This window comes from Mesobacillus jeotgali (assembly GCF_031759225.1).
GTDB lineage: Bacteria > Bacillota > Bacilli > Bacillales > Cytobacillaceae > Mesobacillus > Mesobacillus jeotgali_B.
In genome coordinates this window covers 2142826-2200170 of record NZ_CP134494.1, presented here as the reverse complement: position 1 = coordinate 2200170, position 57345 = coordinate 2142826, and the positions used below count along the sequence as shown (strand labels likewise).

63 protein-coding genes and 2 pseudogenes (2 of these 65 cut by a window edge) are annotated in these 57345 nt (G+C 40.5%); 15 read left to right on the top strand and 50 right to left on the bottom strand.

Features of this window, described 5'->3' with window-relative positions:
- The 4 genes from RH061_RS11010 to RH061_RS10995 form a co-directional block, all read right to left on the bottom strand.
- A protein-coding gene (locus RH061_RS11010) for a hypothetical protein (protein ID WP_311076368.1) crosses the window boundary here: on the bottom strand, positions 1-716 show its 5' portion. Its footprint begins 475 nt before the window's first position; the window shows 716 of its 1191 coding nt (coding positions 1-716); the start codon lies at positions 714-716; its stop codon lies off the left edge, out of view.
- A 222-nt stretch (positions 717-938) separates the two neighbouring features.
- Positions 939-1157, bottom strand: a complete 219-nt coding sequence (locus tag RH061_RS11005) for a hypothetical protein (protein WP_311076056.1) — start codon at positions 1155-1157, stop codon at positions 939-941.
- A gap of 104 nt (positions 1158-1261) precedes the next feature.
- Positions 1262-1636, bottom strand: coding sequence for a VOC family protein (locus RH061_RS11000; protein ID WP_311076055.1), 375 nt, complete (start codon positions 1634-1636; stop codon positions 1262-1264).
- A gap of 12 nt (positions 1637-1648) precedes the next feature.
- The gene (locus tag RH061_RS10995; protein WP_311076054.1) at positions 1649-2209 is read right to left on the bottom strand and encodes an HD domain-containing protein; all 561 of its coding nucleotides are present in this window, start codon (positions 2207-2209) and stop codon (positions 1649-1651) included.
- A 140-nt stretch (positions 2210-2349) separates the two neighbouring features.
- Between RH061_RS10995 and RH061_RS10990 the strand changes: the two genes are divergently transcribed.
- The 4 genes from RH061_RS10990 (at position 2350) to RH061_RS10975 (ending at position 8453) form a co-directional block, all read left to right on the top strand.
- Positions 2350-3657 (top strand): alkaline phosphatase family protein, encoded by a 1308-nt coding sequence (locus RH061_RS10990; RefSeq protein WP_311076052.1) that lies wholly within the window; start codon positions 2350-2352, stop codon positions 3655-3657.
- A gap of 161 nt (positions 3658-3818) precedes the next feature.
- Positions 3819-5090: an MFS transporter gene (locus RH061_RS10985; RefSeq protein ID WP_311076051.1), complete on the top strand. Its 1272-nt coding sequence runs from the start codon at positions 3819-3821 to the stop codon at positions 5088-5090.
- Positions 5091-5154: 64 nt separating this feature from the next.
- Positions 5155-6627, top strand: coding sequence for a M20 family peptidase (locus RH061_RS10980; protein ID WP_311076049.1), 1473 nt, complete (start codon positions 5155-5157; stop codon positions 6625-6627).
- A 182-nt stretch (positions 6628-6809) separates the two neighbouring features.
- A complete protein-coding gene (locus tag RH061_RS10975; RefSeq protein ID WP_311076047.1) occupies positions 6810-8453 on the top strand; it encodes a sensor domain-containing diguanylate cyclase in 1644 nt (547 codons plus the stop codon).
- Between the two features lie 30 nt (positions 8454-8483).
- On the opposite strand, the gene RH061_RS10970 is transcribed toward RH061_RS10975, so the two are convergent.
- The 7 genes from RH061_RS10970 to RH061_RS10940 all read right to left on the bottom strand — a co-directional run bounded on the left by RH061_RS10970 (position 8484) and on the right by RH061_RS10940 (position 16734).
- Positions 8484-8840, bottom strand: a complete 357-nt coding sequence (locus RH061_RS10970) for a hypothetical protein (RefSeq protein ID WP_311076046.1) — start codon at positions 8838-8840, stop codon at positions 8484-8486.
- 85 nt (positions 8841-8925) lie between these two features.
- On the bottom strand, positions 8926-9369 hold the full coding sequence (locus RH061_RS10965) for a hypothetical protein (protein WP_311076045.1): 444 nt from the start codon (positions 9367-9369) through the stop codon (positions 8926-8928).
- On the bottom strand, positions 9366-9821 hold the full coding sequence (locus tag RH061_RS10960; RefSeq protein WP_311076044.1) for a hypothetical protein: 456 nt from the start codon (positions 9819-9821) through the stop codon (positions 9366-9368). Before RH061_RS10960 ends, RH061_RS10965 begins: the two co-directional genes overlap by 4 nt.
- Positions 9822-10220: 399 nt before the next feature.
- Entirely contained in the window at positions 10221-10880 is a 660-nt protein-coding gene (locus RH061_RS10955) for a hypothetical protein (protein WP_311076042.1), read from the bottom strand.
- Positions 10881-10918: 38 nt separating this feature from the next.
- Positions 10919-11335 (bottom strand): DUF4181 domain-containing protein, encoded by a 417-nt coding sequence (locus tag RH061_RS10950; RefSeq protein WP_311076040.1) that lies wholly within the window; start codon positions 11333-11335, stop codon positions 10919-10921.
- A 175-nt stretch (positions 11336-11510) separates the two neighbouring features.
- Positions 11511-15788 (bottom strand): S8 family serine peptidase, encoded by a 4278-nt coding sequence (locus RH061_RS10945; RefSeq protein WP_311076038.1) that lies wholly within the window; start codon positions 15786-15788, stop codon positions 11511-11513.
- A gap of 475 nt (positions 15789-16263) precedes the next feature.
- Positions 16264-16734, bottom strand: coding sequence for a BsuPI-related putative proteinase inhibitor (locus tag RH061_RS10940; RefSeq protein ID WP_311076036.1), 471 nt, complete (start codon positions 16732-16734; stop codon positions 16264-16266).
- A gap of 144 nt (positions 16735-16878) precedes the next feature.
- Here RH061_RS10940 and RH061_RS10935 point away from each other — a divergent pair, with 144 nt between their 5' ends.
- Entirely contained in the window at positions 16879-17814 is a 936-nt protein-coding gene (locus tag RH061_RS10935; protein WP_311076033.1) for a DMT family transporter, read from the top strand.
- A 12-nt stretch (positions 17815-17826) separates the two neighbouring features.
- On the top strand, positions 17827-18762 hold the full coding sequence (locus RH061_RS10930; protein ID WP_311076031.1) for an acetamidase/formamidase family protein: 936 nt from the start codon (positions 17827-17829) through the stop codon (positions 18760-18762).
- A gap of 54 nt (positions 18763-18816) precedes the next feature.
- On the opposite strand, the gene RH061_RS10925 is transcribed toward RH061_RS10930, so the two are convergent.
- Both RH061_RS10925 and RH061_RS10920 read right to left on the bottom strand, forming a co-directional pair.
- Positions 18817-19692, bottom strand: coding sequence for a GNAT family N-acetyltransferase (locus tag RH061_RS10925; RefSeq protein ID WP_311076028.1), 876 nt, complete (start codon positions 19690-19692; stop codon positions 18817-18819).
- A gap of 280 nt (positions 19693-19972) precedes the next feature.
- Complete coding sequence (locus RH061_RS10920; RefSeq protein ID WP_311076026.1) at positions 19973-20500, bottom strand: DinB family protein; 528 nt, start codon at positions 20498-20500, stop codon at positions 19973-19975.
- Between the two features lie 131 nt (positions 20501-20631).
- Between RH061_RS10920 and RH061_RS10915 the strand changes: the two genes are divergently transcribed.
- Complete coding sequence (locus tag RH061_RS10915; protein ID WP_311076024.1) at positions 20632-21090, top strand: J domain-containing protein; 459 nt, start codon at positions 20632-20634, stop codon at positions 21088-21090.
- Between the two features lie 323 nt (positions 21091-21413).
- Here RH061_RS10915 and RH061_RS10910 read toward each other — a convergent pair whose 3' ends face one another.
- Positions 21414-22196: a manganese catalase family protein gene (locus RH061_RS10910; RefSeq protein WP_311076022.1), complete on the bottom strand. Its 783-nt coding sequence runs from the start codon at positions 22194-22196 to the stop codon at positions 21414-21416.
- 193 nt (positions 22197-22389) lie between these two features.
- Between RH061_RS10910 and RH061_RS10905 the strand changes: the two genes are divergently transcribed.
- Both RH061_RS10905 and RH061_RS10900 read left to right on the top strand, forming a co-directional pair.
- Positions 22390-22557 (top strand): hypothetical protein, encoded by a 168-nt coding sequence (locus RH061_RS10905; protein WP_311076020.1) that lies wholly within the window; start codon positions 22390-22392, stop codon positions 22555-22557.
- Between the two features lie 15 nt (positions 22558-22572).
- A pseudogene (locus tag RH061_RS10900) lies at positions 22573-22902 on the top strand (redoxin domain-containing protein); the annotation flags it as partial.
- A 41-nt stretch (positions 22903-22943) separates the two neighbouring features.
- On the opposite strand, the gene RH061_RS10895 reads toward RH061_RS10900, so the two are convergent.
- The 4 genes from RH061_RS10895 to RH061_RS10880 all read right to left on the bottom strand — a co-directional run bounded on the left by RH061_RS10895 (position 22944) and on the right by RH061_RS10880 (position 25164).
- Positions 22944-23429, bottom strand: a complete 486-nt coding sequence (locus tag RH061_RS10895) for an SRPBCC family protein (protein ID WP_311076018.1) — start codon at positions 23427-23429, stop codon at positions 22944-22946.
- Positions 23430-23441: 12 nt separating this feature from the next.
- Entirely contained in the window at positions 23442-23804 is a 363-nt protein-coding gene (locus RH061_RS10890; protein WP_311076017.1) for a VOC family protein, read from the bottom strand.
- 42 nt (positions 23805-23846) lie between these two features.
- Positions 23847-24635: a helix-turn-helix domain-containing protein gene (locus RH061_RS10885; RefSeq protein WP_311076016.1), complete on the bottom strand. Its 789-nt coding sequence runs from the start codon at positions 24633-24635 to the stop codon at positions 23847-23849.
- Positions 24636-24792: 157 nt separating this feature from the next.
- Entirely contained in the window at positions 24793-25164 is a 372-nt protein-coding gene (locus tag RH061_RS10880; protein ID WP_311076014.1) for a cyclic nucleotide-binding domain-containing protein, read from the bottom strand.
- On the opposite strand from RH061_RS10880, the gene RH061_RS23090 reads away from it, so the two are divergent.
- Positions 25115-25381 carry a Crp/Fnr family transcriptional regulator gene (locus RH061_RS23090; RefSeq protein ID WP_396654874.1) on the top strand — a complete coding sequence of 89 codons (267 nt, stop codon included), beginning with the start codon at positions 25115-25117 and terminating at the stop codon, positions 25379-25381. The genes RH061_RS10880 and RH061_RS23090 overlap by 50 nt on opposite strands.
- Positions 25382-26161: 780 nt before the next feature.
- On the opposite strand, the gene RH061_RS10875 is transcribed toward RH061_RS23090, so the two are convergent.
- The 6 genes from RH061_RS10875 to RH061_RS10850 all read right to left on the bottom strand — a co-directional run bounded on the left by RH061_RS10875 (position 26162) and on the right by RH061_RS10850 (position 31656).
- Complete coding sequence (locus RH061_RS10875; RefSeq protein ID WP_311076012.1) at positions 26162-26557, bottom strand: hypothetical protein; 396 nt, start codon at positions 26555-26557, stop codon at positions 26162-26164.
- Positions 26558-26651: 94 nt separating this feature from the next.
- Positions 26652-28586 (bottom strand): ABC transporter permease, encoded by a 1935-nt coding sequence (locus RH061_RS10870; RefSeq protein WP_311076010.1) that lies wholly within the window; start codon positions 28584-28586, stop codon positions 26652-26654.
- Positions 28576-29340: an ABC transporter ATP-binding protein gene (locus RH061_RS10865; protein ID WP_311076009.1), complete on the bottom strand. Its 765-nt coding sequence runs from the start codon at positions 29338-29340 to the stop codon at positions 28576-28578. Before RH061_RS10865 ends, RH061_RS10870 begins: the two co-directional genes overlap by 11 nt.
- A gap of 259 nt (positions 29341-29599) precedes the next feature.
- Entirely contained in the window at positions 29600-30595 is a 996-nt protein-coding gene (locus RH061_RS10860; RefSeq protein WP_311076007.1) for a sensor histidine kinase, read from the bottom strand.
- On the bottom strand, positions 30588-31289 hold the full coding sequence (locus RH061_RS10855; RefSeq protein WP_311076005.1) for a response regulator transcription factor: 702 nt from the start codon (positions 31287-31289) through the stop codon (positions 30588-30590). The genes RH061_RS10860 and RH061_RS10855 overlap by 8 nt, the downstream gene beginning before the upstream one ends.
- A 157-nt stretch (positions 31290-31446) precedes the next feature.
- Positions 31447-31656, bottom strand: coding sequence for a ChaB family protein (locus RH061_RS10850; RefSeq protein ID WP_311076003.1), 210 nt, complete (start codon positions 31654-31656; stop codon positions 31447-31449).
- A gap of 180 nt (positions 31657-31836) precedes the next feature.
- On the opposite strand from RH061_RS10850, the gene RH061_RS10845 reads away from it, so the two are divergent.
- Positions 31837-32685, top strand: coding sequence for a DUF1206 domain-containing protein (locus RH061_RS10845; protein ID WP_311076002.1), 849 nt, complete (start codon positions 31837-31839; stop codon positions 32683-32685).
- Between the two features lie 142 nt (positions 32686-32827).
- Here RH061_RS10845 and RH061_RS10840 read toward each other — a convergent pair whose 3' ends face one another.
- The 4 genes from RH061_RS10840 to RH061_RS10825 all read right to left on the bottom strand — a co-directional run bounded on the left by RH061_RS10840 (position 32828) and on the right by RH061_RS10825 (position 35539).
- Entirely contained in the window at positions 32828-33289 is a 462-nt protein-coding gene (locus RH061_RS10840; protein ID WP_311076000.1) for a hypothetical protein, read from the bottom strand.
- Between the two features lie 94 nt (positions 33290-33383).
- A complete protein-coding gene (locus tag RH061_RS10835; RefSeq protein ID WP_311075998.1) occupies positions 33384-33833 on the bottom strand; it encodes a hypothetical protein in 450 nt (149 codons plus the stop codon).
- A gap of 66 nt (positions 33834-33899) precedes the next feature.
- Entirely contained in the window at positions 33900-34487 is a 588-nt protein-coding gene (locus RH061_RS10830; protein ID WP_311075997.1) for an AAA family ATPase, read from the bottom strand.
- Between the two features lie 674 nt (positions 34488-35161).
- Positions 35162-35539 carry a VOC family protein gene (locus RH061_RS10825; RefSeq protein ID WP_311075996.1) on the bottom strand — a complete coding sequence of 126 codons (378 nt, stop codon included), beginning with the start codon at positions 35537-35539 and terminating at the stop codon, positions 35162-35164.
- A gap of 231 nt (positions 35540-35770) precedes the next feature.
- Here RH061_RS10825 and RH061_RS10820 point away from each other — a divergent pair, with 231 nt between their 5' ends.
- Positions 35771-36496 carry a hypothetical protein gene (locus RH061_RS10820; RefSeq protein WP_311075995.1) on the top strand — a complete coding sequence of 242 codons (726 nt, stop codon included), beginning with the start codon at positions 35771-35773 and terminating at the stop codon, positions 36494-36496.
- A 466-nt stretch (positions 36497-36962) separates the two neighbouring features.
- Positions 36963-37403 carry a cell wall hydrolase gene (locus RH061_RS10815; protein WP_311075994.1) on the top strand — a complete coding sequence of 147 codons (441 nt, stop codon included), beginning with the start codon at positions 36963-36965 and terminating at the stop codon, positions 37401-37403.
- A gap of 74 nt (positions 37404-37477) precedes the next feature.
- Here RH061_RS10815 and RH061_RS10810 read toward each other — a convergent pair whose 3' ends face one another.
- The 9 genes and pseudogenes from RH061_RS10810 to RH061_RS10770 form a co-directional block, all read right to left on the bottom strand.
- Positions 37478-38236 carry an SDR family NAD(P)-dependent oxidoreductase gene (locus RH061_RS10810; RefSeq protein WP_311075992.1) on the bottom strand — a complete coding sequence of 253 codons (759 nt, stop codon included), beginning with the start codon at positions 38234-38236 and terminating at the stop codon, positions 37478-37480.
- Positions 38237-38298: 62 nt separating this feature from the next.
- Entirely contained in the window at positions 38299-38982 is a 684-nt protein-coding gene (locus RH061_RS10805; RefSeq protein ID WP_311075990.1) for a type 1 glutamine amidotransferase domain-containing protein, read from the bottom strand.
- Positions 38983-39160: 178 nt separating this feature from the next.
- Positions 39161-39289, bottom strand: a complete 129-nt coding sequence (locus tag RH061_RS10800) for a hypothetical protein (RefSeq protein ID WP_311076367.1) — start codon at positions 39287-39289, stop codon at positions 39161-39163.
- A gap of 480 nt (positions 39290-39769) precedes the next feature.
- Positions 39770-40066: pseudogene (locus tag RH061_RS10795) on the bottom strand (hypothetical protein); the annotation flags it as partial.
- Positions 40067-40179: 113 nt separating this feature from the next.
- Positions 40180-40416: a DUF5348 domain-containing protein gene (locus RH061_RS10790; RefSeq protein ID WP_311070899.1), complete on the bottom strand. Its 237-nt coding sequence runs from the start codon at positions 40414-40416 to the stop codon at positions 40180-40182.
- Complete coding sequence (locus RH061_RS10785) at positions 40413-41213, bottom strand: ExeA family protein (RefSeq protein ID WP_311070901.1); 801 nt, start codon at positions 41211-41213, stop codon at positions 40413-40415. The genes RH061_RS10790 and RH061_RS10785 overlap by 4 nt, the downstream gene beginning before the upstream one ends.
- Positions 41206-42561, bottom strand: a complete 1356-nt coding sequence (locus RH061_RS10780; RefSeq protein WP_311070902.1) for a DDE-type integrase/transposase/recombinase — start codon at positions 42559-42561, stop codon at positions 41206-41208. The genes RH061_RS10785 and RH061_RS10780 overlap by 8 nt, the downstream gene beginning before the upstream one ends.
- 44 nt (positions 42562-42605) lie before the next feature.
- Entirely contained in the window at positions 42606-43136 is a 531-nt protein-coding gene (locus RH061_RS10775; protein WP_311070903.1) for a DUF6431 domain-containing protein, read from the bottom strand.
- A gap of 130 nt (positions 43137-43266) precedes the next feature.
- Positions 43267-43416 (bottom strand): hypothetical protein, encoded by a 150-nt coding sequence (locus tag RH061_RS10770; RefSeq protein ID WP_311075988.1) that lies wholly within the window; start codon positions 43414-43416, stop codon positions 43267-43269.
- A gap of 252 nt (positions 43417-43668) precedes the next feature.
- Here RH061_RS10770 and RH061_RS10765 point away from each other — a divergent pair, with 252 nt between their 5' ends.
- On the top strand, positions 43669-43809 hold the full coding sequence (locus RH061_RS10765) for a hypothetical protein (protein WP_311075986.1): 141 nt from the start codon (positions 43669-43671) through the stop codon (positions 43807-43809).
- A gap of 211 nt (positions 43810-44020) precedes the next feature.
- On the opposite strand, the gene RH061_RS10760 is transcribed toward RH061_RS10765, so the two are convergent.
- The 8 genes from RH061_RS10760 to RH061_RS10725 all read right to left on the bottom strand — a co-directional run bounded on the left by RH061_RS10760 (position 44021) and on the right by RH061_RS10725 (position 52151).
- Positions 44021-44401, bottom strand: coding sequence for a hypothetical protein (locus RH061_RS10760; protein WP_311075984.1), 381 nt, complete (start codon positions 44399-44401; stop codon positions 44021-44023).
- A 135-nt stretch (positions 44402-44536) separates the two neighbouring features.
- Positions 44537-45112 (bottom strand): histidine phosphatase family protein, encoded by a 576-nt coding sequence (locus RH061_RS10755; RefSeq protein WP_311075982.1) that lies wholly within the window; start codon positions 45110-45112, stop codon positions 44537-44539.
- A gap of 480 nt (positions 45113-45592) precedes the next feature.
- A complete protein-coding gene (locus RH061_RS10750) occupies positions 45593-46888 on the bottom strand; it encodes an IS110 family RNA-guided transposase (RefSeq protein ID WP_192473839.1) in 1296 nt (431 codons plus the stop codon).
- 132 nt (positions 46889-47020) lie between these two features.
- Positions 47021-47875 (bottom strand): alpha/beta fold hydrolase, encoded by an 855-nt coding sequence (locus tag RH061_RS10745; RefSeq protein ID WP_311075980.1) that lies wholly within the window; start codon positions 47873-47875, stop codon positions 47021-47023.
- A 207-nt stretch (positions 47876-48082) separates the two neighbouring features.
- Positions 48083-48562: a DinB family protein gene (locus RH061_RS10740; RefSeq protein ID WP_311075978.1), complete on the bottom strand. Its 480-nt coding sequence runs from the start codon at positions 48560-48562 to the stop codon at positions 48083-48085.
- A gap of 343 nt (positions 48563-48905) precedes the next feature.
- Positions 48906-49544 carry a class I SAM-dependent methyltransferase gene (locus RH061_RS10735; RefSeq protein WP_311075977.1) on the bottom strand — a complete coding sequence of 213 codons (639 nt, stop codon included), beginning with the start codon at positions 49542-49544 and terminating at the stop codon, positions 48906-48908.
- A gap of 330 nt (positions 49545-49874) precedes the next feature.
- On the bottom strand, positions 49875-50102 hold the full coding sequence (locus RH061_RS10730; RefSeq protein WP_311075975.1) for a hypothetical protein: 228 nt from the start codon (positions 50100-50102) through the stop codon (positions 49875-49877).
- Between the two features lie 243 nt (positions 50103-50345).
- Complete coding sequence (locus RH061_RS10725; RefSeq protein WP_311075972.1) at positions 50346-52151, bottom strand: S9 family peptidase; 1806 nt, start codon at positions 52149-52151, stop codon at positions 50346-50348.
- 1161 nt (positions 52152-53312) lie between these two features.
- On the opposite strand from RH061_RS10725, the gene RH061_RS10720 reads away from it, so the two are divergent.
- Positions 53313-53717, top strand: a complete 405-nt coding sequence (locus tag RH061_RS10720) for a GNAT family N-acetyltransferase (RefSeq protein WP_311075970.1) — start codon at positions 53313-53315, stop codon at positions 53715-53717.
- A 119-nt stretch (positions 53718-53836) separates the two neighbouring features.
- On the opposite strand, the gene RH061_RS10715 is transcribed toward RH061_RS10720, so the two are convergent.
- The 5 genes from RH061_RS10715 to RH061_RS10695 form a co-directional block, all read right to left on the bottom strand.
- Positions 53837-54646 carry an aminoglycoside adenylyltransferase domain-containing protein gene (locus tag RH061_RS10715; protein WP_311075968.1) on the bottom strand — a complete coding sequence of 270 codons (810 nt, stop codon included), beginning with the start codon at positions 54644-54646 and terminating at the stop codon, positions 53837-53839.
- 114 nt (positions 54647-54760) lie between these two features.
- Positions 54761-55387, bottom strand: coding sequence for a hypothetical protein (locus tag RH061_RS10710; protein WP_311075966.1), 627 nt, complete (start codon positions 55385-55387; stop codon positions 54761-54763).
- 130 nt (positions 55388-55517) lie between these two features.
- Entirely contained in the window at positions 55518-56003 is a 486-nt protein-coding gene (locus tag RH061_RS10705; protein WP_311075964.1) for an NUDIX hydrolase, read from the bottom strand.
- Positions 56004-56101: 98 nt separating this feature from the next.
- Entirely contained in the window at positions 56102-56887 is a 786-nt protein-coding gene (locus RH061_RS10700; RefSeq protein WP_311075962.1) for an ABC transporter permease, read from the bottom strand.
- A protein-coding gene (locus RH061_RS10695; protein WP_311075960.1) for an ABC transporter permease crosses the window boundary here: on the bottom strand, positions 56887-57345 show its 3' portion. It continues 297 nt past the right edge of the window; the window shows 459 of its 756 coding nt (coding positions 298-756); its start codon lies off the right edge, out of view; it ends in the stop codon at positions 56887-56889. Before RH061_RS10695 ends, RH061_RS10700 begins: the two co-directional genes overlap by 1 nt.

Here is a 57345-nt window from a genome sequence, read left to right as displayed (position 1 = left end):
ACGACAGGAGCCAATAATGTAGAAGTTTGATAGGCCAGAAAAGCGACCAATGAAAGCCTGAAAAACTTAAAGAATTCTGTGTTATATTTTTCTGGCAGGTTTTTAAACATTTTTAATTCAACAGGTTTCGCAGCGGCCTCTACGGTTGCGGCAACTTCAGCTGCTGCCAGGTTTCCTTCACGATATTGCTTTAAAATCCTTTTTCCTTCTTTTTTCAGAACGAGTGAGGTTAATGGGTATCCCGCAAACCCCTGCATGACATATATAACGATGGCGAATACGGATAGTGTTGCGAGACCAGCTTCTTTTGCCCCTTCAGACATAATCAAGGCGGATACAACACCGCCAACCAAAGGAGGAATGGCAACGACCATTGTCTGGTAACCAAAGATTAGAGTACCTACACTCAATAATACGGCTACAATTCCTAAAATACCTGATAAAGCAATAACGATGGTCTTCCATTGATTTTTCAATTCCTGGATTGAGAGCAATGTTCCCATATTTGTAATTAACAAATACATCATCATAACAGCCACTGCCGATGGCACACCAGCAAGTGCAACGATTTCTTTCGGGAAAAACGTCCAGTAGCCAATCAAAAACAATACAGCGGAGACGAACATAGACGGAATCCATGCCTTCGTCCTAACAGCAACTAAATCACCCACTAGTAAAATGAATACAACAATTACTAAAGCTAACATCTGTGACATCATGAATCCCCCCAATTTCTTTTTTGCTTAAACGCTTCGCTTTGCGAAAGAAAAAAAGTATTAGGTACGATATTAATATAGATATAATATTCAGTCAATTATAAATTTTATAAGTTTTTAAAGAAAACGGTTACTTGTCGGTTTTTGGTTCTTTATACCTATATTCATGCAAATAAAAAAGCGAACCACTATTAAAGCGGCTCGCTTTCTGAATTTATACGGTTAATCAGGATTCTTTGTTTTCAGGGAAACTGCCAGTGGCTTTTTATCCAAACAGTATTCCAGCAAAACGATTTTGCCTTCAAGTTCAAGGTGTTTCGCCAGGGCGATTACTTCTTCCCCTTCTTCTGTTGAGGACACAGACGAAATTTTCAAGTTGCCATCACTATTTTTTATTTGATTGAATAGCTCTTCTTTTGACATTTTTACTTTCGTCTTCATCTTTATCACCCCTTGTTAGGATTACCTATCTTTACCCAGGGGTGAATCAATTGAATCACGGAAATTAATAGCTTTTTTGGTAAAATAAACCTTATCTCAAAAGGTCAGCAGTTGCAAATCATCAATACATTGCCATCAGGATCTCTGAAATTGAAGTATGCAAAATCGCCAATACGTTCAATTTCTTTAGTAACGGTAATTCCATTTGACTTTACAAAGCGATAAGCTTCATCAACATCATCTACAAGGAAGTTGAACAATACATGCTCGGAAGGCTTCAGATTAAACCCCGGGTCGAAGGTGTGATCATCCAGAGTTAACCCGGTTTCAGATGTGACAGGGATATTATGAACGGGTGATTCTATTTTTCCGGCATCGAACGGGATTCCCAGAAGGTTGTAATACCATTCTGCAGATTTCTTCAAGTTGCTCACGTGGATAAAAACATTGTTAATTTTATTATATAGTGGTGATTTCAAAACGAGTCCTCCTTAAGTTTTAATAGGAAATGCACTTAATTCAAACAAACGCTCTATTTCCTTTTCGAGCTCCTCAAGCAATGGAAACTTAGACAAATGGCCAAGGCTTTTTAACACATTTCTGTAATACCATTCCTGCTGGCCTTTTCCGCGTTTGAACCTCCCCCAAACTTCTTCACCGGATTGTTCAACGTCCTGGCGGATGGACCTGACATTATGCAATTTGTCCGCACAGGCGACAATCCGAGTCTCGTCGGATGCCGATTTCAGGAATTCAATGGTGTGCTGTTTCCGCTCTTCCCAGGATAGAGACTTGTCGGGCTCTGAACAGCCTTCAACGATCATCGCAACTTCCTGTCCAAAATCCCGCTCTAAATCTGATAAGGTCAAATCCGTATCTTCTACTGTGTCATGAAGAATTCCAGCTGCTATCATTCCATCGCGATAGCCTGCTTTTTGTAAAATCATCCCCACTGCCATAGGGTGAACAATATACGGTATATTCGTGTTTTTGCGATACTGCCCCTGATGTGCCAAAGAAGCAATCTGCAAGGCTTTCTCGATCAGTTCCATTTTCTTCTGCCTCCAGTTTTATCAGATACTCTATTACTTCTTTAATAGACCAGTAATTCCTTCAAATGAAAATAGGAAAGCAGATTATTTTCACCAAAATATTCTGTTATATTTAATATATAAATCCTTTGGAGGCCGAAATGAATAAACTGACAGACCATTTAATCGTCATTTCTTTTGACTGTCTTTCTGAGCATGATGTTCCATTGCTGAAGAAACTGCCAAATTTTAAGTCTTTTATAGAAAATAGTTCCTATTGTACACAAGTGGAAACCATCTACCCTTCTGTAACCTACCCATGCCATGCGACAATAGTAACCGGAAATTACCCAAATCGGCATGGAATTGTCAACAATACATATATGCAGCCAGGCAGAATTTCACCTGACTGGTTCTGGCATCGCCACCATATAAAAGGCACGACACTTTACGATGAGGCGAAGAAAGCTGGCATGAAAACAGCCGCATTATTATGGCCGGTAACGGCAAAGGCCGATATTGCCTATAACATGCCTGAAATATTCGCTAATCGTCCATGGCATCATCAGATTCCTGTTTCTCTTTTCAATGGAAGTCCTCGATACCAGCTTGAAATGAATTCGAAATTCGGCCATATAAGGAACGGCTTGAGCCAGCCTGAGCTGGATGACTTCGTTCTGGAGTCAACTGTTGAAACAATCAAAACGAGAAAGCCCGAGTTGATGTTGATCCATTTTGTCGACCTTGACTCCCAGCGCCATATGCACGGTTTTTCATCAGAAGAAGCGAAAGCCGCGCTTCAACGCCATGACAAGCGGCTCGGCCGTATTATGGAAACCCTCAAAGAGGCGGGTATTTCCGAGAACTCTACAGTTGCCATTCTTGGTGACCATAGTGCACTTGATGAGTCTAAAGTGGTGAAATTGAACGTATTATTTAAAGAACGAGGACTTATCCAAACGAATGCTTCAGGGAAATTGACAGACTGGAAAGCCTATTGCAAAAGCTGTGACGGCTCTGCTTATGTCTATATAAATGATCCTGACGATTATGCTGCAAAAAACGAAGTATCAGATATTCTGGCTGAGCTTTTGCAGAACGAAAGGAACGGAATAGAAACTGTCATCACTGGCAGCGAGGCAAACGAAAAAGGAGCTGATGGCACAGCTTTCAGGATGCTTGAAGCGGCGAGAGGTTTCTACTTCAGTGAAGCGATTGAAGGTGACTATATTGAAGAAGTTACCGATGAGGACGCCAAGACTAAAAAGTATACCTTAGCCTGTCATGGTTATTCACCTGAAAAAGAGGGATATCACACCGTATTCTTCGCAGCTGGAAAAGGTATTCGTCCAGGTTTTTCCATTAAATCGATGCACCTCGTTGACGAAGGACCCACTTTTGCCCGCTTGCTAGGCCTCGACCTCGGAGACACAGATGGATTCATCATTGAAGGGATTTTAGATATTTAGAACCAGGAAAGAAGGTCTTTTGCCTGCTTGAAGCGAAATATATTACCAGTTGGAATGGATTTTTTCAGGCAAGCACTAATTACACATCTGACAATCATTTCATCTATGGAGTGGTATTGATTAGGAAAAAGACAAAAATATAGTTTATTGGGGGCAAAAGGATGAAAGGTTTTACGAAGGAAGAGAGCAGCTGGATTCGTTATGACTGGGCCAGCTCGGCTTATTCGATTATCATTTCGACAGCTGTGTTCCCGCTCTTTTATAAAGCTTCCGCTACTGAGGCTGGTGTGAGCCTGTCAAATTCGACTGCTTATTTGGGATACACAATTGCGATTGCCACCTTCATTTTGGCATTGATTGGTCCGATCCTTGGGACCATTGCCGACTATCAAGGATTGAAGAAACGCTTTTTCATTATTTTCTTTACACTAGGTATTACCTTTACAGCTGGCCTTGCCTTTGTCCCAAGTGGAAATTGGCTGATGCTTTTGGTTGTCTACACCCTTGCTGTGCTTGGCTCGACAGGTTCCAATGTTTTCTACGACGCCTTTATCGTTGATGTCACGAAAGATGAACGGATGGACAGAGTCTCTGCTCGAGGATATGGGATGGGTTATATCGGGAGTACGATTCCCTTCATCATCAGTATCGCAATCATTATTTTAGCCCAGACAAAGATCCTGCCTATTTCAATGACCTTAGCCAGCCAGACAGCATTTATCATCACGGCCATTTGGTGGGGACTATTTTCGATTCCCATGTTTAAAAATGTCCACCAAAAGCATTACATTGAACGGGAACCACAATTGGTTCTGCAAAGCTTTCGGCGCTTAGGGAAAACCTTCAAGGAAATCCGCAAATACAAGGCATTATTTCTATTCTTATTAGCTTATTTCTTTTACATTGACGGAGTAGGAACGATTATCACGATGTCAACAGCTTATGGGACCGATCTAGGAATCAGTTCTACTAACCTATTAATCATCCTTTTTGCCACCCAGGTCGTCGCCTGGCCGTTCGCGATTTTGTTCGGAAAACTGTCCGAACGTTTTACCGGAAAAAAGATGCTTTACGTCGGGATCACCGTTTATATCTTTGTTTGCATATACGCTTACTTCCTGGAAACAACGACGGACTTTTGGATCCTGGCGATGCTCGTTGCTACCTCACAAGGCGGTATCCAGGCACTAAGCCGCTCTTATTTTGCAAAATTGGTGCCAAAAGCAAATGCGAATGAATTTTTCGGATTCTATAATATTTTCGGGAAATTCGCTTCCATCATGGGGCCGCTTATGGTCGGCCTGACAGCACAGCTTACAGGCAATTCAAGCATGGGTGTTTTCAGTCTCGTCATCCTCTTTGTAATCGGGATGATCATTCTCGCCTTTGTTCCAGAACCAGAACAACAGCCACAAGCACCTGAAATTGCATAGACAGAAGCCTCTGGGTAACCGGAGGCTTTTTTTGAAAAAATAAATGGAGGTTTAATACTAAACTATGAAAAAATCGAGGCTTTTTCTAGTGATCATTGCCAGCCTGCTCCTTGTTTTCACCATGGTCACCATGTTCAATACTCTCACCTTGAAATCCCTTCAGCCAACACCGAAACACTTTAATGGCACATTAAAAGAAGACCATGCGATCAATACCCTATCAAAAGCCATACAATTTAAGACTATTTCCTACCAGGATCGCAGCAAAATGGACTTAAAAGAATTCGACCGCTTCATATCCTTTTTAGAACAAAGCTTTCCTGTTGTGCATGAAGAGCTTGAGCTGGAAATGGTCAATGGCCATGCACTTGTTTATAAATGGAAAGGATCGGACTCTTCCCGGCTCCCAATCGGATTGACAAGCCATTATGATGTCGTTCCAGTCCTGGAAGGTACGGAGAAAAACTGGGAGCATCCTCCTTTCAGTGGAACCGTCAAAGACGGAGTAATCTGGGGACGCGGCACATTGGATGATAAAATCGGTGTGATCGGAATCCTTGAAGCAGCAGAACACTTGCTTAAAGAAGGATATCAGCCTGGCCGCGACATTTACTTGATGTTCGGTCATGATGAGGAGATCGGGGGTGACGAAGGTGCAGCCTCCATCGTTAATACTCTCAATGAAAGAGGAATCAAGTTTGACTTCGTTTTGGATGAAGGAGGAGCCATTGTTGAAAACATGGTTCCGGGTGTCGATCAGCCCGTGGGAGTTGTCGGCATCTCCGAAAAAGGCTCAGCGACTGCCGAGCTTACAATCGAAGGAAGCGGCGGACACTCATCTCAGCCAAAAAGCAGTACGAATATTGGCAGGATTTCCGCTGCGATTGCCAAGCTGGAAAAAACCCAATTCCCAGCAGATCTTCAAGGACCAGGCGAGGATCTCTTTGAATTCGTCGCACCTGAAATGAGTTTTGGAATGAAATATGTATTTGCGAACAAGTTTATTTTTGAACCTGTTATCGAAAAAATCCTGCTAGGCCAGCCCGCTTCTGCCGCGCTAATCAGGACAACGATTGCACCGACGATTTTTCATGCTGGCGAACAGTACAATGCCCTCCCTGAAAAAGCTTCCGTCATCATAAATCTTCGTTTAATGCCAGGGGACTCGTTGGAAGAAGTGAAAGACTATATAGAAAAAACCATCGATGACAATGAGATTAAAGTAACGATCGAGGGCTCAGAAGCCTCAGGTGTTTCCTCCATAGACAGCTGGCATTTCAAAACAATCCAGCAAAGCGCGAGGAATGTATACGACGAAGCAATCATTGCTCCCTATCTGATGTTCGCCGGATCAGACGCAAAGCATTACGACAGTATTTCCGAAAACACCTACCGTTTCCTCCCAGTGCAGTTGACCTCTGAAGACCTGAACCGGATGCATGGAACGAATGAGCATATCAGTATAGAGAATTACCTTAATGCGATTAGTTTTTATATGGAAGTTATCCGGGAGAGCAATCAATATTCGGAAAGCTAAATCTATTGAATTATCGTATTCACACTTAATTGTATATCATTTAAACAGTTCTGCTTTTTTTCAGAATTTAATCACTAATAATAAGGGCAATTAAACAGAAATAATGTCTAAAAAATACACAAAAAATGTCGATATAACTAAGTAGACATTTTAGCTTTACTGCACGAAAGGAACTATTTTATATGAAATTCAACCTTCGAGCCTATATGGCTCTATTTTTTGGTGTCATCATTATCTTACTGACGATGCTTTTGAGTATAACAATTAGCAGGTATTCCGGGGAAACAATCAAAAGAGAGATTGGAAACAACCTGTCTACGACTGCGTATCATATGGCTGATAAATTGGATTCTTTCATGTGGTCAAGGATTGGCGAAGTTGAAGTCTTGAGTCAGATTGAGGATATTAAATCCCAGGAAAATCTGCAGTCAGCACAGAAACTTCTTGACCAATTAAAAACCAGCATTCCGGTTTTTTCATGGATTGGGCTGACCGACTCTGCAGGGAAAGTGGTAGCTGCAACAGACGAAATACTGGTAGGCACTGATATTTCAAAGCGCCCTGTTTATCAAGCAGGCAAGAATGGGAAATTCATTGGCGATGTTCATAACGCGGTGCTGCTTGCAAATCTGCTCCCAAATCCAACTGGAGAGCCAATGCAGTTTGTCGACATCAGCAATCCCCTAACAGATGAGAGTGGAAACTTCACTGGTGTTCTTGCAGCCCATCTGAGCTGGGAATGGTCACGACAAGTGAAAGATGAGATTGTACAACCATTAAAAGACGAGTTAAACGGAGCCGAAGTGTTTGTTTTAAGCGGGAATGACAATACTGTGCTTCTCGGACCACCCGAATTGACTGGGCAAGTATTAGATATCAATAGTGTACATAATGCCAAAAAGCGGGAAAATAGCTGGCTTGTTGAAAAATGGCCTGATGGTAAAAACTATCTTACTGGTTTTTCTATTGGTGACGGCCATCATGATTATTCAGGTCTGGGATGGATCGTCATCGTCCGTATCCCAGCTGAGGCGGCATTTGCCCCTGTTGAAAACTTAAAAACCTTCATCATTACACTTGGAACAACCACTGCTGTTATCTTTGCAGTCATCGGATGGTTTATTGCCGGATTCATTACGAGTCCCTTACGGAAAATAACGCAAGCTGCCCATAGTTTGAGAATGGGAAATGAAACAAAAATCCCTTATATAAAAGGGATTAAGGAACTTGAACTTTTATCCGGCTCGCTAAGGGAACTTGTTGATTCCCTGGTAAGGACGGAGTCCAGTTTGGGAGTCATGGAGAATCTCGCACATCATGACCTATTAACCGGCCTAGGCAACCGGGTAGCTCTAGATCAATTCCTAAAAAAAGAAAAGAATATGGGGCATTCGCTGTCTTTCTTATATTTAGACCTTGATGGATTTAAACAAATCAATGATTCTTATGGACATCAAACCGGCGACATGGTACTCAAGGAAGTGGCAAACAGACTAACAGAGAGTACGAGAAAGGAAGATTCTATTTTCAGGCTCGGTGGTGATGAGTTCCTTGTCGTGCTGGATACACCAAATGAATCAGTCGAACCTATCCTTGAAACGATCGCAGATAAACTGATCACAAATATTAACAAGCCTTATACTGTCGATAATGCCATGCTTAAAGTCGGATGCAGTGTAGGTGGTGCAGTTTGGCCAGACCATGATATCGACCCGTTTACGGTCATCAGTTACGCCGATGAGGCACTATATGTATCCAAAAGATCCGGCAAAAACATCGTCACCTTTCATCAAAATGCTTTAAAAAACCAAATGCCAGGAGCATAGACTCCTGGCATTGCGTTTGGTCAGACTATATTATTTTGTGGCTATTCTTGATTTCAAGAATCCTACCATTTCATCATAATCAAAGGTTTTAAGGGCAATTCCATCATGATCGAGTACTACATATGCCGGTGATTTCTCAATTTCAGCACTCGAGAACGAATCTTGAGCTGCTTCCAAGGATTTTGGATGATAGATCACATGAATTTTTGATTCATCAATGCCTTCACTAGCTAGCTTTGATCCATCAACTTTTTCATCGCCTACAACGTATAATCCATAAATACCTTCTTTATCCGAAACCAATCCTTTTAACTGCTGCTCTTCCTCACTGCAGCCAGTTAAAAAAGCAATCAAGATCATTGTGAGTACAATTAGCATCTTTTTCATGAGGTACCTCCGTTAAATAAGGCTTTAAAAGAAATAAGTTTAAGCAGTGGTAAAAGTTTCAAATAAATGGGTATTCAACCATTTCTTATGCTTCTTCTCCCACTTCCTTTAAAAATCCCCTCAGCCATTCATGATCCACAGGTCCGTTGGTGATTTCATACTGAGACATTTCGTGTAAAAGAATATTTCTTTCAATCAAGGAAGGCATTGTGACGCTATTATCTTGATACTCCAATTGAAACTGAAATTGTTCATCGGGATATTCGGAAACAAAATCGCGATCGCCGACTTTTTGCACTTTATATTGACTTAAGAAGTTCATTAGCTCCTGAAGTGTAGCATCATCTGTTATTTGACGATTATAATTTCCCATATCATCCTTAAGTGGAAGATGCTTAAAACTAACTTTCTCGATGTGGGCTGAATCTAGCACATCAGTCAAATTCTTTTCACGATAATCGCTCCATTTGGAAACTCCATAAATAAAGAAAATTAAGATTGCGACTGATAAAATAATTTTCTTTTTCAAACCCTCGCTCCTTCCTTATATGATAAAATTTTCCCTAAAATGATACCATAAATCCAATGCCCAGCCATCCACACTAAAAAGGCATATGCATCGGTGATTGATGGTGTCCGTTCCGAAAGAAGGGTCGTTGGATATAGCAGCAAACCAACGATTAAACTCACTCTCAATACAAGTCGATGAATGACTTCTTTCTTAAGGCTCCGCCTGTTTATATACACATTAAAAATCAGGGCAAGCATGATTGAAATGACCAAATGCAAACCGAATTCAATGATTTCCGGTAATGGTATATTTTTAAGGATTGGCACGTAATCCACATTCAGCAATAAGGTATATACCTTGAGATTCGTATGGAATTGAATCCACTTCAGAAATAGTCCGAGGGCTATACCTGAAACCAACCCGCCGACTAATGATTTTACTATTGCTTTGATATGCTTTCCTCCTTGCAAATGCGTTTTTTCTGTTTTTAAAATTCATTTCTCTCCTTAAACTATTCGGGGGAAATAGCAGAGATTCCTTTGTACGATTTTTTAAGAAAGGCCCAATGATACCAAAAAATAAACGGACAAATTCCATTAAAATTGAAAACGACCCTTATTTCATTAAAAATAAGAATCGTTTTTCCGCTTATTCAATTTAAATCGTTGAAATTCGGCTTATTATTTGCAGTTAACCGGAATTTCTCCACCAAATTCAGCTCCAAAAGCGACCTCTATAGAGAATAGACGGAAATTCTCAGCTCATATGTACTTTGGTTATAAAGGTAAGATGGAAAGACTTTAACATAGAAGGTGATCAACTAAAAAAAGAAAGAAACATATGGAACGCTTCTTTACCTTCTTATATCATCATAACTTCCTAACTTTCTCCCCATCGACGATCATCAAATTGATTCCCCAACCTTGCCCGCTTAATCCGCCTCTTTCTAATTTGGTTAAATCGATTTCAGTCTCGATTGTGATTACTTTGCTCTCTTTTCCATGGAGGGTTATCTTGAATGGGGCTCCTTCATTTAAAAGAGATAGCATCGGATAGTCATCTTCAAACAAATACTTTTCATAAAATTCGATGTTGAATTGGACTGTTTCATTGCTGTGATTTTCAAATGGGAGATGGCAGATAGCGTATAATGTTGTTTCGTCTTTCATCTCGAATGTGTAATTGCTCTCTCCTCTTTCGTACTCGATAGCGTAGATACCTGTTGCGAACGTTTTTTGATAGGCATTTACCAATTCTAGCGGCAGGAGGCCCACTAATACTATTGCAATTAAAACCATACGCTTATGGTATATCTCGAGCGATTTCACAAGAAAAAACAGACTGATGATAAACAATACGAGGCCAGCGATGCCAATATAACTGAGTCCATCCATGGTCGTGATTGGAAACCCTAAAGCTACTGACATTTCCTGGCCAGCCGGATATTCATGAGGGAACGGAAAGTTCAATGCCATCGAAATAAAGAAAAAGGTGATGGCCAGAATTAAATATTTTTTATTCTTAATCATTTCAGTTCATTCCTTTTCCACGCAAGAATTAAATGGCCTTATGAGCGATAAATTATTGGGGGAAGCTTATATAGTACATCAAACTGGATCAGCAGAAGCACAATTCCAATCAACATAACTCCTTCTGCAATGGAGAGGATGGATTCCTTAGGCTGTTCAGAGGCTTTCCATTCAAAATAAGCCCTCAGGAAATTTTGTGCAGTGAACAGGAATGTCATAATTAGCAGAAAAAGGTTTGCCGAAAAATCTTCATACATTAATAGGAAAAATAAATATACATAAGCGATCATCGTCGCAATACGGAGGACCCACTCTAGGTTTCTATGTGTTTTATTTATATGATTATAGGAAAATGCTTTCCTTTTAACTCTTGGAATATGAAGTACTTTTCTTAAAAAGAATTTCATCAGCCAGATGATTGCAACGATGGAACCCATTAGGATTAAAAATTCCATGAACTCCCTCCTTATCTATCATGTTACCATATTTTACCAATGAATAAAATAGCGGTGGTATATTTTATGTAAAGTTGTTACAGGCGGTAGTATAAGTCCATATCAAGGCGTCCTCTTTTTTAAGTGATGCATACATCAAAAGACCTTCCCATAAAAAGCGGAAGGTCCTTTGGTTTTATTTTTTACCCTTTTTCTTTTTAACATTGATATTCAGCTTGCCATCTGCTGTTTTCCTTGTTTCGTTTCCATAGGAGTCAGCAGCCTTAACCTCAATGATGGCCCCGTCTGCTACAACATCCTTAGTGGCAGTATAGTATCCCACATAGTAACCTGGTGAGACCTCACGCATTGGCAGCTCTGTTGCATTCGTAACCTGTGCGTTGCTTGTTAATGGCATGTGAATCACGAATGTTGCATCCAGATCCTCTTCACTTGTGAATTCGATTTTCATACTTTCCCCACTCTTTAATGTTTGATCCTGGTCAGGTTTCAAGTCTGTAATCACTGGGGCAGTGTATTTCACATCAACATTAACCGATTCTTCTGTTACATTTCCAGCTTTGTCTTTTGCAATGACCTTGATTTCGTTCATGCCTTCATCCAGCATGACCCTGGATGAATAGGATCCGTTTTCTACCTTCGCTGCTGAACCGTTAACCGTGACACCTTCAAGGTTTGCATCAGCAATTGCTCCGGTAACGGTTACCGTTTCTTTATTAATCTTGCTGCCGTCAGCAGGTGAGGTAATTGACAATTCAGGTGCATTCGGATCAAATACCACTGATACAGGTTCTGAAGCATCAGTAATTCCCTGCTCTGTCGATGCCTTGGCTGTCAGTACATTAGTACCTTCGTTAAGAGTGACTTCCACTGTATAAGCACCTTGATCGTTCGCAGAAGTGGTGGCAATCTCTTCCCCGTCATTGTAAATATGAACAGTCGTTGTTGGTGCAGCCGCGCCTTCTACTGTGACAGTACCTTCATTTGTAAAAGAACCATCTACAGGTGAAGAGATGCTTGGCGCGGTCACCTCATAATCGACCACAGCACGAATCATGTAGTTTCCTTCATCCTCTGGAGATAGTGACCAGCTGCCACCCACCAGCTGCCAGCTTCTTAATGCATTCTCTCCGTTTTCATCTGTTGCCAGGCCTGGTGAAGCGGTGTTGATGCCTGCCTGGATATAAACCAGATAGAAATCTCCCTCAACCACTATGCCGTGGCTGCTTAAATCAATATGTGTCCACTCACCATTTCTTAATGCGGTGGCGTCGATTGGGCCCGCCAGCTTCTTGCCTGGTGCACCGTCAGTACCAGTTGCATCATAAACTTCCACTTTGAAATCCGTACCGCCCGGAACCGGCCATTCTGTATCCCAGAAACGGAACAGTCCGCCAGTAACCAACGCTTTGTCATTGCCTTCTGCCAATGACATCTTCACTGCCCAGCCATTGCCAGCGTCATAAAATGCACGTGCATTTTCAGCGCTGCCATCATCATATCCGATTTCACCTGGATAACCGATGAACGGCTTGATCTCAAAGTTTTGCTCAACATCGCCATCAAGCGTCACGGACACCTCTTGACTGTAGAAATGCGGAGCAATCACTTTTAAAGTGTATTCTCCTTCATATGCAGTCAGCGAGTAATGTCCGTTTTCATCTGTTGCCACAGGAGCAATGTTCGCATCCTCCAACAAATAAACCGTCGCACCCTCTACAGGCTCACCAGTTGCTTTGTTCGTGATGGAGCCATTTATTGTTCCCTTTGGCAGTTCCTCGAGATTGAAGTTAGCCGTTGTCTCTCCATCCTGTTCAATTTCTACTGTTTGAGTCTGTGGACGGAAACCATAGGCTTCTGCTACAACCGTAAAGCTTCCAGCAGCATGTGTCAGTTCAAAGCTGCCATTTGCAGGGTTCGTTTTTACGGAACGTCCTGATTCAACAACTGTCACAACAGCCTGCATAGGCAATGCCATCGGAGTTGCTGAACTTTCAGCCTTATGCTGCTTAGGCAGTGACATTTCGATTTTATTAGGATCAACCTTTTCTTTCAGGCTAGCCTTCGTATCGTCTTTGGTTATTGTAGTGTCTGCCTTAGCTGGCGCGGCAAGCGGAGTATCAGTTAAAGTTACTTCATCCAGATACCATCCATCCCTGACCACGCTGCCATCAGTGGTTACGTTAAAGGCGACATAAATCCTTTGTCCGGCATATTCACTTAGATCCACTTCTCCATCAATCCAGCCATTAGAAAGATTGTTCACGCGCAGTTTTTGCACCCAGTTAACAGCATCGGTGGAGACAAATACATGGCCGTAGTCATAATTTCTCTCAAGGTTATACCATTGCTTGAACTGCAGGTAACTGCTGCCTTCCGGCAAATCGATCGGCGGCATTTGCAAGGACATGTTTGCGCGGCTTTGATACGTTCCAGCAAGAGCAGTACCATAGACCTTCTCTCCTGAAAAAGCAGAGCCAGGACCACTTGTCGGCGTGCCCCACTCCCAGCTGTTTGCATCTCCATATGAGGTCCAGCCAGAAGCATCATTTTCAAAATTCTGTTCATAGCCCACAGTGATTCCTGGTAAAATGGTCACAGTAAATTCACTTACTGTTTCATTTCCTCCAAAATCCACTGCTTTCCATTTGTATGCAAATTCGTTTCCAGAGATTGCTTCACCTGGGATATTGGCCTGATACGTCCCATTTTTATAGTCACCGCCAGTACGCACGGCGGAAACAGATGACCAGGATCCATCTTCCAATTGATATTCAACTTCTACATTTGTTACACTGATGTTGTCGGCAGCTGAAGCCTCTAAAGTCAGTGGCATTCCTGCAAAAACCGTGGCAGGTTGGGAATGCTCCAACACCGGTGCTTCACTGTCGTCTCCATCCTTTGTTACCTGTCCTTTTAATTTCCCTAAACCAGAAACAACCGAAGAAACAGCGTCAAAAACATTCAACAATCCAGATCCGTACCCATTATTCGGTGATTCAGGATATGCATTGTCCGTTAATGGCATTGCCGTCGTTAATAAAATCTCTTCCAGATCATCAACTGTCAAACTGGAATTTGCCTGCAGCAATAACGCGATTGCTGCCGAGACATGAGGACCGGCCATCGATGTCCCGTTCCAGCCGCCTTCATATCCGCTTCCTGGAACAGATGAGCGGATATTCACTCCCGGTGCAGTCAATTCTGGCTTAATTTCGCCATACGGTGACGGCCCTAAGAGTGAGAAAGTTCCCAGGTTATTATTGATATCCGTCGCGCCTGTTGCGACTGATTCTGGATAATTGGCTGGGTTCGCAACAGAACCTGGACCTCCAGGATTGCTGAAGGTAGTATTACCGGCAGAGAACTCTGGGAAGATCTCAGCAGCTCTCCATGCTTGAACCATTGGGCGATACCATTCATCCAATCCAGGTCCACCGCCCCATGAGTTGTTTACAACATCAGGTGCTAATTCCGGGTTTCCATTTGGAGCAAGTATCCACTCACCAGCTTCAAGCAAATCAGCATCTGTGCCGCCAGAGGCCGTGAATGCTTTAACAGCAATCCATTTTGCTCCGGGAGCAACCCCGATGACATTACCACCATCAGGCTCGGACCCTACCATCGTGCCGGTAACATGCGTCCCATGTCCATGGTCATCATACGGTGCAGATTGGCCGGCAACAGCATCAAACCAGTTACCTTCATGCGACACTTCTCCGGTGGCTAAGTCATAACCCCGGTATTTCTCCTGTAATGCAGGGTGATTCCATTGAACACCTGTGTCAATCGAAGCTACAGTAATCCCGCTGCCATCAATCCCCATATCCCATACGGCAGGAGCTCCAACACGATCTATATTCCATTCAATCGAATTGGTTTTAGCAGCAGGGTCCTGAACTGCGACAGCTGATTTTTCAGGGACGAAAAGCTGCCGTGTTTCATTAGGAAGGATTTTATCAACTTCAGCAAAACCGGCAAGCTCATTCATGACCTCTTCTGTAGCTGTTACGGCAATTGCATTCACTACATGGTAAGAATGAACACCCTTAGCCGCGCCTTTCTTTTCCTGTTTCTTCAGGTATTCCAGAACATCGAATTGCGTTTCCTGAGCCTTTGCTTTCAGCTCTGAAACAATCGTTGAACGCTTCATCAATTTTGCTTTTGCAGGCGTGGCTTTTGCCAGGCCGGCCTTTTTCTCTGCCTCTTTTGCGACAGCGTTAGTGTCAACCTGCTCTTTCATTTTTACCAGGAAGGTTACTTTATCCTCTTTTTCAAATTGAGTATAAAGCTTCTTGCTCACTTTTTGCTTGGCATTTTGGACTGCCTCCTTTGCGGAAACACTGACTCCCTTTGTAGCCGCATTTGTCTGGAACTGTGGTTGAAGCAGCAATGGCACGACCAATGCAGTTGATAGAAGTACGGATAATAATCGACGTTTTTTACGTTTCATCCATCTACCTCCTAAGTATTTTCCTTTGGATACTTTCCTGCTCTCCTTTCGTCGCACACTCTATGTGAAATAGGTGCTAAATAAACCATAGCCTTTTGGGAATTGGAGTTTTGTCGAAAAATAGGACAATGAAACTGAATATTCGGAAAATGATTAATTAGTTGGTATTGGGAAATTTGTAAAATAAGCCCTATTTAGTGTAATCCAAATTAGTTACGGTCATAGACTATAACTTTCTAATTATTTCCATATTTTCACCATCCTTATAGAGGTGGTACAAGGAGAAAAAAGGTTAATTATACCTAAAGGTAATAGCTTTTCATAGGTAAATTGTTTAATAAATACGTCCTAGATCTGATTTATGATACGAAAGAACTGCATAAAAAACTCCAGAATGAATTTGAAAATGACTTTTAGTTGCTCAATTATTTAAATGAAAAAACAGAGGCTTAATGCCTCTGCTAAATTAAAGTATTTATTCGATAATGAAAAGAATTGTTTGATTAAAGGAGTTTTCAAGACCAGACTCCATCCAAACTTCCAGTTCATAGGTTCCCTTTTCATAACCGCCTAAACCGATTTTTATTGTAATGGCTTCGCCAGGACTGACCACCTGATTGCTTTGGATTGTTCCATATCCATCCTGCCTGGTCAGCTCCTTGCCGGATTCATCCCTGACAACATAGCCATGTCCTCCGTTTTGATTAAACGGGATTTCAATATCCTTATCTGTATTGTTCTTGACTTCGTAAATAAAATCTTTCCCTTCAGTCTCTGATTCTTCTTCAACGAGGCTTGCTGACAGATCTTCCTGAACCACGCCGGTATCAGATTTCTCCTCTGCTTTCTTTTCGTCTTGCTTTTGGCTGCTTGTTTCTATTTCCGTTTCCGCGGTACATGCCGTCATTGTGATCAATAAAAAGAGAATGGCAAAAACTTTTCTCAATTTAGCACCTCATATTATTTATTTTTTTCCACTACATTTGACTCTTCACCTGAAAAAAAGTTTCATAACTTGCTAATTTTTTATTTCGCTTTTCGAAAAAGATGCTACAATACTATTTAAAACATTCGTAAAGAAGGGACAACAATGAACAAAAAATTATGGCTTACATATGGCATGTTAACCTTTGCCACATCAACATGGGGCAGTGCATTCATTGCCGGAAAATACGCGGTCCAAAGCTTCGAACCGGCTACTGTCGCTTTTTTTAGGTTTTTCGGGGCGGCGATCCTCCTGTTTCCTCTCATGTTCATCATGGAGAAAAATCGGCAGAAACCGAATTTAAAGGATTACAGCTTATTTGCCGTTTTGGGATTAACGGGAATCGCCTTGTACAATATCTTCTTTTTCCTGGCCAGCAAACATGCACCAGTTATCAAAAGCTCATTGTTCATCGCCTCGAATCCGGTGCTGATCGTGCTTTTGTCAGCAATATTTTTAAAAGAAACCATCACCCGCAACAATGTGATTGGATTGGCCATCGCGCTTTCAGGTGCCTTTTTCATCATTACCGATGGACACCTGACGAACTTAATTCAACTGGGATTCGAGCCAATTGACTTCGTTTTAATGGGAGCTGTTGTCAGCTGGGCGCTTTATAGTGTAGTGGGTAAAATCGTGCTGAAGAAATTCAGTTCTGTCGAGTCCACAACCTATGCAGTAGCGTTCGGCACAATGTTCTTACTGCCTTTCGCCCTGGCAGAAACATCATGGCAGGATGTGCAGCAGGCATCTGGTACTACCTGGATTGCCATTATACATATGAGCGTTTTGGTTACCGTCGTGTCATTCGTCATGTACTACAATGGTATCAAGGAAGTTGGCGCAGCAAAGGCATCGATTTTTATCAACGTAATGCCAGTATCTGCGGTCATAATGGCTACTTTGTTTTTAGGTGAAAAATTCACTGCAGCCCATGCAATCGGAGCTGCTCTCGTATTGTCTGGCGTGTATATCGGAACGAATCCGAAGCTTTTTAAAAGAAAGCCTAAAGCTGAAATAGTTAAAAATGAAATCGCATAAGGAGTGATAAACATGATTCACAAAATTGAATTGAAATCCGAAAACCTGCATGGTTCTTTTAGCAATGAATATAAGCCAATTCTCACAGTTCATTCCGGAGACTCGGTCCGAATGCAAACTCCGGACATTGAATGGGGATATTCTGCTTCAAAAGGAATCGAGAGAGAGTTTTTCAAGTCTGCAGTGAATGAAGAAACTCCATTACATCCGATGGTGGGCCCTATTGAAGTGAAGGGAGCAACACCAGGGATGGTGCTTGAGGTGAAAGTGAATGATGTTGTCCCTGGCTGGTATGGGACGAACTGGGCCGGCGGTAAAAAAAGCTGGCAAAATGACGCAGTCGGATTGACGGGATCTGAGAGAATTCGTCTTGACTGGGAATTGAACCGTGATAGTATGACTGCGAGAGTAGAAATGGGTTCGCGTCCTGTGAATGTAGCGCTTAACCCTTTCATCGGATTGATGGGAGTAGCACCAGCAGAACCCGGCGTGCACATCACCTCTCCTCCCCGCTATTGCGGCGGCAACATCGACTGCAAGGAATTAAAAAGAGGCAGTACCCTGTACCTGCCGATTTCAGTTGATGGAGCCTTATTCTCCATCGGGGACGGCCATGCCGCACAGGGAGACGGCGAAGTTTCCGGCACTGCAATTGAGTGTCCGATGGATCTAGTCGACATCACCTTGACACTGAGGGATGATCTTTCCTTGAAGATGCCGCGTGCCAACACCCCGGAAGGATGGCTGACATTCGGCTTCAATGAGGACCTCAATCTTGCAGGAGGACAGGCATTGGATGAAATGGTTGATTTATTAAGGGAGCTGCATGGTGTTGAGCGTACAGAAGCACTGGCAATCGCTAGCGTGACCGTCGATTTACGCGTCACCCAGGTCGTGAACGGTGTCAAAGGGGTTCACGCCGTTTTGCCTCACGGCGCGGTTAGGTAATTTGCATGAGAAAAGCTTGGAGTATGTGGTTGGAATGGACTGCTCCAAGCTTTTTTATATTTTCTTTGTAAAATAGCATAGTTCATGAATCTGCTCAAAGCCGACTTTTTTGTACAGCCCTATGGCATCCCGGTTGCCCGAACTGACGGATAGAGTAATAGATTGTATGCTCTCAAATGTAAAAAACCAATTTAGTGCGGCCGAGAGCAATTTTTCTCCGATTCCTTTTCCCCGCTCACTTGCTGGTACGGCAAAAAACTCAATGCTTCCTTCCCCAAACTCTGGTTGAGCTTCCACATAAATATATCCGCTGAAGCGACCTTCAGTTTTAACGATAAAAACCTTTCTTTCCTCGTTGAGCCTGTCAATGATTTGTTCCCCACTATAATAAGTTTCAGGAAAAGATTGATCATGAAGCTGGATTATATCAGGAAAATACTCTTCCTCTAATTCGTGGAGCTGTTCCACCTCCAACTCTTGTAATCTGCTTCGGTGAAAACTCAAAATCGTTTGGTCACTATGCCTGTTAAAAGAGAGGTTCTCAGCAAGTTCTAACACTCTATGATTTTCCTTGTTCGGAAACATGCCGAGGGAGATGATTTCTTCCGGTAGTAATTCAAGCATGCTGGTCCACAGGCAGCTCGCATTATCCCACTTACCATCCTTAACAAATGGTCCCCAAATTTCAGCCCTTTGATTCTCAAGGTCCGCATCGAACCCTAAAACACCTATTAAACCCTCATCATCATAAGCAATTAAAAAACTATTTTCATATGTAATATCCGTTAAATCTTCCTTTAAGGAATATGCTATTTCCAAAGGGTCGACTCCACAATACCCGATATGCGATTCTTCCACTCTGTTCAGCTCTGATATGAAATTGGCAACTACTTCAATCTCATCATTTTTCATTAATCTTGTATTTATCATTCTATAACTCCTTGTTGTTAACGGTATTTTATTGTTCAGACAAAGTTAAGGCTGGAGACCTGCCTTTTGAACGAAGTCAGGCTAGGTTTGGACAAATTAACAGCTCCAGCTCAGGATTTTGTCTAAAGTCGACCTGGGTTTAGACAAAATTACGGTTACTACTCTCGATTTTGTCCGAAGTTGACCTGGGTTCGGACAACATTACAGCTATTGCCAAGGATTTTGTCCGAAGTCTAACTAGGTCTAGTGAAAGTGAAGCGGAACAGGTCAAGAATTCATCCTAACTCTTGTTTAATATCCCCAAATAACTCTTCCAAGGACCTACTGCCACATCAAATCTTTTTGCCATCACTCTGGTGATCTGGGAAATATGGGTCAAGTCATGGACGGCCCATGTTGAAATCAATTCGCGGACTTTCACTTCTCCATACTCTGGATGGATCCCTGTCATCTCAAACTGGTTTTGATCTTTGATCATTTCTTTCAGTTTAGCCACATTTTCCGCCCTTACCGAACTGAATTTCGTTATCTTTTCTTCGATTGTCCAGTCATGGTATTGTTGCAAATGTGAAAACCGGTCAAATGGAGGGAATTTTTTATCGCTTGTTTCGCTTAATATTAATTCCAATCTGGGGATCCAATTATATTTCTCGGCATCGATTAAATGGCCAATGACTTGTGAAGGATTCCAGGTTCCTTCTCCTTCATTAGATTCTAGCCAGCCATCTGATAAACCTACTAAATATTGTTCTAATATCTTAGGAGTTCGTTCCAATACTTCTATTACTTCCGACAATTGAAATGTCATTAGCTCTCCAGCTCCTTTATTTTTAAACAATAGATTATGTAACACAATGTCATACTTCTGTTCTTTTTCTGAAAAATATCAATGGTATGATAGATTTGTCTGATTATTTTTGAGATAAGAGAGTGAAATAGATGCTGACAATCAAAGAAGCTGCAGAACAATTAACTTCATATGGGATGGAAACGACAGAACAAGACGTTGAAACCTGGATTGAAACAGGTTTTTTAGAGTCTGAATCTGATAAAATAACCCCCGGTAATCTCACCGAATTCGTTATCAAGAAACATACTGATTTACTGGAACAGTCTCGTGACGCAAATAACAAACTGAACGAGCAGCTCGAGCTTTTAAATACAAGATTACATATTGAACAATCGAAGGTCCGTACATTGAAAAAAATGCTCAATGCCCATATAGAGGCATCGGTCGCGCCTACTTCCGAGTTAGAGGACTTGCTTGGCTTGAAACAGAATAGCAACAGTCAGGAACTCAAAAAAGAGTTAAAAAAACTCCTTAAGGCACTGCATCCCGACCGTGGCGGCGACGAAAGACTTTTTAAAGTTTTTAAAAACCATTATGAGAAATTGTGATACATGGACATATAATTTTTCATTGCTAAATAATATGTACTGCCGCCCATGATCAGACCATCGAATACACCGATGGCTGCGCTTGCTGGAACCCAAATAGTAGAGATATAGATTCCACCTATGTATGAGAACAGTCCGACATGGAATAGAAATCACCTATTTCATGCCGCCTTCCATAGTTATAATTCTAGGAAAACACGAACAAATCCTTTATTTATGGTTATTTCAACGGGCACATCGATTGGTACACTAGCAGAATAATTGAGATAATTGAAAACAAACAAAACCCTCCAAATCAACCGATTCAGAGGGCGGAATTACGATTATTCTTTCGGCTCGACCGGGCCTTCAAACACTTTTGCTTGTTTCGCAAAGCTAAATTCATTTTTGGCAAGTCCACCGAGTGATAAATCAAAATACATATTTACATGGTCGCCAGTCTGATGGGCTTTTTTGTTTTCCAATTCCTTAGCTCGCATGATCGCTTCTTCGAAAAGTGTCGCATGGGCTGCTTCACGATCAATCAAGAATTGGAACATCTCCCTTGCTCCCGGATCATCAACATGGCGGTATAACTCTTCATAAACTTTTTTCGCACGCAGTTCTGCTGCTAAATCTGATTGCAGATTGGCAACGAGATCGCCAACATTATTGATGAAATTACCTGTAAAAGGAGTTCCTGAAGAATCCACAAAATCCAGGCCGTGACCATCGAGAATCATGCTTTTCTGTACAGTAGAATTAAAGTTGAAGTGCATCATATTGTTGATATGGCTTTTGGCATCAGACAGAATATTCCCTTCCCCGGACATCTTCCTTTCATCGGCACCCATCTCTTCCATCTTTTGTTCTTTATCAGGGCCACCCATTAACTGAGTGATACACTCACCCACCATTTCGAGATGGGAAATCTCCTCTGTAGAAATATCCATTAGTAAATCGCGGATCGCCGGGTCAGGAGTGCTAAAGCTTTGGGCAAAATATTGAAGACAGGCTTTCAATTCACCGTTGGCACCCCCGAATTGTTCAAGTACTGCAGCTGCATGAGCTGGATTTGGGCTTTTAACTTGGACAGGGAACAATAATTCTTTTTTGTGGATGTACATTATTCAGCCTCCATCAATTGTATTTTTACACTTAGAATCATTCCCGAGTGGCGAGTGCATAAACGTCTATTTTCATAATTTTCAAAAAGGTACGGCCACAATTCTGTTACTCGAAACAAAAGCTTCATAAATGATATAATGAGGTTTCAATAAAAAACGTTATACTTATTAACATACATAAGGAGGTGCACCCATGAGGAAACTTATTATGATATTGATGATCGGTGCTTTTATTAGCGGTTGTTCCGAGGAAAAAACCGAATCAGAAGGTCTTTCCCTTCCGGATGAGAACAGTGAGGAAGTATCCTTTGAGAATATGGAAGAGCCTGCACTGGTTTTCTTTTTTACCGGAGTTGGTTGAGACTTTTGTAAATCGCAGCTGGTCGAGCTGCAAAACCGAAAAGAGTCATTCAGCCAGTTTCCAGGAAACATTTACGCAGTAAGCGCTTCATCTGTTAAGGAACATAAAGCGATGAAAGAAGAGTTGGGACTAGATTATCCAGTCATATCTGATGAGAAACTGAAATTGATCAAGAAGACAAACATGTTGGATCCGGAGTCTCCAATAGCAGTACGAGGCTTTGCTGTTATTGATAAAGACGGCACCGTCCTTCACTCCCAGCAAATCGATACATTCGGCGCAGAAGCAGAAGGAATCATCCCATATGCTGCTGATATTGCCAACGGAGAGAAACCTGGGGAGTAAAAAGAAAGCACCGCCCGAAAATTTCGGGTGGTGCTTCTTTTCTATTCCGGTTGGCAGCATAGATCCCCTTTCCCTGTTTCCAATGCATTTTTCAAGCTCTTTAAAACTCCTGACCAGGCCATTTCATGCCACGTAATGGCTTCTGTCCATTCCTCGCCATCTTTGAAGCCTGTGTGGCGTGTTGTCACCTTTGTAGAATTGTCTTCTAGCCTTACAAAATTCACCGAAATAATTGTCAATTTTTCTTCTTCGTTCATCAGTGAACTGAACTGATCAGGTGCTTTCCATTCAAACACTAAGTCTTTAAAAGGCTCCAGCTTCAGTACCTTGCACCCCATCGTATTCATTCCCGTTCTATTGCCTGGAATAAAATACAGCTCATACGCTCCGCCAACTTTAGCTTCAATATTAGTTTCCGGCGCAAACCACAGGGCAACCCGGTCAGGAATTGTCCAGGCGTGCCAAATTAGTTCAACAGGCGCATTGATTATAATTTCTTGTTTCACTTCTGCCAATGTATCATCCATAACCTTGACCCCCTATTGATAATTAGAAAACTCCACGAGCTCCAGCTGATTGCCGAATGGATCCTCAATCATATTGTATCTTCCTGGCGGGCACGGCCTGGATTCATCAAATAATATCTTTGCACCCTTTTCACGCAGAAGCTTAACATCCTCATCAAGGTTTTCAGATAGTAGGCCTAACAGGACCCTCTGACCTCCAGAACCAGTATCTCCCTCACTCTTCTCGAGCACAATCGGGATTTCATTATGTACCAATGAAACTATATTTTCCCCATAGTGCTTTGATACTTCGAAATCCAGTACCTTAGTGTAAAATTTTAGGGCTTCCTCCATGTCTGCAACTTTAATCGTCAAAACACATACTTTATTCAACATTGTACTCACTCCTTTTTCATAAATTTAACATAATGTAATGGGTTATTTTTCTTCTAGTTTGCTATCTTTTTTAAATAAGAGACTCGGCAAATTGACTAATATAGGAGGATCATAAGGCATTGGCTCCCTCAATTTCACCTTTACTTCAACCCAACTGCCGCTGTAGATTTCAATAACCCCTTCAGCCTTTCCTCGTAAACTTTTAGACAGCAGAAAGTAGTCCCGGGGATTCGCGCTCCAAGGAATCGCTGCAGCCAAAACGTAATATGTACCGGTTGGGACTCTATTAAAAGTGAACTCTCGATGTGCCGGCCTCAAAGCTGTGCCTGCAATAGGTGCTTGGTCGGGAATTGGACGGGGAAATAACCCCACAAAAATAAGGCCCTTAAAGTCCTCGGGAGCTTCTATCCTGCAATGAACAGCAGGAAGGTTTACCTTTTCAGGAATTGCAATCTGCCTTTCATCTAGCTCATTCATCAACTGATGAAGCTTAATGGCATGTTTTTGAAATTGCTTGGGTGACTGACCAACAAATTGCTTGAATTTTGAACTGAAAGTACCCAAACTATGAAAGCCAATATCAAGCAATGTTTTAAGAATGGAGTTTGAGGAAGATCTGATCAGCATCTCCTTTCCAGCTTCTATTCTTAATGCTGAGAGATAATACCTTGGTGATACACCAGTGACTTCCTTGAACACCCGGGAAAAGTGATATGGACTGTACCCTGCTATCGCTGCCAGTTGATCCGAAGTGAGCTCTTCATCGATGTTTTCTTTCATGTATTCTATTGTTTTTGAAACTGCTTTGATATGTTCAATTGTATGTTCCATTTTTAATACCGTTATCCCTATTAGAAAATTAGTAACCTAATAATCTATTCGCTTATCGTCATATAGAATCCTTTTAAAAACCTACTAAAAAATCCCAACTCTTTATCAGAGTTGAGATTTTAATTCATCCTTCGTAACTCCACCAACGCCCCAGTATTTATTGAATAATCTTGTTCACAGTAATACGGGACGTGCCAATATATTTAGAAAAAGCCGTCTGGTTCATCGAGGCATTCCCGTTCTCCTGAACAAGCTTGAGCAGATAAAACGCCATTTGCTGCTCCACAGGACTGTCCAGATGTGCAATGATTTCAGCAAGCGTCCTGAATTTATAGATCAATGAATCCGTATAAATACCCGCCGCCTCAGGATGGTTCTTGCAAATCGCCGCAATGACATCATCGGAAAAGTAGTAAACCAGCGAGGGACAAGTCGTCGTTCCGCTCGTCAAATGATGATATGCAAGTTCTTCGTTATCAATGGGAGCCGTATTTGTCGTATGGGCAGCTGTTGAGTTTGAGAAGAACAAGGTTGTTTATCTGCAGGGGGAGGCTGGAAGGGGAATCTATTATTTGAAAAAGGGTGAAATCAAGGTTACTCTTCTGTCGGACAAGGGAGATGAGCGAATCATCAACATGGTTCCGCCTGGTATGCTGTTTGGTGAACATGGTGTCCATGGGAAGCCTCCTCCCCCTAAATTGGCGACTTTTCTAATAATTATGATAATTATACCATTTAGGAGGTGATTAGAGGGTAAAAAAGAGATTTGATCGTTTTTTTCTATCGGAGGGAAAGTGGGGCGATCCTATAGAGCTATCTGATTATCTATTAAAAAGGGTTTTCACCATTTCATCCCTTTGGTGCTTCCGAAATGTCCATTAAATCGGGTTTCTTAGACATTTCACTGCTTCCACGCTTCCAAAATGTCTATTAAATGGAGTTTCTTAGACATTTTACTCCTTCAACTCTTCCGAAATGTCTATTAAATGGAGTTTCTTAGACATTTTACTCTTTCATCGCTTCCGAAATGTCTATTAAATGGAGTTTCTTAGACATTTTACTCCTTCAACTCTTCCGAAATGTCTATTAAATGGAGTTTCTTAGACATTTTACTCTTTCATCGCTTCCGAAATGTCTATTAAATGGGGTTTCTTAGACATTTTACTCTCTCATCTCTTCCGAAATGTCTATTAAATAGGATTTCTTAGACATTTTACTCTTTCATCGCTTCCAAAATGTCTATTAAATGGGGTTTCTTAGACATTTTACTCTCTCATCTCTTCCGAAATGTCTATTAAAAGAGGTTTCTTAGACATTTTACTTCTTCAACGCTTACGAAATGTCTAATAAAATCGATGAAGGGAGCAAATCTTATGGTTGGGCCAATCTATAATGGGGCGTATCCTTTTGGTTAGAATTAATCTGAAGAATATCTATAGTGATACTCGTGAAGGAAACTAGAGGTAGTAACAAACTGGTCAAGCTTGCAGTCCACTGGTAAGCTTGGCAGCAAAAAGAAGGATAGATTACGATTCCAAAGTTCTTTTCATAACCTCAAGCTCTCTCTCATTTCGCACTGCCTTTTCCCAGATGAAGTCCTGGTCTTTCTCCAATCTTTTCAGTTGATGTAATACTTCTTGGTGCCTTAATTCATTTTTTGTTTCCATCTTGTCCATTCTCAACTCAATAGATTCAAACTTTTGTCCATGTTCCTTTTGAACAGTTTGCATTTCCTTCATATCCGTTTGCATTTCCTTCATATCCGTTTGCATTTCCTTCATATTCGTTTGCATTTCCTTCATATCCGTTTGCATTTCCTTCATGTCCTTTTGCATATCACTCATGCTGTTATGCAGGTTACCGACCATGGTGATCAGCTGCGACATCATTCCTTCTAATCGTTCGAGTCTTTCCTCTGTCATTTTTACTCACCTCCTTTTCCACATTATAAAATAAATCTGTCGATTAGGGTAGAAAAATAAACCGCCTTCCCCTTTCGAAAGCGGCTCTAATGTCCTACTGTATCAACTGCGTCAACATCTTTTTCCTTGCATAAAAGAAGGATCCCACCTGGATGATCACATAAATTCCGCCAATTTGCAGGAAGTGCATCAAAATATCAGGGTTCTGCATGATTCCTCCGACATCTGTTGACATAATTGCCAGGTACAAAAAGGCCAGCGTCGTTCCTAAAATGGTTGGCACGAAAAAGATCGTCGCTAGTTCCCTTGTTACGTTTTCAGTAATTTCATTTGTTGACATCCCAATTTTATTTAGTTTCCGATACTTCAATTTTTCAGTATCCATTTCGGAGAATAGATTTATATATAGCAATACAAAGGTGGCGAAAAAGAACATGATGCTCAAAAATGTCGTTACATAGAACATCATTCCATTGGTAGCTTTGTTTTGATGGTAGTCGCCAATTTTAGAGGCAACCCGAAACAACTCGGATTCTTCGGAATGCTCCAGATCAGGGTAATCCATAGGTGGTGTTGACTGATTGTTAATGATGAATTGTTCTTTTAACGCAGCAACCGAACTTTCACTTTCTTTCCAGTCATCCACATTTATTAAATTGAAGTTTAGTTCGTACCCTTCCGCTCCATTCCGCAAATCTTCAAAATCGGCTTGATTTACGACAATAAATTCATATGCATTTGGCAGCAAATTGATCGTTCTTTCAATCACTTGATCTTTCAATGTATAGGATACAACATTATTATTTATGGTTAATTTAATGGATTTAGCAGGATCCGCATGAGCATATTCTGGTTCCGAGTTTAAATAAAACAGGTACTCATTTTTCCCCAGCTGTACCTTACTCGAAGTCAATCGATTAAAATCATCTAATGACAAGAAGTCATATGTTAAATATCCCTCGACATATTCAAGTTTTTCATAATAATTCAAGATCGGGATTTCAAGATGTCCTTTTTTATCTAATAAACCGTTTAGCTCGACGTCTGATATCGTATTTTTCGTTTCTGTCTGGTAAAAAGCAACATCATATGGGTTATTTTCAACCGCATCCTTTTCCGATGCCTTGTAAAACGTCAATAATAAGGTGCTATAAAAGATCGTAATCATGATCATTACTGTCACAAGCATAATGATTGAAGTTAGCTGCTTGAACTTGTAATCCAGGCTGCTTAGGAACAGCAATCTGCGATAATAGAAGCCTGGAAATTTTTTAGCGAGGCTGATCAGGAAACTGGCAGACTGGTTAAGTGAAATATATAGGCCCAGGAACATCGCCAATGTCCAAAGCGGCAGGAATGAGCCAGATGAGTCCTCATAAGTTAAATACAGATTCAGCAGTGAACCAGACATTAGCAGCAGCCCGAAGCCGCCAATCAACGGACTTCTCATCTTCAATGTCTCCGCAAACCTGTTGCTTTTCATGCTTAAGATCAGGCTGCTTCTTAGCGTCTGGAACAGTGATTTACCGACTGCCAGCAAAAATACGGCTAGAAAGGCACCTATTGTGAACAAAAACATTTTGCCAGAGAAATGAAACGGAACTTCCTTCAGTTCAATCATGTTCATTAACAGCATGAAAAATAGTCTTGAGAATACGGCTCCAGCAAGAATGCCTGAGAGAATGGACAGAATGCCAATCACCCCATTTTCCAAAACCAGCAATTTAGCAATGTCTCTTTTTGACATGCCCAGAGTCATGAACAGCCCAAACTCACTTCTTCTCTGTTTGATAAAAACACTGTGCGCATAACTGATGAAGAAAACCGTAAAGATGATCAGCGCAGCACCAGGTATCGAAAGTGCATCCTGAAGGCTCTCCAGCTTCTTCCCTTGCTCAACCCTGCTGTTAAAATAAAGTGTCGAAAACATAAAGAAGAACATCACCGCAAAGCTATTGCAAAGGTAATAAAAGATATACTTTTTATAATTCACTTTCGCCATCTTCCAGACAATTTGGTTAAATGTCATAGGTTCTTCCTCCAAGGACGGCCAAGTGATCCATGATCCGGTCCAGGAACTCCTTCCTGTTCCCTTTTTTCACGATACTTGAATGAATCTTTCCGTCTTTGATAAAAACAACCTTCTGACAGTAACTTGCTGCGAAAACATCATGCGTGACAAGGAGGACTGTTGTATTTAATTCAGCAACGATTTTTTCAAAGCACTCCATGATGATGGCCGAAGCTTTAGAATCCAGATTCCCGGTTGGTTCATCAGCGAATTTGATAGCAGGATCATTTACAAGAGCGCGGCTGACTGAGGTCCGCTGCTGCTGGCCGCCTGATATGTTATAAGGATACTTTTCCAGGGTAGCTTGAATTTCAAATAGTTGAGCCAGTTCCTGTACTTTTGTTTCCATATCGGTTGCCGGCTTCTTTTCAAGCACCATTGGCAGCATGATATTTTCTTTAACTGTCAAGCTGTCCAAAAGGTTGAATTCCTGAAATACAAAACCAAGCTGGCGGCGGCGGAACAGGGCTAGCTCATTCCCTGACATTTCGCTTATTTCCTGGCTGGCAATTGACACGTCCCCGGAAGTAGGCTGATCAATGCCGCTTAGAATGTTCAGCAAAGTAGTCTTCCCACTGCCAGAAGGACCCATTATCGCAACAAATTCCCCTTCTTTAACCGAAAGGCTGACCCCATCCAAAGCAGTCGTGGAACCCTCTCCACTATATCCCCCATACACTTTCACTATATTATTTGCCTCTAAAATAGCCATTATTTTCCCCCTTTTATAACCTTTCCTAGATAGAACCGGACTCTGAGATTCATCGGATTTTTTCAGTAACAGGTTTTTGACCTTGTCACTGTACTCCACATAAACCTCTTGGAAATGTTTGCTGTAGTGTTCGTTCATTCAAGAGAACTTTGCGGCAAACCAGCCATCAGATTGCCTAGCACCATAACAACATCCTACTGTTTTCGTGATCAGGCAGCCATCGATGATGCTAAAAAAAACCTTACACTTTTGTAAGGTATCAATCACTTTTACCGGCTAGCCACTTGATTTGGACTGTCGTTCCTTGCCCGGGTTTGGATTGGATTTCAATCTGAGCTCCAAGTTTGTTCGCTATTTTTTTGCTCAAGTAAAGTCCGATCCCAGTTGAGTTTGGAAATTTACGTCCATTTTCACCTGTAAAAAATGGCTGGAACACTCGCTCAAGATCATAATCTGGCATTCCGATTCCTTGATCAACAATACATAAACAAATGTGTTCGGCTTTTCTCTCAATCTGAAAAACCAGCTTTTTATTTCCTGCCTTCTCCCCAGAGTACTTAATGGCATTGGAGATAATCTGGTCAATTAAAATCTCATTCCACTTTGGATCTGTGACTATGATGGCTTGTTCTTCATCAAAGTCTATTAAAGGGAAAATGGATTGATAGATCCACTCTCTTTTTCGGGCGTTGATCAGCTTCCTCAATGTGGAGAGCAAATCAACCGCCTTAAGTTCAAAGTCATTTTCAAAGCTGTCCATCCTGATCATCGTCAACCCTTGCTCTATTGAAGCATGCAGCCGTTTGTTTTCCTGTTGAATTTTTTCCAATGCCTCTGTCTTTTCTTCATTATTGATAATCAACTCTATCACGGAAACAGGGGTCTTTAAATGGTGCAGCCAGTGAGACAGAAAATAGAGTCTCTCTTTATTTTGCTCTTTTAATTCAGTGTATTTTTGGGACTGTTCGCCAACTGTCTTAGACAATAATTCCTTAAAATTCTTCTGTTCCTCGGTATTAGCTTGGACCTCGGCGTCCTGATTCCTTAACTGTTGTGCAACTGCGGAGTTCGCTGGGTAATATCGCAGCCAATCAATCACTAAATAAACCAGCAGCAAAAAAAGCCCTATCGATACCGGGTAAAAAAATTCCGTATCCGCCGGTACATTAAGGTAGAAAAACAGCAGGATACTGGCCAAATTCAATATGTAAATCAAAATAAGAAGCATTCGGTCTTTTAAAAAAGCTTTAATCATTTCTGCCACCCGAAGGATCCTGAAGCATGTATCCTACACCTCTTTTGCTTTTGATTAAACCCTTCAAACCAAGCTCTGACAGACTTTGTTTAATTCTCGTCATATTCACCGTAAGTGTATTATCATCCACGAACGTAACAGAATCCCATACTTCTTCAATCAGCTCTTCCCTTGTGACAAAAGATCCCTTGTTTTCTATCAATTTTTTCAGCAGTTTAAAAACATTTTTGGAAAGCTCGACCCTCTTTCCTTTGTATTCAAGGCTCATTGTTTTTTCATCCAGGCATAAGGAACCGACACAGATGTTTTTATCACCCTTCACCGCATATTCTCCGTAGACTCTCCGCAATGTTGCTTTGACTTTGGAATGCAGCATCTCAAAAGTGAACGGCTTCGTGATAAAATCATCAGCACCCAGTTCAATGGCCAAGATCTGGTCCATTTCCTGGCTTCGTGCAGAAATCATCAGAATCGGCACAGTGGATTTCTGCCGGAAACTTCTGCACAGATAATAGCCGTCATAATATGGAAGGTTAATGTCCAGCAAGACAAGATCTGGATTGATTGTTAAAAACTCTTCTTCTATATTGGTAAAATGCTCTGGCAAAATTACATCATATCCATAGCGCTCTAGATTTTCTTTGATCAGCGCAGAAAGCTGGTGATCATCTTCAATTAGCATGATTTTGTACATTTATATATCTCCCCTAAATCTCTCTGACTCTAGTATAAGTTTTACAGAAGATAAAAACAGTAAGAATTTCCAATTCCTTTAGTAGGACCATATAAAAAGCCGCCTCCACAAATGGATAGCGGCTATTATCATATTGTATTTTTTTAACCCATCATGTTTACTCATCTTCTTCTTTCTTTACCCATTCATCATCCTCATTCTTTTCATACTCATTTTTCACCGCGCTCCATGCCACCTTGAAGGCTGTTTCTTCTTCATCGTATTGCTCTGAGGCTGAATTGAATGCCTCTTTGAAAATTTCCTGGGCATGATGTGGCAGGTTATCCTTTACTGCATCTGGCAGGTCTTTTAAAGAATTATATGGCATATTGCTAACCTCCTATAGTGAAAAGCTATCTTTTATTTTTCCCGCAATGGAGAGTGTTGAAACCATTCTGTTTGGACAGGTACACAACAAGGTTATCAGTCTAGATACGGCCAGTGGTTTCTTTTTTAGGTAAAAGGGGAACATCCTATTAAAGAGAATCATAGAGGAAGTGTACAAACCATGAATTCACAATCAACGATAGAAGTCAGAAATAAATTGAGGGAAGCTAAACCGTGGGTAAGGCGGTTTGCTCGTTTTGGCTACATTGCCAAAGGCCTTGTTTACGGTATGGTTGGAGTGCTCGCAGCCTTAGCTGCATTCGGACCTAGCGGTGATACGACCGGAACATCAGGAGCTCTTCAATCACTCGCCACATTGCCCTTCGGTGAAATTGCCTTGTGGTTCATCGGCATTGGGCTAATCGGTTATATTCTTTGGGATTTTATAAAAGCAATTAAGGATCCTGAAGATGAAGGGACAGATGCCAAGGGATTGGTTAAAAGAGCAGGCTATTTCATCAGCGCGCTGATTTATAGTAATTTAGCTTTCGGAGCGATTAAATTAGCCAGCAACACCGGTTCAGCAGGTGGCGATAATTCAGAGAAAACGATTTCGGCCAAGTTGATGGAGCAGCCATTCGGAGTTTGGCTGGTCGGAATAGTAGGCGGAGTTATAATTGGATATGGTGTTTATGAACTTTATAAAGGTGCAAAAGAAAAGTTCATGACACAATTCAAGACGTATGAAATGAATGATAAAGAACGCAAAATAACCCGCATTTCCGGAAAAATCGGGCTCATTTCCAGGGGCATCGTTTTAAGTATGGTTGGGTTCTTCTTCATTCGCACTGCATACACACATAACCCAAACGAGTCAAAAGGGCTGGGCGGTGCATTAACAGAACTGGCAAACCAGCCATTTGGCCAATTTTTATTAGCGATCATGGCAGCCGGCCTGATCTTATACGGCATCTACCAAATTATCAAAGGCCGCTACCAACAGATGAATTTTGGGTATAAAGGAAAATAAATAGCCTATAAGGGAAGCTATTACGAGTTTTTCTATCGTAATAGCTTTTTTGTCGTACTTATTCCCAAGCCAACGTTAATGTATTCATTCTTCATTATTGTAAAAAGGCTGCCTGTAACTTCTTAATTAAAGCAACGTGCGTTCACTCACCTTTTAACTTAATTTTTTCCTCTTTACCATTCCACTTAATGATTACTTCAAATATAGTATCCTTATTATCGAGTGGTTTATAATTAGAGTCTTTAGGAATATGGCTGGTGCCTTCACTGGAACTCGATGATGTGAAGACTTCATCAACAGCAATCGGCTCTCCTTCTAATACTTCTCGAACTGAGCTGCCATAATCATATGAGTATTCCACTGTGCGCCCTAAATCCAGTTCATTGCCAATATACTGCAGCTTTAAAGTATGGTTTCGTTCATATTTCATTTCATAATGGTTTTCGAATTTGTCATGATCTCTGTATTCGACCTTGCCTTTCTGGATCAGTACAGCGGACCAGTGATCACTTTTACCTTTAAACACCTGATAGTAATCCCTTGTAATCGTGCAGCCAGTCAAGACAAATATAAAAATGAAAACCAGTAAAGCTACTCTTTTCATCCATTGCCCCCTTTTAAGATAGTTTTTAGTCATCCTCTTTATTTAAGAGTACTTTATCAAAAGTACTGCTTAGATCGAGCAGCACTAAAAAGACTTAATACCCATATTTCTCATTCCATTGTTTATTCCATTCTGCATAGTCCATTTCTATAACCTCTTCAGCAGTTTTGCCATCAAGTGAATAGGGTGAGCCTGCGATCCCATTCCCCACCGGGAAAGATATACCGCCAATTATTTTCCCATTAAACATGAAAACACTGACTGATACCTTATAGGAAAAACTTTTCTGTGGGCCGTATATTTTACTAAGAGGATGATTTTTTACAATGAATCTCTCTTGTGTTATTTCCTTTCCAATATAGGCATCAGGCTCTACTGTTTGTACGGCCCAAACTGATATTTCCGGCTTATGAACTAATTGTTCCCTTTCGATGATATGAGAATATTTACCCTCGTATGACTTAATCGAGTACCCTTGATCCTTTAAATATTCTTTTGCTAATTGAGCATTTTCATCTAATCTAGGTCCACAGGCTGAAAGCAATAAGAGAACAAAGAGAATGACTAGCTTTTTAATGTGAAATCCCCCAATGAGACTAGCCCGAACAAATTACTGTCGGGCTATCTGTAAAATTTCTAGAATAACAGATTCACATTGTGTGTTGTCCGTTATCACAAATAAGTGATCTGCTTCATCCTCTACCGGATCCATTACATCATCCTTTAAGGAGTCAGTCTGCTGTTTTTGCAACACCTCTACAAAATTGGAATAAGCTCCCCTGAAGATATTAGTACTGCGCTGGCTTTCAGTAACTCGACCTTGAAGAACTTCGTATGGAATATCAAAATGAACAATGATCTGTATAAAATCATCTTTGGGAAATAGTTCTTCAAAAAGAAAAGACCTGTCTATTCGACTACGATTTGTGTTGCATATAATAAGATGGTAATTTGTTTGCTCTATTGCATAATGGACGACCAGCTTGTATATAGCGTGCTTTAGAGTATTGGGTCCCTGTGTTGGTTGTAAGGCCTTATAATATGAATTGATGAATTCCGCGTGATTGTCCTGGTCAATTACCATAGAGTTCTGCAACTCTTTCTCTAGAGCACGTGCGAAGGTGGTTTTTCCGCTGTGTGTTTTACCTACCGTTATAATCACTAGCCTTCTCAGTACAAACTCTCCCTTCGTATCCATTCGTATATAATTGAACTCGATTCTATGTTTCTATGATCGGATTATAGGTGCTTTAATTTACTAATGGTTCCGCCTCCTCTGAAACAACTTTTAGGGAATCCCCCCTGAATTGACAAAAAAATGAAACCTTTTTCCTTTACCATGCGTAACAACTTAAAAGGGGGTAATCACCATCGGTAAAACAATAAGTTTTATAGCTACTTTACTAATCATCGGATTAATCAACTTCGGAGTAACATTAATAATCGATTACAGCTTTATAGATGTTTCAGTTTTCGTAGCACTGGCCAGCACATTCCTTATTTACTACTTTAGTTCATCAGGCGGATTCACAAGCCGAAGTATTGATATGCACGTTCAAGGTGAAACAGGGATTAAAATGAACCAATCTCCGGAAAAGTTTTCACCCTCATATGCATTTTACGCATCGGTTGTTTATTTAATTGGATCAGTAATATCCACATTTTTTATGTACAAGGACTACTTTCTTTAATAGTATTGAATTTGAGTATGGAATCACCATACTCATTTTTAATGTCCAATACCTTACGCTGAAAAATTCGATAAAAGATGACACATCCCTTCTTTTTCCAATAATTTTTACCTTCTAAAACCTTAGGTATAAACACGGCAAAATAAAAAACCGCTTTATGTTAAAAAGCGGCCTCAAGGTTTTATTTTTCCATAACAGCAAAGTAATTTTCTTCATCATCAGCAAAATTAAATACCCTGCCTGAAGGCATGTTTACAATTTCACCGACAAACACGTTTTTATTTGATAAATCGCTGCGGAATTCTTCAAGATTCTCAGAGTAAAACATTAATGAAGGTGTACCAAGATTGACTCCAGGCGACATTTTCGCAACGAATTCTTTATTATGCAGTACAATGCTTGTTTCTGACTCTTTACTTGGAGAAATTTCAATCCATCTCATACCCTGCCCATTATCTTCTTCTGCATTAACAACAAAACCCAGTTTGTCAGTCCAGAACTTCACAGCAGCATCCTGATCATTCACATACAGCATGATTTGACCGATTTTATTTATCATAAATTCTTCACTCCTTGTAAATGGTCTATATAAATTTTCTGCATTGTCAGGTTAGAATCCTCCTGCATTTATTATTAATCATCAAGCACCAGGATAATCAAATCCTCCTTTTGGCTGCTGCTTTCCTCTATTCAGTCGTGAATCAGGCATATCACCACTTTCCAAGTGTTCATTTAAATAATAATGGGTAATCTGTATGTATCTTTGATTTTAATAAAGGTGTGTTATTATATGAAAAATAAATTTTTCTCTGAAATTGCCGTCCCGATTGAACCTCCTTTTGGCTTCATTCCAAGTAATGAATCTGAACGTGATTTTAGCTTCGATAAAGAGAATCGCTTTAAGGATTATATTTTGGAAGATAATGATAAAACCTATGATATTAGTCTCGATGATAAGGGGCAATGGTACTTCTTTACCTCATTCGAGTGTTGCTCGCTGGACCAATTGAAGCTCTCAAGGCAGATTTTCAGGCCTCCATATTTAAAAGATGAGCCACTTAAGTTAATTGATATAATGGAAATGTTAAATATCAAGCCAATTTATGAAGGACATGATAAAGCGTATGGGCATGTCCTCTCACTCGTAACTGAGCTGGATTCTGTTTCAGCTTTCATGCAGGCAAGAATAGCCAATTACGATGGAAGTGACGATCCGACGATTATCAAGAAGATCCATTTTATCGAGAATGAGTACAAGGGTGAGAAAACTCGCTTTGTCTCAGGCTTCGAGACCAGATCCTTTGCAACAGTGACAGAAAACGAGTTTTATGCTAAAGAAATTCACCTTCCTGGCAATGCACGTAATTATTTGAAACTCTTTGTCTATTTTTCAAGATATGGGTTCCTTCCATCTCAGCAAATGATGCCAAGGTTCCTCGGAAACCTGTGGGCGTCCACCCAAAGTTTAAATACCACCGCCAACCCGGCACTTTTTAAAGATGAAGGGATCGATTGATGCACATTTTATCTCAGATTGTATAAGTACTTGACCCCAATGTGTGGATTCCCTCTTTCATACGGGCATCTTGCTCCTTGTGACCGCACTCAGGGATTCTCCGCTTGCTCGGGCACAAGTTCGGCTTTCTTGTGACCCAACTCAGGGATTCCCCGCTTGCTCGGGCACAAGTTCGGCTTTCTTGTGACCCAACTCAGGGATTCTCCGCTTGCTCGGGCACAAGTTCAAGCTTCTTGTGACCGTCATTCGTGTTTCTTCTCTCTTACGGTAACATGCCTTCTTTTTATAACTTCTTAACGATGTCCCCCGCAGACAGGGCCCCTTAAGTTTTGGGTTCAGCATAGCTAAACCAAAATGGTGCAAACCGAATTTGTCCCACTCCCTCTAATGTTTATCTCACGCTATTCGTAACCTCTTAACATTATGACAAGCTGCTTTTAATACAATTTTTATAGAGGTGATAAAAATGCCAAGGGTAAAATATGTCGACAGTGACGTTGCATTGATTGCCAGGATGATGAGGGCTGAAGCGGAAGGTGAAGGTCCGCTGGGAATGCTTATGGTTGGGAATGTAGTTGTAAATCGACTGAAAGCGAATTGTCTGGATTTCAAAGATTTAAGATCTGTTAGAGACGTGATTTTTCAAGTTCAAGGGGGAAATTACTCATTCGAGGCCGTTCAAAAGGGGAATGTTTTTTATAACAGAGCAAGAAGTAAAGAAAAGAGGCTGGCAAAACAAACATTGGATTATTGGAGACAACAGCCCTCCAAGTATGCACTTTGGTATTTCAATCCATATGCTCCTTGTCCTCCTACATGGTACAATCAACCTTTCGCAGGACAATATAAACAGCATTGTTATTATGAACCAATCGCTAATACATGTGATAATGTTTATAGATGGTAGGATTAACCCATATCAAGTGAATTTAGTTTTTATAAATAGCCGGGGTAAGTTTCTCCCTTACCCCATCCTCACTGTTATTTAGTATTGGTAAACCCGCCATCGATCCGGATGACTTCTCCATTAATATACTCTGCTTTGGAAGTTAGCAGGAAGGTTACCAGCTCAGCAACTTCCTCTGGCTTACCCAGGCGTCTTTGCGGGATCCCTTTTGTTGCATTTTCCTTCATTGCCGGATTTGCTTCGTAAAAAGATTTTACCATTGGCGTCTCGGTTGGACCCGGGGCAATGGCGTTCACCCGGAGACCATCTTTTCCATACTCCGCGACCATGCTCTTAGTTAAGCCAACAATCCCGTGCTTTGTAGCAGAATAGGTAACCACTGAATCCTGACCAATTACGCCTGCACTTGATGCGGTGTTCACAATCGAACCTCCGCCATTCTTCAGCATGACCTCTGCTACATAACGGACACCGTAAAGGGCTCCTAGAAGATTGATTCCGACAATCTGTTCAATTTCTTCAATGGAAGATTCGAGGAAATACGAACCGCTTCCAGAGATTCCGGCATTATTAAAAAAGTAGTCAATTTTGCCGAATTGCTCAACTGTTTTGTCGACATAATTCTTAACTTCTTCTTGTTTCGAAACATCAGCTTTGATGAAAACAGCCTCCACACCGAGCTTTTTTACCATCTCAACTGTTTCATTTCCGCCTTTTTCACTGATATCAACCACAACGATATTCACTTTTTCTTCGGCTAGTCGAAGTGCTGTAGATTGACCTAATCCGCTGCCTCCACCTGTGATAATCGCTACTTTATTGCCATTTTCCATTACAAATCAACTCTCCTTAACATATTTACCAACTTGGGTTATTTTCTCCTGATGATCGAAATTTATTTGATCTTCTTCTCGAGAGCCTTGACGAGTTCTTTTCCCATTAACTCTGATGAAAATGGATCCCGGCTTGTCACGAGCTGATCGTCCGCCCAGACAGCATGCCCTGTCTTTTCGAGGTCTCCTTGATCATACTGGCTGACTTTACGCATTTCCTGTTCGAGGCTGAATGGCAGGATCTCCAATAGACCATCTGGTTCCATTTCATCTGGATAACCAGTCACTTTTTTACCTGCGATAAAGCTATCCCCATTCGGACGTTTTGCAAAAACAAGCGGTGCAGGCCCATGGCATTCCGCAGCGACAATGCCACCACTATCGTAAATACCGTTCATAATTCTATGCAATTCATCGTTCTTCGCGAGATCATACATCGCACCATGTCCACCAACTACGAGCACAACATCGTAGTCTTCAGCCTTCACATCTGACAGCTTCCTCGTATCATCAGCTTTTCCGGATTCGTAAAGCTCTTTATAAGTACCATTTGGATCGTACTCTTTACTAATACTCATCTTATCGATCGTCGGCTTGCCACCAAGCGGCGATGCCAGGTCAACCTGATGTCCTGCCTCTTCAAGAAGCTGCATAGGAGCGAATAATTCCTCACCCCACCAGCCTGTTTCATAATTATTTTCCTCGTCTTTGTATCCACTTGATAAAACGGCTAATACTTTTGCCATTGAAAGTACCTCCTTTTACTGATAACAGAATATATTTTCCCTATCTCAGCTGATTTACTCATGAAATACTAATTCCTCCTTTTGCCAAAAAAAGCACAAAAGACTTTGAATTTATGCTAAAATGAGTAAAAATTATTCAAGCGAGTTCAAAAATGTATACTGCAGAAGAAAGAAGCTCCTATTTTAAAAAAGCTATAAAAGAAATTGGAGCATCCGAATTAATGGAAGGTATTGTCCATATATGGTCTGGCGTAATTGGTTTACCGATCACCTTCCCATCATTCCCTACAGCATCAGCTAAAGCCACGGTTGTTTCCCCCTGGCCACAGCCAATTTCAAGAATTCTCATTCCTTTTTCTATTCCAAAAGCTTCAACTATACATAAGCGATGCTGCAGCTATTTGCTGGATTTCATCGTCTTCATATAATTGATATGTAGAAAGAAACGCTTCTGTTTTACTTTTTAACACGAATTCTGTCATTAACCCACCCCCTGGATGTTTTCTCTAAGAATCTACAAAAGATTCATTATTCCTTGTTATCCTATATAAAACAAAAAACTCCCCTCTTAAACTTTAAGGGGAGCGGTTTTTAAGTGCAAAATATGATTTAATGTGCTATTCACATAGTATTACGCAGTAGTATTAGTAGGCAATTTGGTAAGTAAATTCGCAACTGAAAATGCCTCAAGATAACGAAGGGCTCCAACAATTTTTTAAATAGATTTTTTTCGTCAACATTAGCACCAGTTTGTTCAATAAGAGAAGATGAACATTTGGGGATTTATTTAATTATTTCTTAAACGTTTCCTTAGTTCTGAGGCAACATCAGTTGGGTTATGGATTTGAAAAATGACATATTTATACTTTTTATGTCCATTCAACTCAATTATGACTAGTGGTTCCCTACGTTCATAGGATAAGAAGTACCATTCATCCGCATATTTAAAACTACCCTCAAAAATATTTAATGGGGAAAATGAAGTACCAGGCATCCTTAGCATCCATTGTGGTGCGTCAAAATAATCAACTAATACATCATTTATTGTGTGGTAAGGAATATGAACTTTTCGTTTCAATGCAAAGTGTTAATGACGTTCTACAATGTCCAGAACTTGACGATGTTAATTGTCCTAAAACTGACGGAACTACTGTCCAAAATTGAAAGGGAAGCAGTTCACATGCTTCCCAAAAGTTTTTACAAATCAACTTGATAGGTCTCATTTTTCTTAAGATAGAATCTAACGTCATTTCGGCCGGTAAGAATATACCAATCTCTGCCCAGCTCCAGGCGGCAGGAAAGGGTCCGACCATTTCCTAGATGTAAATCAAACCATTCACCACATCGCATCTTATAGCCGGAGTTCTCTCCCCAAAACACAACCCAACAATCCAATTCTTCATTATAATTCATCTCTTTCCAGCGGGTTTTCATGAAAGTTCCCCCTGGATGACTTGCTTGATCATATGATCATCAATGATCCTTCGGCCATTTTGTGAACCATAGAGAAGACTATGTGTACAGAGCTTATTAATGAGCCTTGCGGCACCACCAGAGAAGCGATGAATCTCGTCAAGTGCTCCATCAGAGAATATTGGTTGATCAACACCGGCATATCGAAGGTGCCTAGAAACATATTCTTCAACCTGGGCACGGTCGAGATGTCCTAGCTGAAACTGGATATCGATTCTTTGGCGTATGGCTGCGTATGATTGGAGTCGAAGCCGATCCCATAATTCACTTTGACCGACCAGGATAAGCGCCATCGGGCTTTGCGAATCCATTTTGAAGTTCAGTAGGAAACGAACCTCTTCAAGCATTTCCCGGTCCAGAAGATGAGCTTCATCCACTACCACTACAGGTTGTAGCCCTCGTATGCCTTTCATTAATTCAATCTCACGATGAAGCTGCCGTTTTGCATCTCCTCGATAAAACTTCGCTTCAGAGCCTAACTGTTCCAAAAGACCTTTGTAAAAATGACGAGGCGTTAACTTAGAGTCGGACAGGTAAAGGATATGGAATTTCCCTTTATCCAATTTGTCCACAAACTTACGGATGGTTGTGGTCTTTCCAGTACCACTATCCCCACTCAGAACGGCAAAAAGCTGTCTTTCAGCTGTGTACTTCAGCCTACCAAGGATTTCTTGCACCATGGAGGAATCATACAATTGATCAGTCGGAAGATCTCTGGCGAAAGGAGTGTTGTCCATTTCATAGAATGCTTCAAACACGGGAATCTTCCTCCTTCCAAACGGCACGGAAGGTCACGGCAGGTTTCTGTTCGGTTAGGCGTTCCTGGTTCTTTCGTTCAGCTGCCTTTAATAGTCTTGAAGATTCTACACCCTGCACCTGCAGGTGCTCAGGTAATGCAGGACGCTTCCCAGCTCTTTCCCCAATGACAAGTTTCTTGGCTTTCCAAGGAGTATGATCCTCGAACTCAATGGTAAGCTCCTCGATATTCGCAGGATCATAAACCACCTCAACCTGTCGTCCAATGAAAGCCAGGCCGACCTCATATTTTTGATCCATGAAACTTATGCATCCTGATTTATCGACTTTCCTTGTTTCACAATGGAGGAATGCATTACTCAAGGTATCAGGATCGATGAACCTAATCGCTTTTTTATCTGAACGAAATGCCGTTTCCGGGCTGATTTTCTCCCCAAGTGCAGAATGAGGCTTATTCTGATAACACTCTGTGAGCCACACTTGGAAAAGCTCATTCAGACGATCAAGTGTATTGGGCTTTTCGATGACAGCCTCACTAATGAATGAATCTATGATTCTATTGAAGCGTTCAATTTTCCCTTTTGATTCAGCTGAGTACGGCCGTGTGTAAGTAAGGCGGGTGCCTATTTTTGAGCAGGTACGCGACATCCATTTGGTTCGATATTGCTTTCCATTATCAAAATAAACAGCCTCTGGAACACCATACTTCTGGATAGCCTGGCGGAAGGCATCCTCGATGATCCTTGAATCCAAGGTAGGATAGAAAGCTGCGTGAAGCACAAACCTGGTGGCGTCATCGATAAAGGCGACAAGATACACTTGTTTCTTTATTCCATTCGGACCAATCGGCAAGTAGGGACCATACTTGATATCTGACTGCCAGAGTTGGTTGCGATGTCGCTTCTGAAATCTTCTGGCAGCTACTCCTGTCTGGGAATAGAGTCGCATATGCCGGGTGCTGTAACCTTTTTCAGCGAGCTTTTCCTGGAGCGTTGATCTTTTGATCTGCCCTGGTTCAGCCAACCCTTCCCATTCGAGTATCTGTATGATTTGAGCCACGCTCCGGCTCGGCACTTCCTTACGCAGAAGGATTGCCTGTTCCAATAAATGAGGAGGGATAGCCTCAGACTTTCGAGCACCTTTTCTTCCTTGTGGCTTTAGTCCCCCAAACCCATCTTCCTGAAATTGAGCCAAATATCGCCTGATGGTTCTTTCTGAAAGACCGCTGGCCTTCGCTATCTGGTCTCTTAATTCCTTTACTTTCCCAGCGTCAAGCCCCTCTGCTAATAAAGGGGATATTAGCTGAAAACGATGCACTGCCAATTCTTCTGATTTCTTATGATCACTCATGATACACTCTCCTCTCTGTGTCTATCACGAGTGTAAATCAGGTGCTATTGGACAATGAATGCGGAACGGGTATGTATCCATAAATTAATATTTACGATGGGCCGGACAATTCTTGTCAGCCATCCATTGGCATCTCCTGCCAAGCGTCCTATCCTTTGAAGTGCGGTCCCTGAACATTTGGACGTGACATCCTGGGGGATATTTCCCTGGTTGGTCCTGATCATGATGGAATTCAAACAGCCAATCCAATAATCCACAAATTGATGAAACCAGCCGTGCCATCTCGAAAGAGTGGAATCATCGGCAGCAACAATATGGGCGGACGGGTTCGTAAGAACGTCTTCGATACATTCAGCCTCATAGCGTTTATAAGGAATCAATAAATCTGGAAGTTCATGATGGATGGTCTGACAATTGGTGCACTGCAATCTTCGGATGTTATATGTTTTACTCTGACCTGTATGATCCTTGGCTTTTCGATTCTTTGTACCTCTAACCAACATGTCTTTACCACAGCATGGGGAAGGAATCCTCCCCGCACCCCTAACTAAAAACTCCAGTATGAGTGTTTTCAATCAGCTGATAATCTGATACAATAACCATATACTTTTTGGTGGGACGTCTCCTGTATAACTGTTGGCGCAGTTATACATTTATGGGGGACGTCTTTTCCTTTCTCCAGAATAAATGTCGAAATGTTTCGAATTATATACGGACATTATAATCGACTAATTCTGGACAGGCAATACCGTCAACTTTCGGATAATTAATGGCGTCAAAAACAGCAAAGTATCCAGTTAAACCTGTTAACTTCAAAATAAGTTCATTTTCACCAAAATGTATTTCTCTGCCCAATTTATATACCTCCCCACAAGGATTTTCCACTTTAATATATCCATTTTAACATCTCTTTTAGTTGTTACCTTTATTGAAGTAACCTTCCTCGTTAGTTGATCAACGAAATGGGCTGTTTGCTAGAAATCCATCGTCAACCCGTGCCCCATTTACTTTAAGTCCATTTATTCACAATTAAATTTTCTATGATTATTTTTTAAAAAGGACAGCAAAATAAGAATGTAGGCAATATTTAATAAAGGAGGAACACCAATGTCCCAAGATAAGCAGACACCTTCATCTGAGGTAGACCAAAAGAAACTTTTAAATGATAAAGTGGAGAAAGCTCGTCAAAACAATTTTGAAGATAACCACATTCGAAGAGTGACTACAAACGGTGCCCAAGGAGAATAAAATTTTCTCAGGAGCAGAATATCATTTCACGGTATTCTGCTTTATACACTCAGTTATTTAAAGGTGCAGACTCATTACAATGTTCATAAAATAAGAACGCTTTTGTAATCAACTTTTCTTCAACTCCTGCTTCGATTGTTCAATAAGTAAGTTCCACAAAAAAAGCGTTAAATCCTTCCTGGATCAACGCTCCCTATATTTGAATAACAACTTATCCTTCAACCATCTTTAAATATGGTATCTCTTTTCCATTAATAATTGCGACATATGCTGGTGTATCTGTTTCGTATATTTTTGTTCCAACTGGCAATATATTCGCTGTACCATTTTTAAATTTTGATGCCTTATCTTCTTGCTCTGTAATTTCCCCGATTTGCACACCTAATTCATAATCCAAGTCTGTTACCCATTTTACATCTTGTGCATTTGAAAACACATAACCATCAAGTAGAAAAATATCTGCATTATCGTACTTTAGATAATCTTTTGGAGTTGGATTACTGATAGAAGAACTACTTGAATAATCTTTATTACAACTAACTAGAAATATAAACAATATAATAAGTGGAAGTAGAATTTTTACAAAATTCATTATGATATCTCCATACAAATAAGAGACGAACTAAATTTAAAATTAGTTTCATTTTGATTGGTTCCTTGTTTAAAATTCCTGCTCCGATTGTTTAATAAGTAACTTCTGGACAAAGACTGCCTACATCAACGCTTTTTAACTAATATGTTTAGTACAGTTATACAGGGAACAATTCCATTCGCCATTACAATTATTCAAGATTGTTACTGAGGTATTATCTATATACGTTTTTTGAAATACTTGTGGAAGTAATTTTTGTAATGTTAGTCCGATTAAGGCACCGTGGCTTACTATTAATACTTGTTTTCCGTTATATGTACTTGCTAGTTCCTCTACAAATTCAACCCCTCTATTTGATACATCCTCAAACTTTTCCATTCCTAGATTTAGTTTACGCCAGTTAGTCCCCCACTTCATGATTCTTTCTTCTTCCGTCGTTCCCTCAATCTGGCCACAATCAATTTCACGAATTCTTTTGTCATAGGTAAGAGGTATATTTAATAAGGATCCAATTATACTTGCCGTTTCAACTGCCCTTCTTAAATCACTTGAAACAATCAAATCCCAATTTCCTTCCTGTAAAAGTCTTTGCCCTACACTTAAAGCTTGCTCTCTGCCAAGTTCATTTAAAGGTATATCGGATATCCCTTGTGCCTTGCCAAGACAATTCCACTCAGTAATTCCATGCCTAATAAGTCCAATAGTAGTCATTGTATTTACTCTTTTCTATTTATTTTCTTTGAAATCATTCCAACTTTTTTCAACTATCCTCCCTCAATAAATGAAGCCAAAACGCCGATTTACTCATGTTTTCTTAGAATTTCATAGTCGTTTACCTTCCGGTAACTGGCTTTATAAATGGAGGATCTTCACTTGAAAGGATTTTTTTGGACAGAGTAAGAAAAAAGAGCTACAACCCACTAACCAGTTCCTTACAGAAAATGGTGGATGAGTAAAAATATAACCGCACTGGTGGATGTCCACATTTACTCATGGAGGTCAACCCTCCCATGCCTCACAGAGTCTTCGCTCTCAAATTCCTTCGTCCAACCTTTCCATGAGGTGGATGTCAGCCATGCTGCCCCACAGGGTCTTAGCCCGTAATTTAGTTGCTTTGCCGACTAATCCGTGCTTCAAATGTCTCCAAAATCTATAAAACCAGAACTACTATTCATCTAAACTAAAACAGAGTTACGCTGCCATTTCCGTCTTCTGGGCTAGTGCCAAATGAGGGATGTCCTTTAACATCTTTTCTTCATTAAACTCAAATTGCTTTTTACCAATACTAAAGAGGATCCGGATTAGTTTATTACACAAAGCGATCAGGGACTGCATCTTCTTTAATGGATTATCCGGACGTTGAGTATAGTACGCATGTAACGCCTTAAATGCCGTATTTTTGGCGACAAGAATCATACAAACCCTGAATAACAGGGCCCTTAGCTTCTTACGGCCCCTTTTTGTAATGGTCGTTTTTCCTTTGTGCTTACCCGATGTATTTTCTTTCAAGCTTAAACCGGCCAGCTTGATAATTTGCCTGGGATGATTATATTCGCCTAAATCTCCTACTTCAGCGAAGAAGCCGGCAATTGTATCCCTGCCCACACCTTTTATCGCTAACATTTGTTGTACACCTGGAATATCATTAAGCAGACCGTCAAGTCTTGCATCCAATTCTCCGAATTGTAACTGGATTAATTCATACTTAGCCAGAATGGTTTTTAGCTCAAGCCTGGCCATTTCAGCACCTTGTCGAAGTCCGATGGACTTACTGGCTGCCTGTTTTAACTCGCGAATCTTGTTTAATCCAACACTCCGTGATACGGATTTTCTCAAATGAACGAGTAGTTCTTCTTCGGTGAATACAGCTATTTCATGTGGCAAGGCATAGAGCTTTAAGAATTGTAAAGCAGCCTTACCTTCCCATTTCTTAAATACCTTGAGGAATTCCGGAAAATACCGGTCAATCCAGTTGTGTACCTGTCCTTGGACCGTTTGTAGGTCTTCAGTTAAAAGATCGCGAATTTTCTTTGCCACCCGGAGTTCTGCATAAACACCTTGCGGTATCGTAGGTTCTGCGTATCTTCCGTCCTTGACCAGCTGAGCTATGACCTTGGCATCTTTCACATCATTCTTCGTAGGTGAGTTATCATCCAACTCCTTGCTTTTCTTGACGTGCAAGGGGTTTACAGCGACAAATTTAATCCCGTTATCTTTTAAAATATGGGCCAAGTTAAACCAATAATGGCCTGTCGGCTCCATGCCAACCATCACTTTTTCCATACGCTGTTCTTTTTTAATTTCCGAAATCCATTTAAGAAAATGCTCAATTCCTTCTTTAGTATTTTCAAATTGACATGGAGATCCAAACTCTATTCCCCTAAAATCTTGAGCCCGTGCCACATGCTTGAATTTGGCAATATCGACTCCTATAATAAGAGTCTGAGAAGTTATTTGAGCAATCTTCTTATTCTGGTTATAATTCATTTTAAAGCCTCCTGGTATTTGAGATATCTGTCCTTTTTGCTGGCCAGCGTCAGGACTCTCTCATTCTACCAAGAGGTTATTTTTTTGTTCAAACACCATTTTCCTTCATTACAGGAATGCTGCTTCTATAGTTCAATAAGGAACCGTTTCTTTTAAGTAAGTTGAGATGACTTGTCTAAACAACATCTTTTCTTCAAGGAAAGGGTAATGATTGCTTTCATTAAAAATAATTAGTTGTGACTTTGGTATTAACTCATTCATTTCTACTGAGAAAGAAAGCGGGCATTGTACATCGTAACGGCCACTCAAAATTAAAGTATTAGTTGAGATTTTTTCTAACTCACGGGTTACATCAAAGATCATTTCTTCCCTAATAAAAAAATTCATTCTTGGAGCAGACATCTTTTTATGTATGCCTAAAGAAAAGTATTCATCATACTTATCCGGATGAAATAGAGACAGCTTAGTTCTCTCTTTTGAGAAACACTCCCTTTCACTAGGTGATAAATCAGAGCGTTTTAAGGTCTCAATAAGTTGCTGCATTCGGTCAAAGTGTGGGTGGTCAGGATGATAGATACATTCAGAGGATGAATTAGCATATTTCCTTGCAGCTGCCCCGACCATTATTAGTGAAGTAAGTGACTTTGAAAAATGTATACCGTAAATGACTCCTATCATACCTCCTGTCGAGTGTCCAGCAAAGCTCCATTTGGAATAACCCAGGGCCTTTCGGATTGCTTCAAGATCGTATACAGCATCAAACATACTCAACTCGTGAGCCTCATTTGCCTTACTTGAATTTCCAGCTTGTTTTAAATTCACAAGGTAGACCATATTATTTTCTGTAAAAGTATCTGCAAAGTAATCACCTGTATGATTAAACTCTGAATAATGATGAGTAACGCAAATCGGATTGCCCTCTCCTTTTACAAAGACCTCAAAGTTTCCGCGTGGGGTGTTAATGGTTTTCGTTTCCCAGTAGGTCATTACTAAATCTCCTTACCTATCTAGTTATTTTTCCGTTAATAGATTAGGAATAAATTTTTCTATACTTTTGAATAGCTTGAGTCTTAATTTCTATAAAACAGGCAATAACTCCTCTTAATATCCAATTAAATGGGAGGGATTTGTTTGTTATTGTCAACTGCGTGGAAATCCAATGAAGTTGATAAACTCATAGAAGGCTTTTCACCTTTAGGACCAATCAACACCACCCCAAGAGGATTGCAACTTTCGCAACAAAACAATTTGGCCTAGATGATACGTATCGTGCATCATGATATTGCTGAGTAAACGTTTCATAGAGTAGCTGTTATCTGCATACGGAGCTTTTAACTTTTCATCGTCAAGAACCGAAATGACCGTTTTTAATTTATTCATCACTTCATTAAGTCGCTGAACTGTCTGGGCCCACCCAATTTCGTCTTCTGGATCCCCCGGATTTCCAAAGGTTTCTTCATTGTGTTCTGCCTTTTGCGGATTCTCTGTGCCCTTAAGTCGATGGATTACATCTTCATTCCAAAATATTAAGTGGTTGACAATCTGCCAAATCGAATTGCTGATTCCTGAACTTGACCATGCTGCCTCAGCCGCGCTGACTCCATGAAGCGCCTGATCCAAGGATGCAAACCACTCATTCTCATGGCAATGCATGTCGAGTTGTTCTAAAAACATTTTGGTAACACCTTGCATACAACCGATCCCCTCGCTGTTTAGTGTAATCTTTCAAAGTTTAAAGAGAAGAGAATCTCTAACTAAGGTTCTAAAAGGTAAATACCAAACCCAAGTGTCCCTTCCATATTCAAAATAGAGTTGGTGACGATAAACAAAGAATCCTCAATCAATTTTTAAAAAAGCTATTCGTGCGCCTAAAATAACCTTCATTTTCGACCGGTGGCCATAACGAAAAAATATTCTCATTGGAATGTTTCATTCTTTTTGTTCTGAGAATACAACAAAACCATGTTCAATATGACTTATTCGGCCCATCCAGCGTTTATTACTTCATCATCACAAATTAAGAACCTAGTGCAGGCCTCTTTCCCCTAACTGCAACGGTATGATATCCTCTTGAATCTGGACCTCTGACAAACGTAACGTCTCTAAATCCTGCTTTCTTCATAGACGGAATTACTTGATTTTCAGTAATACTTCTTATACTTTCCCAAGTTTCGTTTTCTTTGCAGTCAGAAAAAGTAAGGATGATAACTCCTTTTGGCTCTAAAACCCTAAAGATTTCTGATAATGTCGTAGTTATATCAGTCCAAAAATAAATAGTTTGGATACTGAAGACTGTATTGAAAGCTTCATTAGGAAAGGGCAACTTATTGAAATTTGCTTGTACTAGTTTTACTCTCTTTTCATTTATTGCCTTCTTGTTTCTAATTCTTGCTGATCGAATAATGGTTGAAGAAATGTCCAAACCGACTATTTCTTCAGCTAAATGGTTTTCAAAAATTAATTTAATTGCATATCCTGCACCACACCCCAACTCTAAAATCCTGTCCCCTTGTTGAATATTCATTAGTTCTATTGACCAATTGTTTTCAGTCTTGTGCTGCCTTACCATTTTTTCGCCAATATATGCGCCTATAATTCCTCTTGGTGTTTTATAATGACTATCTATAAATTCTTTAATAGTTTTGAAGAAGCCCATACATACCTCCTCTTGAAATGTTCTAATATCTTATTATTTTGCAAAGTTTGGGTTGACCTTTTTTATCATTACAAATCAACCTGGCCGTTAGATTTAATCATGGTCTGGAGCTCTTGTGCCCTGCCTAAGAAGAAACTTACAAACTGATTGCCGTACGAAGTCAAAAACATCTATTTGTGCTTGTTTAGAAAGTCCCTCTAACGCTTCTAATTCAAGTTCCAAAGCATAATTCTTTTCTTCTTCAGAAATAGGACAACCATTTATCAAGACACATTCTTACTTTTAAAACTATCTTGAAACTAAACCCCCTAATTAAGGGCTTCCTCCATTTTATTGTTCGTTACCCCTTTTGAAGTTTCCAGTAATCTTCGCCATTATTAATTGTTGTTCTGTTGTATTTTCAGCAGCATTGATTCTCTTTAGAAATTTCTCTGCTTCTGTACCTTTTAAAGTTTTTACCAGTCTACCATAATAATCCACAAAGACTGTATGATCTTTTGTAACCCGAAAATTAAAAGGTTCGTCACCTAAACGATTTTTTCTATCGATATTATTCATGATCCTTTTAACACCCTTTCCAGATTTAGCAGATAAAAATTTTCATGAAATAACTAATTCTTATAAAAATCAACTTGAGCAATTATTAGCTGTTTAACCGAATTAAGGAGCTTGTGAGCATTAATATGATTAGTAACCATAATCAAAACCAGAAGCAGTCCAATTCAATTAGAATTGGACTGCTAATTAAGTTTTGTATAGAAAATGAACCCGGTAATAAGTATGAAAATCTTAATAATTACATTAATCCGCTAAAACCTTCGCCTCAACAAACTGATCAAAAAACTCAAGGATCGTGGTGTTAACAAGAATCTCGTTTTCCTTTTTCGAGAATCCATGACCTTCGTCTTCAAGTACAAGGTATTTTACGTCGCGGCCTTTTTCCTGCAGGGCTTTGACGATCTGGTCTGATTCCTGCTTAACGACGCGCGGGTCGTTAGCTCCCTGGATGATCAGCATCGGTTTGGTCATTGTATCCAGGTAAGTGATCGGTGAATACTCTGTCAGCTTATCGAAGTCCTTGACCGGGTCGCCAACCCACTGATTCATGATTGGTTTCCAATGCTCAGGGACGGATTCAATGAATGAGAATAGATTCGATGGTCCGAAAATATCAACGACAGCCTTGAAATATTCCGGATGACGCCCGTGTAGCAGCAATGCCATATATCCGCCAAAGCTTCCGCCCATCAATAATGTTTTATCCCTGTCAGCCAATCCGTTTTCGTAAAGGTACTCAAGACCAGCAATATTATCAAGGCGTGGTCCTTCACCCCAGTTACCCTCAACCATCTTAGTGAACGCCAGTCCGTAACCCGTTGATCCTCGGAAATTCGGCGCGAAAATGCTGTAGCCTCTGTTCACAAGGAACTGGAACATCGCACGGAAGAATTTACGTTCTGCTGCCTGCGGGCCACCATGAGGCCAAAGGATGACATGGCCATTGCTCACTTCTTCCTTCGCCTTGAAAAATAAAGCTTCCATCATCATGCCATCATAGGATGAGTATGTCAGAACTTCAGGATCAACAAGCTCCTCTTCCTTGACTCCTGGAACAGCCAGGTTCGTCAGCTGCTTCCATTCATTCCTGCCCGCTTCCTTCATGTAAATGTTATTCGGTTTTGTCGCTGATCCCGCGAGAATATATACATTACCACTTTTAGCGACTGATCCACCCTGGATAATCGAAGCTGGAAGATTACTGTTTTTATAAGTTCCATCAGCCAAATCATATTGATATAAATAATCTTTCACGCCTTTTGATGTAACAAAATAAAGAGTGTTCGTGCTCTTATCGTATCGGATAGGCCCGAACTCTTCTTTTTCAATCGAGAGAACTTTCGTGAACTCATGGGTATTAAGATTGAACTTTGCCAGATAATCAAAATCCTCACCAAATGTGGTGGCAAAGTAGTACTCATCACCTACAAACTCTCCCTCACCGACAGTGAATTGCTCATCGGTCTCCGGAGTAAGCGAGTATGATTTCCCGTCCTGAAAAATGAATCCAGGCGCGTATGTATTGGCATATTGTTTTAAGTAGGCAAAATTATTCTCCTCTTCGTCAACAGCCACTAAAAAGCAAGCTGCGCCCTCTCCCTCAACAACTATACTCTCCTCACCCGATGCGATATCATAACGGTAAATATTCAGATAGGTCTCATTGCCCTTGGTTGAAGTATAGTAAAGGCGTTGGTCGTCCTTAGATAAAAACGGAAGCATATGACGGTGTCCTTCTGCCGTGCGCAGCGGCACCATCTCCCCGCCAGCAGGAGGAAGCGCATATAACTGGCCATTTTCATCCCCATCATGATCGAAACCAACCACCATAAAGCTTCCATCATGCGAATAGCGCAAGGCCTGGCACGTCTGGTCAATGAATGTCAGCGGATAAGGATATTGATTCGGCAAATCCATCGCCCACAAGTTATATTTCCCTGTTAAATTGGTACTGAAAACCAATTGCTTCTCGTCCGGACTCACGGTAAAAGATTGAATATTGAAGGTACGATAAAAATTCTTTACATCAGGCTTTTTAAAAGTGATCACTTTCCCAACCCCTATTCTTTTTGAAATTTCTATCTATACTGAAAACTTAAACAGAAGTAGGGCAAAATGTCCAGTCAAAACCAAAGAACACTTACGACAAAAGTTGCGATTCTGGGATAAATATTATCATACGTAAAAGGGTATAAAGGAAAGTCGGTCGACTCCGGTCCTGCTTCAGACAGCTATCGGTGAAAACATTGATAAGCTGTCCGAACTTGGGGTGACTTCTGACAACTTTGATGGGAATCTAGGAATAACTGTCTGAACTCGAGGCTCATTCGGAAAGGTTTGATGGGAATCATGGAAAAGCTGTCCGAACTCGAGGCTACTTCGGACAGCTTTGAGGGCAATCATGGAAAAGCTGTCCGAACTCGTGGCTACTTCAGACAGCTTTGATGGGAATTATGGAAAAGTTGTCCGAACTTGTGGCTACTTCGGACAGCTTTGACTGCAATCATTGAAAAGTTGTCCGAACTCGTGGCTACTTCGGACAGCTTTGACTGCAATCATGGAAAAGTTGTCCGAACTCGTGGCTACTTCAGACAGCTTTGACTGCAATCATGGAAAAGTTGTCCGAACTCGTGGCTACTTCGGACAGCTTTGATGGCATTCATGGAAAAGTTGTCCGAACTCGTAGCTACTTCGGACAGCTTTGACTGCAATTATAGAAAAGTTGTCCGAACTCGTGGCTACTTCGGACAGCTTTGATGGCAATCATGGAAAAATTGTCCGAACTCGTGGCTACTTCGGACAGCTTTGATGGCAATCATGGAAAAGCTGTCCGAACTCGAGACTACTTCGGACAGCTTTGATGGCAATCATGGAATAGCTGTCCGAACTTAGAGCGACTTTTGACAACTTTCATCCGAATCCAAGAAAAGCTGTCTGAACATGAATCTGCCTAAATCAAATTTGCCGGAACTCCAGGATCAAACATTCTAGAAAATGCCATCTGCCACAAAAACCAAAAATGCGACAAAGTCTGAAAATAAAGTCAAATCTTGCGCTTTCCCGAGAAATAATTCTCATATTTTCAGGAGGATTTCCCTACAAAAAATTGAATCATAATAATATAGAATTATGTCTGGAGGGTCACTGATTTGTTACTTTACTTTTGATTTAGATCGACTGCCTAAAAAAATATTTGGGAGTTGATTATTCATGTTATATAAAAATTCGCTTGAGGGTATTACACCTGAAATGCTGGTAGGCTTTTTTGATGGTTGGCCAACACCACCTAATCCAGAGACTCATTTAAAATTATTGAAGAACAGCAGCAAAGTGGTTTTAGCGTTCGATAAAGATACTGATCGAGTTGTTGGGTTCATCACAGCAATCAGTGATGGAGTATTATCAGCCTATATCCCCTTCCTTGAAGTGCTGCCTGAGTTCAAAAATAGAGGAATCGGCAAGGAACTTGTCCATCGAATGATGACAAAACTTGCTGAAATTTATATGATAGACTTGTGTTGTGACGATGACCTCGTCCCCTATTACGAAAAGCTCGGCATGATAAAAGCAAATGGAATGCTCTTAAGGAATTATGAAAGGCAGTCTGGGATTTAAGCTATTATTTCGGTGCATTTATACTTTTTAAAAATCAGTCCTAACAATTGGACTGATTTTTTTGCATGAAAATTTTCCTACCGCATTTACCTTTTATCCTTTTAGGTTACTGATGTCTACTATTCATTACAGTGATTAATGAGATATTTGGAGAATCTCATAGCGTGATCCAATCGATCCCTCTCTGAGTTAAAAATCTTTCCCTTTTCACCTTTACGTATATTCATAGCTTCTTTGATAATGTTGTGCCATTCTACTGGAAGCTGAGTAAGTCCATATTCACCAGCATCCAGCTTGGAAACTATATCTTTTTCATTAATCGTGTAAAATTGACGGAGTAAGCCGAGAACGGTCCATTCTATTTCAATATCGATTTGTTCGGTCGGCAGTTGGAGCAACTGTTCAAAAGTGGCTTCTGCCATTTGAACTCTATTTGTCCAGTAGAATTTCATGTTTTCAAGTACATAAGAGGTGAGTACGTGAGGCTGGATATCTAGCTCGAATCCCTCTATTTCTGCTCCTAAAATCTTTATTCCTTTCTCCCTTAAAACCCACCAGGTTATCGGATTAAAATTAAAGTAATTACCGAATGCCAGTTCGCCATTGTTATAGTACGGATATTCTATGCGAGCACCAATGCTTTTGGATAATTTCCCCATATCCTCACGAAGAGCATATACTCCATCCATTTCCGGCTTATTATGTTTGTTTTCAATTGTTCTATGAATTAGAGACAAAGTTTCTGTATCCCGCACTGTTAACCGGCGGTTTGTTAACGTAATAAAGTCAATGTCACTCGAACCCTCAACGTAGGCATCCAAAGCAATGGATCCATGTAAATATAACCCATCAATGGTGCCAGGTAGGTGTTCATTTAATAAGTTAATATAATCTTTTAGGACTCTATCGACAACTTCAGGTATTACCACTTATAAAACCCCTTTTTTTAATATATTAGTAAATTTGAATAGAATTTATTTTTACATTTTTAAAATTCAAAACAAAAAGTGCCTTTATCCTCCATCGATAAAAGCACCTCTTGATTACAACACTTGGTTTCCTAAATCCTTTTCTTCAATCTTTATCTTTAACACCAACACTGTATCATCTTGTTCAATTATTTCTTTCACATTTTCCTCATTTTGTAAATCAACCGAATGAAGTGAACCATTTTCTGTTTCCCTGTATACCGCCAGGATTTTTGTCTCACCCAAGTTTAACTTTACTTTTCCCTTACCAATAGCATAGTCCCAAGTACTAAGACGACTTTCGGTGGATTCTTTTTCAATAATCTGAGGTTGAGTCCTTACATCTGGACCATAAAGAAATACCATGGTGTCATCAGAGTCGGGGTTGATCATTCCAAACCCCATCGACCCTTCGTCAACTTTATTTGGACTGTTTCCATAGGATAATTGCGTTAGGTGTTGAGATTCTTTTGTTCCATCATTGTACCGTTCTACCCAAAGATTCACCCACCTTTGATCTGCGTTCGGCAAGGTGAAGTCAAAATCAAATAAAATCCCTAAATTTAAATCGTCGAAAGTTTTCACATGTTCTGAATCGGAATTAATTGATATAGTTGCTTTATTGTCATTTGACTTAGAGCAACCAGAACCTATTAAAATAGTAACTAAGATAGAACATACTATCAGATAGTTTCTTATCAACGAATTATTACCCCCAAATTATTAATTTAACCTGCTGATTCCTTAAAAGCATTTGTTAATATTACATTCAACAAAAAAGCCTTTTAACCTTCCTAAATAAAATCTTTCGGTGATAATGGAGAACCCTTTACTACGTTATCCCGGCCTGATGTTTGATGGTAAAGGTGGGGTAATTGACATATTCCATGTATTTTACCCTGCCATTAAAATCCAAATAGGCTTGATAGCGGCTACGAATGGCTGGATGTGTGATAAAGTCAAGAACACGGTCCTGCGCTACCCAGCTGCTATCCGTTGTTTCTTCAGAAACAGATAACTCGCCACCGACAGGTTTACACACAAAATCAAAAATCACTTGGGTAGGCACATCCGTCACGCCATCGTACCATTTGAAAGTTCCCGTATTCGAATACACACCTACCAAATGGCTTACCTCAACATTAATTCCACTCTCTTCCTTGATTTCACGGATTAATGCATCCAACAGGTTTTCTCCAGCCTCAACTTGTCCTCCCGGGTAAACCCAACCACCGTCACGGGTTTTTACTAATAGGATATTTCCTTTTGAATCTTTAACAAACCCGCCTGCGGAAACTATATGCGTAGGAAATGACATAATTCGACCTCCTCCCTTTGACTTTCGTATTTTTTAAAACCTTACCTGGGGAATTGCAACTTTTCTGTTAAAAAAAGCTAAACATAAATCGCACATAGTTATATATTCTTCAATAACGCCCCATTCTTCCGTGCTAACTTTTCCATTACAGAAACTAAAAAGACGGAGACAATTAAGTAACAGGCACCGATCATGATTTCTTTTCCTAACAGCTGATACACATCATAATTCTCCAGGCTATAGATCGATCGGAGTGCTTCGATGCTATGGGTCAGCGGGAGCATTCGCGCTAGCAATTCCAGGGGTTCCGGTAATAATGTGACCGAAAAGTTTACTCCGCAAAAAACCTGGAAAAATGCCAAAGATATATTCAGGAATAAGTTAACATTTGAAAATAAAAGGCTTACTGAGGCAAAAAGCAATGAGAAACTTATCACGGAAAACATCGTAATGAGGATAAGCATTAGCAGGGTATCCAAATTACCGGCCGGCATTTTGATATCAAATAAAAACCACCCTATCATCAGGCCAACCATGAATACAAATAATCCATCCAGCAACGGTACAATTCCCTTCCGCAGGATGATTAACAATGTCGGAGTGGGCGAAGCAATATTCAATTCCAATGTCCCATATCTTCGTTCCATCCTGAACATATTCATATAGTTAATCATGATGGTCTGGCAAGTGTAATAAGCAATGTTGCCGATGACAACATATTTTAAATAATCCGATCCAACTAATGAGCTAGCTAATGTAGCAAAAAAGATATAATGCATGAAAGGGTCTACGATACGAAATAAGATAAATAATCGAATCGTTTGAAAAGAATAGATTGCTTTATACGATAGGTTGGTAAAACCATACTTATTGATTAAAAACATCAGATCGCCCCCAGACTTCCGGTTTTACGCAACACTACCTCGATTTTTTTCACAATGAAATAAGCCAATATTAAATAGATTAAGCTGACGGCAATTGAAATTGCCATTGAAGAAAACATAGATTCGGATAACACCAACGTCTCCTGTACCGACTTAATCCCCCAGGTCATCGGTATTAGGTAAGCTATGTATTTTAGTAAAACAGGAAATTGCTCAACAGGAATGAATACTCCGCAAAGCAAGATCATTGGTGTAAGGATCAGGTTCTGGAAATCGAAAACATTTTGAGAAGCAACAAACACTATAGCTAAAATGAGTCCAACAACACTTAAAGAAAACATTAAAACAAGTATTGAAAGTAAGAAGTAACCATAGTGTGCAATCCCGATATTAAATTGAAATAAAAACCGTGCGTAAATAAAACTTAACACCATGGAGATCAGGGCAATAACAGAATT

What these genes read in the sequence shown, in the direction of transcription:
- RH061_RS10755 (WP_311075982.1), bottom strand. Translation starts at nt 45,112, where the DNA reads ATGACTACTATTGGACTTATTAGGCATGGAATTACTGAGTGGAATTGT.
- RH061_RS10915 (WP_311076024.1), top strand. Translation starts at nt 20,632, where the DNA reads ATGCTGACAATCAAAGAAGCTGCAGAACAATTAACTTCATATGGGATG.
- RH061_RS10855 (WP_311076005.1), bottom strand. Translation starts at nt 31,289, where the DNA reads ATGTACAAAATCATGCTAATTGAAGATGATCACCAGCTTTCTGCGCTG.
- RH061_RS10830 (WP_311075997.1), bottom strand. Translation starts at nt 34,487, where the DNA reads ATGGATACGAAGGGAGAGTTTGTACTGAGAAGGCTAGTGATTATAACG.
- RH061_RS10905 (WP_311076020.1), top strand. Translation starts at nt 22,390, where the DNA reads ATGAGGAAACTTATTATGATATTGATGATCGGTGCTTTTATTAGCGGT.
- RH061_RS10745 (WP_311075980.1), bottom strand. Translation starts at nt 47,875, where the DNA reads ATGACCTACTGGGAAACGAAAACCATTAACACCCCACGCGGAAACTTT.
- RH061_RS10985 (WP_311076051.1), top strand. Translation starts at nt 3,819, where the DNA reads ATGAAAGGTTTTACGAAGGAAGAGAGCAGCTGGATTCGTTATGACTGG.
- RH061_RS10790 (WP_311070899.1), bottom strand. Translation starts at nt 40,416, where the DNA reads ATGAAAACCCGCTGGAAAGAGATGAATTATAATGAAGAATTGGATTGT.
- RH061_RS10850 (WP_311076003.1), bottom strand. Translation starts at nt 31,656, where the DNA reads ATGCCATATAATTCTTTAAAAGACCTGCCAGATGCAGTAAAGGATAAC.
- RH061_RS10810 (WP_311075992.1), bottom strand. Translation starts at nt 38,236, where the DNA reads ATGGAAAATGGCAATAAAGTAGCGATTATCACAGGTGGAGGCAGCGGA.
- RH061_RS10945 (WP_311076038.1), bottom strand. Translation starts at nt 15,788, where the DNA reads ATGAAACGTAAAAAACGTCGATTATTATCCGTACTTCTATCAACTGCA.
- RH061_RS10705 (WP_311075964.1), bottom strand. Translation starts at nt 56,003, where the DNA reads ATGTCATTTCCTACGCATATAGTTTCCGCAGGCGGGTTTGTTAAAGAT.
- RH061_RS10930 (WP_311076031.1), top strand. Translation starts at nt 17,827, where the DNA reads ATGATTCACAAAATTGAATTGAAATCCGAAAACCTGCATGGTTCTTTT.
- RH061_RS10840 (WP_311076000.1), bottom strand. Translation starts at nt 33,289, where the DNA reads ATGAAAAGAGTAGCTTTACTGGTTTTCATTTTTATATTTGTCTTGACT.
- RH061_RS10815 (WP_311075994.1), top strand. Translation starts at nt 36,963, where the DNA reads ATGCCAAGGGTAAAATATGTCGACAGTGACGTTGCATTGATTGCCAGG.
- RH061_RS10860 (WP_311076007.1), bottom strand. Translation starts at nt 30,595, where the DNA reads ATGATTAAAGCTTTTTTAAAAGACCGAATGCTTCTTATTTTGATTTAC.
- RH061_RS10735 (WP_311075977.1), bottom strand. Translation starts at nt 49,544, where the DNA reads ATGGGCTTCTTCAAAACTATTAAAGAATTTATAGATAGTCATTATAAA.
- RH061_RS10865 (WP_311076009.1), bottom strand. Translation starts at nt 29,340, where the DNA reads ATGGCTATTTTAGAGGCAAATAATATAGTGAAAGTGTATGGGGGATAT.
- RH061_RS10970 (WP_311076046.1), bottom strand. Translation starts at nt 8,840, where the DNA reads ATGAAAAAGATGCTAATTGTACTCACAATGATCTTGATTGCTTTTTTA.
- RH061_RS10780 (WP_311070902.1), bottom strand. Translation starts at nt 42,561, where the DNA reads ATGAGTGATCATAAGAAATCAGAAGAATTGGCAGTGCATCGTTTTCAG.
- RH061_RS10990 (WP_311076052.1), top strand. Translation starts at nt 2,350, where the DNA reads ATGAATAAACTGACAGACCATTTAATCGTCATTTCTTTTGACTGTCTT.
- RH061_RS11005 (WP_311076056.1), bottom strand. Translation starts at nt 1,157, where the DNA reads ATGAAGACGAAAGTAAAAATGTCAAAAGAAGAGCTATTCAATCAAATA.
- RH061_RS10750 (WP_192473839.1), bottom strand. Translation starts at nt 46,888, where the DNA reads ATGAATTATAACCAGAATAAGAAGATTGCTCAAATAACTTCTCAGACT.
- RH061_RS10765 (WP_311075986.1), top strand. Translation starts at nt 43,669, where the DNA reads ATGTCCCAAGATAAGCAGACACCTTCATCTGAGGTAGACCAAAAGAAA.
- RH061_RS10910 (WP_311076022.1), bottom strand. Translation starts at nt 22,196, where the DNA reads ATGTACATCCACAAAAAAGAATTATTGTTCCCTGTCCAAGTTAAAAGC.
- RH061_RS10845 (WP_311076002.1), top strand. Translation starts at nt 31,837, where the DNA reads ATGAATTCACAATCAACGATAGAAGTCAGAAATAAATTGAGGGAAGCT.
- RH061_RS10950 (WP_311076040.1), bottom strand. Translation starts at nt 11,335, where the DNA reads ATGGAATTTTTAATCCTAATGGGTTCCATCGTTGCAATCATCTGGCTG.
- RH061_RS10760 (WP_311075984.1), bottom strand. Translation starts at nt 44,401, where the DNA reads ATGAATTTTGTAAAAATTCTACTTCCACTTATTATATTGTTTATATTT.
- RH061_RS10890 (WP_311076017.1), bottom strand. Translation starts at nt 23,804, where the DNA reads ATGTTGAATAAAGTATGTGTTTTGACGATTAAAGTTGCAGACATGGAG.
- RH061_RS10975 (WP_311076047.1), top strand. Translation starts at nt 6,810, where the DNA reads ATGAAATTCAACCTTCGAGCCTATATGGCTCTATTTTTTGGTGTCATC.
- RH061_RS10820 (WP_311075995.1), top strand. Translation starts at nt 35,771, where the DNA reads ATGAAAAATAAATTTTTCTCTGAAATTGCCGTCCCGATTGAACCTCCT.
- RH061_RS10895 (WP_311076018.1), bottom strand. Translation starts at nt 23,429, where the DNA reads ATGGATGATACATTGGCAGAAGTGAAACAAGAAATTATAATCAATGCG.
- RH061_RS10955 (WP_311076042.1), bottom strand. Translation starts at nt 10,880, where the DNA reads ATGATTAAGAATAAAAAATATTTAATTCTGGCCATCACCTTTTTCTTT.
- RH061_RS10740 (WP_311075978.1), bottom strand. Translation starts at nt 48,562, where the DNA reads ATGTTTTTAGAACAACTCGACATGCATTGCCATGAGAATGAGTGGTTT.
- RH061_RS10825 (WP_311075996.1), bottom strand. Translation starts at nt 35,539, where the DNA reads ATGATAAATAAAATCGGTCAAATCATGCTGTATGTGAATGATCAGGAT.
- RH061_RS10995 (WP_311076054.1), bottom strand. Translation starts at nt 2,209, where the DNA reads ATGGAACTGATCGAGAAAGCCTTGCAGATTGCTTCTTTGGCACATCAG.
- RH061_RS10935 (WP_311076033.1), top strand. Translation starts at nt 16,879, where the DNA reads ATGAACAAAAAATTATGGCTTACATATGGCATGTTAACCTTTGCCACA.
- RH061_RS10700 (WP_311075962.1), bottom strand. Translation starts at nt 56,887, where the DNA reads ATGTTTTTAATCAATAAGTATGGTTTTACCAACCTATCGTATAAAGCA.
- RH061_RS10870 (WP_311076010.1), bottom strand. Translation starts at nt 28,586, where the DNA reads ATGACATTTAACCAAATTGTCTGGAAGATGGCGAAAGTGAATTATAAA.
- RH061_RS10875 (WP_311076012.1), bottom strand. Translation starts at nt 26,557, where the DNA reads ATGACAGAGGAAAGACTCGAACGATTAGAAGGAATGATGTCGCAGCTG.
- RH061_RS10805 (WP_311075990.1), bottom strand. Translation starts at nt 38,982, where the DNA reads ATGGCAAAAGTATTAGCCGTTTTATCAAGTGGATACAAAGACGAGGAA.
- RH061_RS10720 (WP_311075970.1), top strand. Translation starts at nt 53,313, where the DNA reads ATGTTATATAAAAATTCGCTTGAGGGTATTACACCTGAAATGCTGGTA.
- RH061_RS10925 (WP_311076028.1), bottom strand. Translation starts at nt 19,692, where the DNA reads ATGATAAATACAAGATTAATGAAAAATGATGAGATTGAAGTAGTTGCC.
- RH061_RS10920 (WP_311076026.1), bottom strand. Translation starts at nt 20,500, where the DNA reads ATGACATTTCAATTGTCGGAAGTAATAGAAGTATTGGAACGAACTCCT.
- RH061_RS10885 (WP_311076016.1), bottom strand. Translation starts at nt 24,635, where the DNA reads ATGGAACATACAATTGAACATATCAAAGCAGTTTCAAAAACAATAGAA.
- RH061_RS10980 (WP_311076049.1), top strand. Translation starts at nt 5,155, where the DNA reads ATGAAAAAATCGAGGCTTTTTCTAGTGATCATTGCCAGCCTGCTCCTT.
- RH061_RS10730 (WP_311075975.1), bottom strand. Translation starts at nt 50,102, where the DNA reads ATGAATAATATCGATAGAAAAAATCGTTTAGGTGACGAACCTTTTAAT.
- RH061_RS23090 (WP_396654874.1), top strand. Translation starts at nt 25,115, where the DNA reads ATGGGAGCCGTATTTGTCGTATGGGCAGCTGTTGAGTTTGAGAAGAAC.